Origin of the sequence: Streptomyces sp. NPDC048664 (genome assembly GCF_040650555.1) — a bacterium.
Taxonomy (GTDB): Bacteria; Actinomycetota; Actinomycetes; order Streptomycetales; family Streptomycetaceae; genus Streptomyces.
The window spans coordinates 112,904-168,578 of sequence record NZ_JBEZHK010000013.1; the positions used below are offsets into that span (position 1 = coordinate 112,904).

General features: G+C 70.3%; 55 protein-coding genes and 2 pseudogenes (2 of these 57 cut by a window edge). 9 read left to right on the plus strand and 48 right to left on the minus strand.

The window, feature by feature from the left end; all coding sequences use genetic code 11:
• The 5 genes in view from AB0C59_RS16800 to AB0C59_RS16820 are tightly spaced (at most 52 nt apart) and all read right to left on the minus strand, a layout consistent with a single transcriptional unit that may run on beyond the window.
• A protein-coding gene (locus AB0C59_RS16800) for an HAD family phosphatase (RefSeq protein WP_363005106.1) crosses the window boundary here: on the minus strand, positions 1–186 show its start. Its footprint begins 465 nt before the window's first position; the window shows 186 of its 651 coding nt (coding positions 1–186); the start codon lies at positions 184–186; its stop codon lies off the left edge, out of view.
• Positions 183–2,006: a non-ribosomal peptide synthetase gene (locus AB0C59_RS16805; RefSeq protein WP_363005108.1), complete on the minus strand. Its 1,824-nt coding sequence runs from the start codon at positions 2,004–2,006 to the stop codon at positions 183–185. Before AB0C59_RS16805 ends, AB0C59_RS16800 begins: the two co-directional genes overlap by 4 nt.
• Positions 2,007–2,044: 38 nt before the next feature.
• Positions 2,045–2,677 (minus strand): GTP cyclohydrolase I FolE, encoded by a 633-nt coding sequence (folE, locus tag AB0C59_RS16810; protein ID WP_363005110.1) that lies wholly within the window; start codon positions 2,675–2,677, stop codon positions 2,045–2,047.
• A 52-nt stretch (positions 2,678–2,729) separates the two neighbouring features.
• Positions 2,730–3,464 carry a 7-carboxy-7-deazaguanine synthase QueE gene (locus AB0C59_RS16815; RefSeq protein WP_363005112.1) on the minus strand — a complete coding sequence of 245 codons (735 nt, stop codon included), beginning with the start codon at positions 3,462–3,464 and terminating at the stop codon, positions 2,730–2,732.
• On the minus strand, positions 3,461–3,871 hold the full coding sequence (locus AB0C59_RS16820) for a 6-carboxytetrahydropterin synthase (protein ID WP_331724584.1): 411 nt from the start codon (positions 3,869–3,871) through the stop codon (positions 3,461–3,463). Before AB0C59_RS16820 ends, AB0C59_RS16815 begins: the two co-directional genes overlap by 4 nt.
• A gap of 267 nt (positions 3,872–4,138) precedes the next feature.
• Between AB0C59_RS16820 and AB0C59_RS16825 the strand changes: the two genes are divergently transcribed.
• Positions 4,139–5,461 carry an XRE family transcriptional regulator gene (locus tag AB0C59_RS16825; RefSeq protein ID WP_363005114.1) on the plus strand — a complete coding sequence of 441 codons (1,323 nt, stop codon included), beginning with the start codon at positions 4,139–4,141 and terminating at the stop codon, positions 5,459–5,461.
• Positions 5,462–5,512: 51 nt separating this feature from the next.
• On the opposite strand, the pseudogene AB0C59_RS16830 reads toward AB0C59_RS16825, so the two are convergent.
• The 19 genes and pseudogenes from AB0C59_RS16830 to AB0C59_RS16920 all read right to left on the minus strand — a co-directional run.
• Positions 5,513–5,743: pseudogene (locus AB0C59_RS16830) on the minus strand (DUF6302 family protein); the annotation flags it as partial.
• Positions 5,744–5,746: 3 nt separating this feature from the next.
• The gene (locus AB0C59_RS16835) at positions 5,747–6,643 is read right to left on the minus strand and encodes an endonuclease/exonuclease/phosphatase family protein (protein ID WP_331724582.1); all 897 of its coding nucleotides are present in this window, start codon (positions 6,641–6,643) and stop codon (positions 5,747–5,749) included.
• Positions 6,644–6,667: 24 nt separating this feature from the next.
• Positions 6,668–7,582, minus strand: a complete 915-nt coding sequence (locus tag AB0C59_RS16840; RefSeq protein ID WP_331724581.1) for an endonuclease/exonuclease/phosphatase family protein — start codon at positions 7,580–7,582, stop codon at positions 6,668–6,670.
• 66 nt (positions 7,583–7,648) lie between these two features.
• Positions 7,649–8,254, minus strand: a complete 606-nt coding sequence (locus tag AB0C59_RS16845; protein WP_363005116.1) for a DUF6624 domain-containing protein — start codon at positions 8,252–8,254, stop codon at positions 7,649–7,651.
• Between the two features lie 34 nt (positions 8,255–8,288).
• Positions 8,289–8,828: a hypothetical protein gene (locus AB0C59_RS16850; RefSeq protein WP_363005118.1), complete on the minus strand. Its 540-nt coding sequence runs from the start codon at positions 8,826–8,828 to the stop codon at positions 8,289–8,291.
• Positions 8,825–9,406, minus strand: a complete 582-nt coding sequence (locus tag AB0C59_RS16855) for a hypothetical protein (protein WP_363005120.1) — start codon at positions 9,404–9,406, stop codon at positions 8,825–8,827. Before AB0C59_RS16855 ends, AB0C59_RS16850 begins: the two co-directional genes overlap by 4 nt.
• Positions 9,406–9,912, minus strand: coding sequence for a helix-turn-helix transcriptional regulator (locus tag AB0C59_RS16860; RefSeq protein ID WP_053761321.1), 507 nt, complete (start codon positions 9,910–9,912; stop codon positions 9,406–9,408). The genes AB0C59_RS16855 and AB0C59_RS16860 overlap by 1 nt, the downstream gene beginning before the upstream one ends.
• Before the next feature lie 91 nt (positions 9,913–10,003).
• Positions 10,004–11,239 (minus strand): cytochrome P450, encoded by a 1,236-nt coding sequence (locus AB0C59_RS16865; RefSeq protein WP_363005122.1) that lies wholly within the window; start codon positions 11,237–11,239, stop codon positions 10,004–10,006.
• Positions 11,236–12,486 carry a cytochrome P450 gene (locus AB0C59_RS16870; RefSeq protein WP_363005124.1) on the minus strand — a complete coding sequence of 417 codons (1,251 nt, stop codon included), beginning with the start codon at positions 12,484–12,486 and terminating at the stop codon, positions 11,236–11,238. Before AB0C59_RS16870 ends, AB0C59_RS16865 begins: the two co-directional genes overlap by 4 nt.
• Positions 12,483–13,082: an ATP/GTP-binding protein gene (locus tag AB0C59_RS16875; RefSeq protein WP_363005126.1), complete on the minus strand. Its 600-nt coding sequence runs from the start codon at positions 13,080–13,082 to the stop codon at positions 12,483–12,485. The genes AB0C59_RS16870 and AB0C59_RS16875 overlap by 4 nt, the downstream gene beginning before the upstream one ends.
• Entirely contained in the window at positions 13,063–13,389 is a 327-nt protein-coding gene (locus tag AB0C59_RS16880; protein ID WP_363005128.1) for a DUF742 domain-containing protein, read from the minus strand. The genes AB0C59_RS16875 and AB0C59_RS16880 overlap by 20 nt, the downstream gene beginning before the upstream one ends.
• 26 nt (positions 13,390–13,415) lie before the next feature.
• Positions 13,416–13,847 (minus strand): roadblock/LC7 domain-containing protein, encoded by a 432-nt coding sequence (locus AB0C59_RS16885; RefSeq protein ID WP_363005130.1) that lies wholly within the window; start codon positions 13,845–13,847, stop codon positions 13,416–13,418.
• Positions 13,840–15,165, minus strand: a complete 1,326-nt coding sequence (locus tag AB0C59_RS16890; protein WP_363005132.1) for an ATP-binding protein — start codon at positions 15,163–15,165, stop codon at positions 13,840–13,842. Before AB0C59_RS16890 ends, AB0C59_RS16885 begins: the two co-directional genes overlap by 8 nt.
• A 139-nt stretch (positions 15,166–15,304) precedes the next feature.
• Positions 15,305–17,167, minus strand: coding sequence for a glycoside hydrolase family 15 protein (locus tag AB0C59_RS16895; RefSeq protein ID WP_363005134.1), 1,863 nt, complete (start codon positions 17,165–17,167; stop codon positions 15,305–15,307).
• Positions 17,168–17,285: 118 nt separating this feature from the next.
• The gene (locus AB0C59_RS16900; protein WP_363005136.1) at positions 17,286–18,203 is read right to left on the minus strand and encodes a Scr1 family TA system antitoxin-like transcriptional regulator; all 918 of its coding nucleotides are present in this window, start codon (positions 18,201–18,203) and stop codon (positions 17,286–17,288) included.
• Between the two features lie 821 nt (positions 18,204–19,024).
• Positions 19,025–19,525, minus strand: coding sequence for a DUF6302 family protein (locus tag AB0C59_RS16905; protein ID WP_363005138.1), 501 nt, complete (start codon positions 19,523–19,525; stop codon positions 19,025–19,027).
• A complete protein-coding gene (locus AB0C59_RS16910; protein WP_363005219.1) occupies positions 19,522–19,752 on the minus strand; it encodes a DUF5999 family protein in 231 nt (76 codons plus the stop codon). The genes AB0C59_RS16905 and AB0C59_RS16910 overlap by 4 nt, the downstream gene beginning before the upstream one ends.
• 3 nt (positions 19,753–19,755) lie before the next feature.
• Positions 19,756–20,148 (minus strand): annotated as a pseudogene (locus tag AB0C59_RS16915) (DUF6415 family natural product biosynthesis protein); the annotation flags it as partial.
• Positions 20,064–20,597, minus strand: a complete 534-nt coding sequence (locus AB0C59_RS16920; protein ID WP_363005140.1) for an ATP-binding protein — start codon at positions 20,595–20,597, stop codon at positions 20,064–20,066. The pseudogene AB0C59_RS16915 and the gene AB0C59_RS16920, both read right to left, overlap by 85 nt.
• A gap of 210 nt (positions 20,598–20,807) precedes the next feature.
• Between AB0C59_RS16920 and AB0C59_RS16925 the strand changes: the two genes are divergently transcribed.
• The 5 genes from AB0C59_RS16925 (at position 20,808) to AB0C59_RS16945 (ending at position 26,036) form a co-directional block, all read left to right on the plus strand.
• Positions 20,808–22,193 carry a Tat pathway signal protein gene (locus tag AB0C59_RS16925; RefSeq protein ID WP_363005142.1) on the plus strand — a complete coding sequence of 462 codons (1,386 nt, stop codon included), beginning with the start codon at positions 20,808–20,810 and terminating at the stop codon, positions 22,191–22,193.
• Positions 22,194–22,268: 75 nt separating this feature from the next.
• Positions 22,269–22,757 (plus strand): TrmO family methyltransferase, encoded by a 489-nt coding sequence (locus AB0C59_RS16930; RefSeq protein ID WP_363005144.1) that lies wholly within the window; start codon positions 22,269–22,271, stop codon positions 22,755–22,757.
• Between the two features lie 888 nt (positions 22,758–23,645).
• Entirely contained in the window at positions 23,646–24,965 is a 1,320-nt protein-coding gene (locus tag AB0C59_RS16935) for a hypothetical protein (protein WP_053761305.1), read from the plus strand.
• On the plus strand, positions 24,962–25,534 hold the full coding sequence (locus AB0C59_RS16940) for a GNAT family N-acetyltransferase (RefSeq protein ID WP_363005146.1): 573 nt from the start codon (positions 24,962–24,964) through the stop codon (positions 25,532–25,534). The genes AB0C59_RS16935 and AB0C59_RS16940 overlap by 4 nt, the downstream gene beginning before the upstream one ends.
• 13 nt (positions 25,535–25,547) lie before the next feature.
• Positions 25,548–26,036 (plus strand): gamma-glutamylcyclotransferase family protein, encoded by a 489-nt coding sequence (locus AB0C59_RS16945; RefSeq protein WP_363005148.1) that lies wholly within the window; start codon positions 25,548–25,550, stop codon positions 26,034–26,036.
• A 150-nt stretch (positions 26,037–26,186) separates the two neighbouring features.
• On the opposite strand, the gene AB0C59_RS16950 is transcribed toward AB0C59_RS16945, so the two are convergent.
• The 7 genes from AB0C59_RS16950 to AB0C59_RS16980 all read right to left on the minus strand — a co-directional run bounded on the left by AB0C59_RS16950 (position 26,187) and on the right by AB0C59_RS16980 (position 32,623).
• Positions 26,187–26,852 (minus strand): GNAT family N-acetyltransferase, encoded by a 666-nt coding sequence (locus AB0C59_RS16950; RefSeq protein ID WP_363005150.1) that lies wholly within the window; start codon positions 26,850–26,852, stop codon positions 26,187–26,189.
• A gap of 91 nt (positions 26,853–26,943) precedes the next feature.
• The gene (locus AB0C59_RS16955; protein WP_363005152.1) at positions 26,944–27,099 is read right to left on the minus strand and encodes a hypothetical protein; all 156 of its coding nucleotides are present in this window, start codon (positions 27,097–27,099) and stop codon (positions 26,944–26,946) included.
• Between the two features lie 365 nt (positions 27,100–27,464).
• Entirely contained in the window at positions 27,465–28,919 is a 1,455-nt protein-coding gene (gene ltrA, locus AB0C59_RS16960) for a group II intron reverse transcriptase/maturase (RefSeq protein WP_363005154.1), read from the minus strand.
• Positions 28,920–29,507: 588 nt separating this feature from the next.
• Positions 29,508–29,885 carry an SH3 domain-containing protein gene (locus tag AB0C59_RS16965; RefSeq protein ID WP_363005156.1) on the minus strand — a complete coding sequence of 126 codons (378 nt, stop codon included), beginning with the start codon at positions 29,883–29,885 and terminating at the stop codon, positions 29,508–29,510.
• 281 nt (positions 29,886–30,166) lie between these two features.
• Positions 30,167–30,886: an A24 family peptidase gene (locus tag AB0C59_RS16970; protein WP_363005158.1), complete on the minus strand. Its 720-nt coding sequence runs from the start codon at positions 30,884–30,886 to the stop codon at positions 30,167–30,169.
• Between the two features lie 165 nt (positions 30,887–31,051).
• Positions 31,052–31,534, minus strand: coding sequence for a hypothetical protein (locus AB0C59_RS16975; RefSeq protein WP_363005160.1), 483 nt, complete (start codon positions 31,532–31,534; stop codon positions 31,052–31,054).
• Between the two features lie 147 nt (positions 31,535–31,681).
• A complete protein-coding gene (locus AB0C59_RS16980) occupies positions 31,682–32,623 on the minus strand; it encodes an ATP-dependent DNA ligase (protein ID WP_363005220.1) in 942 nt (313 codons plus the stop codon).
• Positions 32,624–32,956: 333 nt separating this feature from the next.
• Here AB0C59_RS16980 and dnaE point away from each other — a divergent pair, with 333 nt between their 5' ends.
• A complete protein-coding gene (gene dnaE, locus AB0C59_RS16985; protein ID WP_363005162.1) occupies positions 32,957–36,406 on the plus strand; it encodes a DNA polymerase III subunit alpha in 3,450 nt (1,149 codons plus the stop codon).
• Positions 36,403–37,422: a helix-hairpin-helix domain-containing protein gene (locus tag AB0C59_RS16990; protein WP_363005164.1), complete on the plus strand. Its 1,020-nt coding sequence runs from the start codon at positions 36,403–36,405 to the stop codon at positions 37,420–37,422. The genes dnaE and AB0C59_RS16990 overlap by 4 nt, the downstream gene beginning before the upstream one ends.
• Positions 37,423–37,443: 21 nt before the next feature.
• On the opposite strand, the gene AB0C59_RS16995 is transcribed toward AB0C59_RS16990, so the two are convergent.
• From AB0C59_RS16995 to AB0C59_RS17075, 17 genes are all read right to left on the minus strand, one after another.
• A complete protein-coding gene (locus tag AB0C59_RS16995; RefSeq protein WP_363005166.1) occupies positions 37,444–38,733 on the minus strand; it encodes a hypothetical protein in 1,290 nt (429 codons plus the stop codon).
• Positions 38,734–38,850: 117 nt separating this feature from the next.
• A complete protein-coding gene (locus AB0C59_RS17000) occupies positions 38,851–40,293 on the minus strand; it encodes a DUF2637 domain-containing protein (RefSeq protein WP_363005168.1) in 1,443 nt (480 codons plus the stop codon).
• Positions 40,294–40,489: 196 nt separating this feature from the next.
• Complete coding sequence (locus AB0C59_RS17005) at positions 40,490–44,326, minus strand: LysM peptidoglycan-binding domain-containing protein (RefSeq protein WP_363005170.1); 3,837 nt, start codon at positions 44,324–44,326, stop codon at positions 40,490–40,492.
• Between the two features lie 5 nt (positions 44,327–44,331).
• Positions 44,332–44,769: a hypothetical protein gene (locus AB0C59_RS17010; protein WP_024126724.1), complete on the minus strand. Its 438-nt coding sequence runs from the start codon at positions 44,767–44,769 to the stop codon at positions 44,332–44,334.
• A 12-nt stretch (positions 44,770–44,781) separates the two neighbouring features.
• Positions 44,782–45,219 carry a TadE/TadG family type IV pilus assembly protein gene (locus AB0C59_RS17015; protein WP_363005172.1) on the minus strand — a complete coding sequence of 146 codons (438 nt, stop codon included), beginning with the start codon at positions 45,217–45,219 and terminating at the stop codon, positions 44,782–44,784.
• Positions 45,216–45,638, minus strand: a complete 423-nt coding sequence (locus AB0C59_RS17020) for a TadE/TadG family type IV pilus assembly protein (protein ID WP_024126722.1) — start codon at positions 45,636–45,638, stop codon at positions 45,216–45,218. Before AB0C59_RS17020 ends, AB0C59_RS17015 begins: the two co-directional genes overlap by 4 nt.
• On the minus strand, positions 45,635–45,832 hold the full coding sequence (locus tag AB0C59_RS17025) for a hypothetical protein (protein WP_024126721.1): 198 nt from the start codon (positions 45,830–45,832) through the stop codon (positions 45,635–45,637). Before AB0C59_RS17025 ends, AB0C59_RS17020 begins: the two co-directional genes overlap by 4 nt.
• Before the next feature lie 27 nt (positions 45,833–45,859).
• Complete coding sequence (locus tag AB0C59_RS17030) at positions 45,860–46,759, minus strand: type II secretion system F family protein (RefSeq protein WP_363005174.1); 900 nt, start codon at positions 46,757–46,759, stop codon at positions 45,860–45,862.
• Entirely contained in the window at positions 46,756–47,685 is a 930-nt protein-coding gene (locus AB0C59_RS17035; protein WP_266552325.1) for a type II secretion system F family protein, read from the minus strand. Before AB0C59_RS17035 ends, AB0C59_RS17030 begins: the two co-directional genes overlap by 4 nt.
• The gene (locus AB0C59_RS17040; protein WP_024126718.1) at positions 47,682–49,247 is read right to left on the minus strand and encodes a CpaF/VirB11 family protein; all 1,566 of its coding nucleotides are present in this window, start codon (positions 49,245–49,247) and stop codon (positions 47,682–47,684) included. The genes AB0C59_RS17035 and AB0C59_RS17040 overlap by 4 nt, the downstream gene beginning before the upstream one ends.
• Entirely contained in the window at positions 49,244–50,065 is an 822-nt protein-coding gene (locus AB0C59_RS17045; protein WP_024126717.1) for a hypothetical protein, read from the minus strand. Before AB0C59_RS17045 ends, AB0C59_RS17040 begins: the two co-directional genes overlap by 4 nt.
• Positions 50,065–50,751 carry a flagella basal body P-ring formation protein FlgA gene (locus AB0C59_RS17050; protein ID WP_200402270.1) on the minus strand — a complete coding sequence of 229 codons (687 nt, stop codon included), beginning with the start codon at positions 50,749–50,751 and terminating at the stop codon, positions 50,065–50,067. Before AB0C59_RS17050 ends, AB0C59_RS17045 begins: the two co-directional genes overlap by 1 nt.
• Before the next feature lie 19 nt (positions 50,752–50,770).
• The gene (locus tag AB0C59_RS17055) at positions 50,771–51,730 is read right to left on the minus strand and encodes an ATP-binding protein (protein ID WP_363005177.1); all 960 of its coding nucleotides are present in this window, start codon (positions 51,728–51,730) and stop codon (positions 50,771–50,773) included.
• Positions 51,685–52,263, minus strand: coding sequence for a hypothetical protein (locus AB0C59_RS17060; protein WP_363005179.1), 579 nt, complete (start codon positions 52,261–52,263; stop codon positions 51,685–51,687). The genes AB0C59_RS17055 and AB0C59_RS17060 overlap by 46 nt, the downstream gene beginning before the upstream one ends.
• Before the next feature lie 523 nt (positions 52,264–52,786).
• Complete coding sequence (locus AB0C59_RS17065) at positions 52,787–53,317, minus strand: hypothetical protein (RefSeq protein WP_363005181.1); 531 nt, start codon at positions 53,315–53,317, stop codon at positions 52,787–52,789.
• A 314-nt stretch (positions 53,318–53,631) separates the two neighbouring features.
• Positions 53,632–54,603, minus strand: a complete 972-nt coding sequence (locus tag AB0C59_RS17070) for an MBL fold metallo-hydrolase (protein WP_363005183.1) — start codon at positions 54,601–54,603, stop codon at positions 53,632–53,634.
• Between the two features lie 68 nt (positions 54,604–54,671).
• Positions 54,672–55,544 (minus strand): helix-turn-helix transcriptional regulator, encoded by an 873-nt coding sequence (locus AB0C59_RS17075; RefSeq protein ID WP_024126710.1) that lies wholly within the window; start codon positions 55,542–55,544, stop codon positions 54,672–54,674.
• 98 nt (positions 55,545–55,642) lie between these two features.
• Here AB0C59_RS17075 and AB0C59_RS17080 point away from each other — a divergent pair, with 98 nt between their 5' ends.
• On the plus strand, positions 55,643–55,675 hold the 5' end (the start) of the coding sequence (locus tag AB0C59_RS17080; protein ID WP_363005185.1) for a helix-turn-helix domain-containing protein. Its footprint extends 837 nt past the window's final position; 33 of the gene's 870 nt are visible here — the first part of the coding sequence; its start codon is at positions 55,643–55,645; its stop codon lies beyond the right edge, outside the window.

The window sequence follows — 55,675 nt, forward strand, 5'->3', positions numbered from 1 at the left end:
CTCCAGCCAGTCCTGGTGGGTGTAGACGCCGTAGTTGGCCAGCGCGAACGCATCCTTGTAGGCGATGCGGCGCAGCGTGCCCGGCGGCAGGCCGACCGCCTTCTCCGCTTCGGCGCGGCCGTTTCCGCGGAAGTGCAGAAGTACTCCGCCCAGGTCGAACAGGGCGGCGCTCACGCGCGTGCTCATGACGGCTCCCGGGCGGTTAAGGCCAGCGCGCGGGCGAGGAACGCGGGCGTCGGCTGGGCGGTGAAGTGCGTGAGCGGGATCTCGAGACCGAAGGTCTCGTTGATGCGGTGCAGGAGCTCCACGCACGCCAGGGAGTCCCCGCCGCAGGAGAAGAAGTCGGTCGTCGCGGTGGCCGGTTCGGCGCCGGTGGCTTGCCGCCACCAGACCCGGACCGTGTCCGGCAGCTCCACGGGCGGGCCGTCCGCGGCTGCTGCCGGGGCGCTCTTGTCCGGCTCGGCGGCCGGATCGGCGCCGGGGAAGGCCAGGGCGGCGATCGCCTGCACATCGGGTTTGCCGTACCCGGTCAGCGGGAGCGAGGGGTGAAGGTGGATGCGGGCGGGGACGGCCGTCGAGGGAAGCAGGCCGGCCAGGTGCGCGCGCAGTGCGGCCTCGGTGACCCGGCCGCCGGGGACAGCCGCGTGCAGGGCGAGGACGTCCCGGCCCTCGGCCGGCTCGGCGAGCGCCGCCGCCGCGGTCACGCCGTCGAGGGCCAGCGCGGCGGCTTCGACTTCCTCCGGCTCCAGGCGCACGCCGCCGAGGTTGAGCTGCCGGTCGATCCGGCCCGCATACACCAGCTGTCCGTCCGGGCGCCGCCACGCCCGGTCGCCGGTCCGGTACACGCGTACCGCCCGGCCGCCGATCGTGAGCGTGGGGAAGGCGTGGGCCGTACGGTCGGGCAGGCCCGCGTAACCGTCGGCCAGTCCGACACCCGCGAGGTGCAGGTGACCGGGCTGCCCGTCGGGCACGGGCTGGTCGTGCTCGTCGAGGAGGAAGTCCTCCACCCCGGGCACCGGCCGGCCGAGCGGAGCGGGCTGGTCGTCGGCCGTGATGTGAGGTGCGACGTGGGTCGCGATGGTCGCCTCGGTCGGACCGTACGCGTTGGCGACCTGGTGCCGGCCGATCCAGTAGGCGAAGCGGGCCGGGTCCAGCGCCTCGCCGCCGACGACGAGCAGCCGCAGCTCGGGCAGCGTCACCTCCGGTAAGGCCGCGAGCATGGTCGGGGTCAGCGTGGCCACGGTGACCTGCTCTGCGGCGAGCCACCGGACCAGTCCGATCCCGGGGACCCGCTGACGGCCGTGGGGAACGGACAGGGTTCCGCCGATGGTCAGGGTCAGCAGGGTCTCCCAGAGCACGACGTCGACCGAGGCCGCGGCCAACTGCGCGATCCGGTCCTCCGCCGTGATCCGGTACAGATCGGCGAAGGCGGTGATCCGGTGGGCCAGTCCGCTGTGGGGGAGCACCACGGGTTTCGGTGCGCCCGTCGAACCGGAGGTGTGCAGGATGCACGCGGTCCGGCTGCTGGCAGTCGAGGCGTACTCCGCGCGCGGTCCGGGCAGGTGACCCGCCTCCGGGAAGGTGACGGCCGGTATGTCCTCGGGCCACCAGCTCGGAATCGCCCCGCCGCTGTGGACCAGGAGGTCCGCGCTGCCGGCCAGCAGGCGGAGCCGGGCCGGCGGGTGGTCGAGGTTGACCGGCACCGCCGCCGCCCCGGCCCGCCAGATGCCCAGCAGGCATCCCACCCAGTCGGCGCCCGGCGCCAAGCCGATCGCGACCCGCAGCTCTCCGCCGTCACGGGCGGCGGCCGAGACGACGGCGGCCACCCGCCCCGCCCGCTCCCACAGCTCCCCGTAGGTCACCCTCTCGTCCGCCGAGCGCACAGCGCAGGCGTGGCCGCGGGCCTCAACCTGCCCGGCGACCGCGGACAGCACGGAGCCTGCCGTAGGGCCGGTCGGAGTCTCGGCGCGCGGAAGTGTGTCTTCCGCAGCCGGTGACGTGGACATCAGCTCACCTCCTTCCTGGTCTGCTTGCCGGTTCGCGTTCAGGCCGCGTTCCACTGGGCCGCGGCGAGGAACTGCTGGTTGAGCACCGGGTCGGTGCCGAACCGGCCTCCGGTGTGCAGCGTGGTGGTGCGGGCGGCCTCCATCCGTACGCCGCGCATGCTCATGCACAGGTGCAGCCCGCGTACGGCGACGGCGACGTCCTTGCGCCCGATCACGCCGGTGAGGTACTCGGCGACCTGCTTGGTGAAGCGTTCCTGGACCTGGAGACGCCCCGCGAAGTGTGCGGCGATACGTCCGAACTTCGACAGGCCAACCACCTCGCCGTCGGGCACATATCCCGCCGTGACCTCCAAGTTCATGGGCAGCATGTGGTGCTCGCAGAGCGCCCACACGCTCATGCCGCCCACGATGACCAGCTGGTCGCTCAGCAGGGCCTCGCTGAAGCAGGTGACCGACGTGGCGTCGTCCGGGGACAGGAAGTCGCTCCACCAGGCCGCGACACGCTCCGGGGTGCCGATGAGCCCCTCGCGGGCGGGATCCTCGCCCAGCTCGATCAGGAGCTGGGAGATCAGGTCGGCGACCCGGGCGGTGTCGACGTTTCCGGCGGGCCGACCGGGAAGGGGGAGGGCGGCGCCCAGAGGGGTCTCGGGGCCGGCCGTGGAGGTCGTCATGGGCTTCTCTCGCTTCCAGGGACTGGGGAACGGAGGGGACGGAACGGGCAGATCAGCGGCCTCGTGCGTCTGCGAAGGCGAGCACGTGCAGCCGGGTGGTGAAGTGCCAGCGCCGGGCCGCGACCGCGTCCGCGAGAACCCGGGTCGTCGCCGTGATCGCGTCGGCGGTGGTGCCCTCGGGCATCACCCACACCGGCGCGAGCCGGTAGGAGTCGGCGAGCTCGGCGATACGGTCGAGGTCGCCCGCTGAAGACGCGACGAACTTGAAGGCCGCCCTCCCGGACGCCACGAACGCCTCCAGCGCGGCGGGCACCACGCTCTTCGCCTCGTCCATGCCGAAGCTGGCGATCTTGGGCGAAACGTTGAAGCGGGCCCCGTCGACCAGCAGCTCGGGCACCGGCGCGATGGTGCCGTTCGTCTCGAACTCCACCCGCTTCCCGGCGGACAGCAGCGTCTGGACGAGCGGCACCAGGCTCACCTGCTGGAGCAGCGGCTCCCCGCCGGTGATCACGACCAGCTCTACCGGCGAGGACGTGGCCCAGGTCACGAGGTCGGCCACCGTCTGCTTCGTCGCTTCCTTGCGGGGGTCGAACTGGGACCAGTCCCACGTGTACTTCGTGTCGCACTTGGTGCAGCTGAGGTTGCACCGGGACAGGCGGATGAACAGGGCGGGGTGACCACCGCTCGGGCCCTCGCCCTGGAAGGTCGGAACCTCGACGCCGAAGCGCTCCGCCACGATCAGATGCACCGCGGTCAGGTCGATGCCGACCGGCCTGGAGGTGGTCACTGGGCGGCCACATCGAAGCGGGCCCAGCTGCGCGACGTCTCGCGGACGACGACGGCGACCAGGCGGCCGGGGATCGTCGGCTGAACGTTCTGGATGAACCAGCCGGCGAGGAACTGGGCCAGCCGCTCGGAGGTCGGCTCGAAGGGCAGGATCTCGTGCAGGTTGTGGTGGTCCAGCTCGGCGTCCAGGAACTTCTTGAACGGGGCGAGCGCGCCGAAGTCCGTGACGAAGCCGGGCTCCTCCAGCGTGGAGGCGGTCAAGACGATCTCCACCTCGTAGCTGTGGCCGTGCTGGCGCGCGCACTTGTGGTCAGGCGGCAGCCCGGGGAGGCAGTGCCCGGCCTCGAAGTCGAACTTCTTGCCGATGGTGAAGCCACCGGTCGGAAGCGGAACGGAACCGAGGTCCATGATCACCCTTCGTGAGTCGCGTGGTGGGCGGCTCCAGCCGCCAGAGGAATTCCCACAGAGCCAGGTCCAGCAGTGGCGGGCTCTGGCGCACAGGGACGCCGTGAAGACGCGGAGCCGAGGTGATGCGCCACAGCGACCGAGATATCGCTGGGGTGATCGAGTGTCGGCCAACTGTGCGCGCTGCCACAGCGGTTGGCGGGAGTCCCGCGGGAGTCCCGCCGCCTTCGGCAGTACGCTCAGGCCGTGCCTGCCTGATTGGATTTCGTCGTGGACGAGGATGAGCGCACACCCCACCCGCTGGCCGCAGTCCGCATCGCGCGCGGGTTCAACCGTGTGGAGTTCGCCGAGGCGATGCACGGCGCTGCTCGCCGTCGCGGACTTCGCTCCGGCGTCGACAAGGCCCGGGTGCGCAAGTGGGAGGTGAACGGCGTACGGCCCGATGCCGTCTCCCAGACCTACATCGCGGAAGTCCTGGGCCTCCCGGCCGGTGACGTCGACCCTGCTGCCTGGCCCGCCTGGCTTCCCCGCGTCGACCAGGGTGTCGTGCCGCTCGGCCCCGCCAACATCGTGCCCGCTCTGCGAGAGGCCCTGCACACCATGGACCGCCGAACCCTCCTCAGCGCCATCCCCGGATCCGCGCTCGTCATCCTGGCGGGAAGCTGGGCCGGAACCCAGCCCGTGGCCCTCGCCGCCGGCCCCTCCCGCCCGGGCGCCGCGGTGGGCGAAGACGTCGTCGCCCTGCTGGAGGAGACCAGCGCCCGCCTCAACACACTGGCCACCGAGCAGCGCCAGCACATCGCGCCGCTCTACGACGCCCACCTCGCCCGCGTCACCGACCTGATCGAAGGGCAGCGCTATACGCGCCCCCTGGGAGTACGCCTGCACAAGCTCGCCGCGAGCCTCTCCCAGACGGTCGCCTGGATCCGCTTCGACCATGGCCAGCATGGCGCCGCCAGCCGGTACTGGATCGCCGGGCTGCACAACGCTCACGTCGGCAACGACCGGGACATGGGCGCGGCCCTCCTCAGCGACCTCGCCTACCAGGCCTCCTGGCGGGATGACCCCACCACCGCCGCCGGCATCCTCACCAAGGCCCTCAGCCGCACCACCCACCCCGCCGCCGGCTCGCTGCTGCACCTGCGACTGGCACGCGCCCAAGCCGCGCTCGGCGAACGCAGCGCCACCCTGCGCTCCCTGAACGCGGCAGAACGCCTGCTCAACGCCGGGGACACAGACGACACCCCCGCTTGGTGCTCGTGGATGTCGACCGCCGACCTTGCGGTCGACTCTGGTCGCTGCCTGCTCGATCTCGGTGACACCACACAGGCGCACCGCCTCATCGCCGAGGGCCAAGCGCTCCTGCCGGCCAGCCGCGACAAGACGCGCGGGGTTTTCCTTGCGTACCGGGCGCAAGGCCATCTCAGCCGTCGCGAACCCGAAGCAGCAGCCGCCGACGCCCTCGAAGCGCTCCGCCTGGCCGAACGGATCGGGGCCCCGCGATGCGTTCAGCTCGTCCGCGATCTCGCCCCCGCCTTCACCCCCTACCGCACGGCGCAGGGCGTGCCTGAACTGCTGCACGCCGTCGCGTAGCCCGGGCCGGCCCCGCAGGGCCGCCCGGATGCTTACGACATCGGGCACGGTATCCACCGACAGGTAGCCGCCGTGGCGGTTGCTGCCGGCGGGCACCGCAAGGAGTGCGGCGCCGTCCACCTTCACACCAACCGCGCCGTCCGAGGTCCGGATCGGCGAGGCATTCCCAGAACCAGGCGTACTCCTCAGCGCACTCTTAGGGTGAAGGGTGGCAGAGCGGAGCGGCGATGTGCGCCAGCGGGAGGCGGGGCATAGAAGGCGCGGGCCTCGCATCGTAGACATCGGTCACGCCGCCCGGGTGAGCGGGTGGTTGAGGATTTCGGTGAGGGCGTCCCGGTCCAGGCGCACCACGACCGTGTGGTGGTCGGACAGGCCCTTCATGTCGACGACCTCGACCTCACGGACGGCGGGCAGGAGCTGCTTGCTGGCGTAGATCCGGTCGATGCGCGCGTCCGGGCCGTGGGTGGCGCAGGCGTCGACGGTGGCCGCGACCGCGCTGGTGTCGCCCGTGGCCGCGACGAGGTGCCGGGCGACGTCCTGGAGGCCGGCGATGCGCAGGGTGTCGTCGGGCCGGTCGTCCATCCGGCGAACGCCGTCCGCCCCGAGGTAGGAACGGTGAGCCCGGTGGGGCTCGTCGCGGATTTCTTCCAGGGCGGGCAGGGCCGGGTCCCCCGGGGTTCCGACGACGGGGTAGCTGTTGTTGTCGCCGCCGAGCAGAGCGGGGTAGTGGACGTATCGGTCGCCGTCCCTTACCCACTTGTCGTTCCACTTGGTCAGCCACTCGGCCTCCGCCAGGCGCGTCGTGGGGGAGCAGTAGTTGAGGTGGTAGGAGCCCACGATCAGCGGGGTGGCGTCGGGGGCCGTTCCGGCGAGCTGGAAGCTGCACACGGTCGGCGGGAGCGCCCACACGGGACCGGTATTCGGGTACTCGCTGAACGGGATGAAGAGCTTCGGGTCGTGGTAGACGGCGGTGCAGCACTCGCGGCCGATGAAACCGACCATGCCAAGCACGGCTTCGGCCTCGTCCGCGAGCTCGTTGCCGTTGTCGTGGGCGCCCCACATCTCCTGCCGCAGGAGCAGGTGCAGGTCGAGCGAGGCCAGGCGGTCGTGCATGCGCTGCCACAAGTCGCGGTCGCCACCACCGTTGTTCTCGAAATTGCAGATCGCTGCGTTGATGAGCACGAAGGTCCCCCGGAGGTAGAGGTGTCAGCGGGTGGGCGCGAGGGCTCGGCGGAGGACGTCGAGGTCGAACCGCGCGAGGAGCAGGGCGTGGTCGGAGACCGCTCGCACGTCGTCGTTCGCCAAGACCTCGAAGGCGGTCAGGGCTGGCGCAAGGTCGGGGGTGCAGTACATGCGGTCAATGCGCTGGGCGGGCCCTTGGTCGGTGCGCTTCAGGCTCGCCGTAGCCGCGATCGCGCCGGGCTGGCCGAGGACCGTGGCGGCGTGCAGGCCGAGGTCGGTGAAGACCGGGTTGCCGCCGGAGAGGATCTCGTCCGGTCGAGTGTCCGAGACACGTCGCCCGGCGCGCTCGACGGTCCGGTGCTGGTAGTGCACGCGGTCCTCGACCTTGTCCCAGTCCGGGAGCGCCACGGATTCCAGGTCCGTGCGGTGCGGGTAGCTGTTGGCGTCCATCCCCACCAGCGCGCTGCGGGAGTTGTCGGCGAGGGTGGTGAGCCGCCGCGCCTCGGTCGCGCGCAGGTCCGGGTCGAAGTGGCACAGGTGTGCCGAGGCGAGGTCGATCGGCTTTGCGCAGCCCTTGAGGCGGACGCGGGGATTGCAGATCGGCTTCCACGGCATGTCGTGCTCGAACTCGCCGTCGACGAAGAACACGTTGGGGTCGACCATCACGCCGACCGGGTTACGGCTGCGTCCTTCCCGCGGGGCGGACATGAACGGCGTGAGGCCGCCGAGCCGGTTGGCCTCGGCGTACAGGTCCGCCTTCCCGCGGTCCCAAGCGCCGGTCAGCTCCTGGCGCAGCACCACGTGCGGTTTGATGGAGACGAGGATGTCGCGGGCCAGGTCGCGGTGGTCTTCCCCTCCATGCCGACCGCGGCCGTTGTGCTCGACGTTCCAGCACACGATGCGGATTTCGTTGTCGAAGGTGGGCTCTGCCAGGGACAAGAGGGCATCTCCTTGGGCGGGTCGCGGCTCGCAGGACCGACTACTCGGGCTGGGATGGTGGCGCGGTCACGCCGCGCGTGCGTCGGGTGCAGGAGCGGGCCCCACCGCAGCGGGGGCGGATAAGGATGCGATTGGCCCGTGCCGCTCACGCAGACGGCGGGCCTGTTCGGTATACGGCGGCAGGCCCGCGTCGGCCCGGCGGGCGTCGAGCTGGGCGGGATCGGTGATCGGGTGCGGTTCGAGGAGCCCGTCGGGGCGGTACCAATGCTGGGTTCCGTACAGCTGCGCCTGCCCGCTGTTGACGAGCATCCGGTCCTGCAAGTGGGCCCACTGGGCAGGCGTCGCCTCGCCTTGCTGCGCCGCCTCGTGCAAGGCGGCGAGGAACCGGCTCTGAAGCTGGCGGTCCTGATCGGCGTGAACAGCAATGGCCACTGCGGCCTGGCATCCGTTCTCACCGACCTGGGACCGCCCTGGCCAGCCGTACCGGACCACGATCTCCCCTAGGAAGAGGGCGTTGTCGGCGTCTGCCTTCCGGGCCGCCGCGAACACGTCCGCAGGCGTGGCGGACCGGTGGTGGGCGGGCGTGCGCCACGACTCCCTGGCGATCTCGGCCCACGTGGTCAGGTCGCGGCCGATGGCGGGCCAGTTGGGCGGGCTGCCGGGCGTAGTCATCGTGATGCGTCTGCCTCTCGATTGGTCCGGCTGGTCAGATGTCGGTCTCGGCGCGCACCAGCCACAGCCCGCCTGACCGAGCGGCAATCCAATGCAGCTGGGCCTCGTAGATCCGGTCGATGGGAGATACCGAAGTGCGGCTGACGGCGACGACGCCGCGGACGGGCGAGGCCGGGTCGGCGAGGAGGCGCAGCGCACGGGCGTAGCCGCGCCGCAGGGTGGGGTCGTCGCAGTCCCCGTGGCCGTCGAGCGTGTCGACGATCCGGTCGGCGACGGTGAAGGAGTGCCGGGCGGCGTGTCCCTGGGCGGCGGCGAGGTCGTCGGGCGGGTCCAGGTTTGCACGGGTGAGGGCATACAGGACCACGTGCGGCGGCCCCTCCGCGTGCCGCAGTGCGGCCTGGTTGATCGCGGCCCTCTGCGCGGCGAGCGCCTGAGACCCTGCCGGGCGCCACAGCGGCGCCAGTGCAGGGCGCTGGCCGCGAGCCCGCGGCGTGAGCGTACGGACGTCGTCGGGCGGCCGCCGGCGCGACAGCGGATCGCCGGAGGCAGACAGGGTGGCTACCTGGGGGCTCATCGGGCCCTCACTGTCGGCAAGGGAAATGCGTTGGCGGAGGCGGAGATCGCCACGGTGGGCGCGGGGCGCAGCTCGGCCCGCAGCCGCAGGGGTGTGACACGTTCGCCGTCGGCGCGCCGGACAGCCGGCAGATCCTCCCACCCGAGGTCACGCAGCAAGACCAGCAGCGTCGGGCGCGTCTGGGAGGCAGCCGGGATCTCCCACCAGACCCACTCCAGGCCGTGCTGTGCCGCGTGGTCGGCAAGCCACAGCGCCAGCAGCCGCGCCGCCTGGTCATCGTGTCCCGGCACCGGCGGAACCAGGGATACCCGGACCCCAGGGCCCGGGTACGCGCGGCTCCAGTGCGGCAGATTCTCGCCGACGTGCACAACGAGGCACCCCACGAGCTCCTCGTCGTCGTAGAGGCCGGTGACGATGGCCTGCGACTGGATGAGGGCGACCAGCGGGCGGGCGGGATGGTCGATGCCCTGGTCGGCGAGCCGGCGGGTGGCCTCCTGAGCGAGCGCTGCAGCCTCGGCTCTCGCTGCGCCGGTGCGGACCGGAAGCATCGCGTACACCGGGGTGTCGACGGCGCCCATCACGCCGCTCCCGCCGTGGACGCGGCGAGCGCGGGCCCGCTGACGGCGCCGGACGGTGCGGATTCCCCGAGGATTCCCCAGGCGTGGCCCAGACCGACGAGGTGAACCTCGTTGCACGCGCCCGCCTTGGCGGCGACCGCGTCGATCTCCGCCCGCACGTCGTCAGCGCGCACCCCGATCGCCTCGCCGATGGCGGCGTTGAGGGTGTGCTCGGCGACGGCCCGGATGACCTTCCGGTCGTGCTCGGTGAACTCCGGCGCAGGCCCGGCGGATGGCGGCGGCACTTCCCGGGCCGTGAGCAGGGCGTGGGTGAGGACGGCGCGCGAGGAGCCCGGGCGATCGAGCTTGCGGCGGGCAGCGGCGAGGTGGCTCGCCACCGTGAACACGGCCAAGTGGACCTGGCGGGCTATCAGTTGGTTGGAGCCGCCGTAGACGAGGCGTGCGGCGACGCGCTGCTGGTCGCGTGTGAGGAGGGCGGGCGAGGGCGAGGTGTCGGTGGTGGTCATGGTCGGTCCTGGGCCAGAGGGAGGGTGGGCGGGTGGTCGAAGGCGGTCGGCGCGCGCTGGGGAGGAGGGATCCCCGGCACGCCCGGTGCTGTTACGGCGTGGGGTGCAGTGCGACGGGGAGCGCGGTGACGTCGGTGCCGATGAAGGACCGCTGCGGCTCGAGGTCGTTGACGTCGCCGATCAGAGCGAGCTGGGGGAAGCGCTGGAACAGGGCGGGGAGGGCCTCTTCGGCTTCGAGCTTGGCGAGGCGGGCGCCCAAGCAGTAGTGGATGCCGTAGCCGAAGGCCAGGTGCTGCTTGTCGTCCCGGTCGATGCGGAAGGCTTCGGGGTTCTGGTGGATGTCCGGGTCGAGGCCGTGGGCGCCGAAGCCGATGATGATCGCGTCGCCCTGGCGGATGACGACGTCGTCGCCCAGGTCGATGTCCGCCGTGGCGTAGCGCAAGGGCATGTACATGATTGGCGGGTGCAGACGGAGGGCTTCGTCGATGACGTCGCTCCAGCGCGCCGGGTCGGCCAGCACGGTGGCGAGCTGGTCGGGGTGGGCGAGGAGTTCACGGACGGCGGCGTTGATGAGCGCGACGGCGGTCTCGCTGCCGGCGCCGATCATCAGGATGAGGGTGGAGACGAGCTCGGTGTGGCTGAGGCGGTCGCCGTCCTCTTCATGGGTGGCCAGCAGCAGGCTGGTCATGTCCTCGCCCGGGTGGCTGCGCTTGGTGTCGATCAGGGTCTGCATGGCCCGGCCGAGATCGCGCTTTATGGCCTCGGCTTCCTTGGGGGTGACGTCCGTAGCGAGCACGGAGTCGATCACGCGGAGCATCTCAGGCCGCTGCTCGGCGGGTACGCCGAAGAGGTCGCAGATCACCCGGGTCGGGATGGGGTAGGAGAAGTGCTCGCGCAGGTCGACGGGGCCGGTGGAGGCGAGCGTCTCCAGGTGGTCGAGGAGGTCGGTGACGATCGCGTGGATGGCGGGGCGCATGGCCTCGATCCGGGCGGGCGTGAACGCGCGATCGACCAGCCGACGCAGCCGCTGGTGGTCGGCGCCGTCGGAGGTGAACATCGACACGACGTCCACCCACGGGTACAGCCACGGTATGGAGCCGGGGGTGTGGGAGGGCCAGGACTTGCGGGCGTCCTTGGACACGTCGTCGTGGGTGAGGAGCACCTTGGCGACGGCGCCGCGGGTGACGGCCCAGGCACTCACGGCGCCAGGCAGACGGACGCGGACGGCGGGCCCGGCGGCACGGAGCATCTCGGCTTGGGCGAACAGGGCGCGGCCGCCGCTGCTGTCGAGGGTGACGGCCGCGGTAGGGGAGGTGCTGCTGGTCACGAGGTTCCTCCTGCAATAGCAGTGGCGGGGATGCGGTCGGCGGACTTGGGACGGAAGGTGACGGGCATCGTCTGCGGGCACTGGTGGAAGGGGCCGTGCCGCAGCAGAGGTTTGGCGCTCTCATCGGTCAGCGTCATGTCCCACAGCTGGTCGAGGATCGTCTCGACGGCGGTCTGCACGATCGTGGTGGCCTGGGAGATCGCGGGGCAGCGGTGCGGCCCGGCCGACCAGGCGAGGTGCGCCTGGCTGTCGTAGCTGAGGCCGCTCGGCAGTGCGGGGTCGGTGTTCGCAGCGGCGTGGGAGATCAGGACCGGGACACCGCCCGGTACAGGAACACCGTGGAGGTAGGTGTCATATCGGGCGAAATGGACGGAGAAGTTTGCCATGGGCGCGCGCTCCCACAGCGCTTTGCTCAGGGCCCGGCGCACGGTCAGCGTGCCGGCCGCGAGGCTGCCGGCGTACTCGTCGTCCCGCAGCAGCAGGTGCAGAGTCCAGGCGGTGGCGGCAGCGGCAGGGATGAGGCCGGCGCCGGTGACGCAGAACAGCTGGTTGAGCGCCTCGTCGTCGCTGAGCGCCGCACCATGGTTGATCATCCAGGAGGTGAGGTCCTGGCCGGGCCGCGCCCGGCGCAGCTGGATGAGTTCGAAAAGCAGTCCCGCGAAGTCCGCGGCGCCCTGCGCGGCTTCGGGGCCAGCGCTGATGAGGTCCTGGCACGCGCGCACCATCTGATCGGTCTTCTCGGGCGGGCAGCCAAGGAGATCGGCGAAGACGAGCATGGGCACCATGTCGGCGAAATCGGCCATCAGGTCGGCCTGACCGCGGGCGATGACCCGGGCTATCAGCCTCAGCGCGCTGCGCCGGGTGATCTCCCTGAGCCGGTGGGGGCTGATCCGGGCGATGCAGTCGTCCATGGCCCAGCGCAGGCGGGCGTGCTCGTCACCATCGGTGTAGAGGACGGAGGGCCGCCAGGCCATCATGCCGAGCACCGGACTGTCCGGGGGGACCTGCCCCTGTGCCAGGGCAGCCCACAGCCGCGAGTCCTTGGAGTAGACGGCGGTGTCGTTGAGAAGTGTGACGGCGGCCCGGTGGTCGGTGACGACCAGGGCGTGCACGCCGGGGGCGATCTCGGCCCATCCGGCCGGGCCTTGGGCGCGCAGCTGATCGTAGACGGCGCTTGGGTGGGCGGCGAATGCGGCGCCGTGCAGCATGGGGCAGCCGCTGGTGGCGAGCGGGGGCGGCGTGGTCATGAGACGGGCTCCAGGCTGGGGCGGGACAGCAGGTGAGAGATGAGCGCGATCAGCGGCCTCTTTGCCGACTCCCTGTGCCGGACGTCGCACTCGACCAGGGGCGTGGAAGGGGTGAGGTCCAGGGCGCGTCGCAGTTCGGCTTCGCCGTAGCGTGGGGAGTTGTCGAAGGTGTTGACGGCGACCACGTAGGGCAGGCCGGCTTCCTCCATGCGTCCCATGGCGTCCCAGGACTCGGTGATCCGTGCGGTGTCGACCAGGACCACGCCACCCAGTGCGCCCTGCATCAGCTCGTCGACCATGAAGCTGAACCGGGGCTGGCCGGGGCCGCCGAACAGGTAGAGCACGATGTCGTCGGTCAGGGTGAGCCGGCCGAAGTCAAGCGCAACGGTGGTGGTGGTCTTGTCCGACAGGCCGCGCAAGGTGTCAACCGCCTCGCCAGCTTTCGTCATGCGCTCTTCGGTCGAGGCGGGACGGATCTCGGACACGGCGCCGACGAGGGTGGTCTTACCGACAGCGAACGGCCCGAGCACGACCACCTTCACGGACTGGTTGACCCCAGGCGCCAGGTAGTGGCCCTCAGAGCTTTTCAAGCGCATCGAGAATCCTCTCCAGCAGATGACGGTCGGTCTGCTGAGCGGCGGGGACAGGGCTGCGGCTGAGGAGGTGGCCACTGTCGACGAGGGAGGCGACCAAGACCTTCGTCACGGCGGCCGGCAACTGCAGATCGGCGCTCACCTCGGCCAGCGACAGCACGCCGGGCAGGCAGTGCTGCATCAGGCGGTGGGAGTGAGCGTCCAGTCCGGCCAGCGGCTTGTTCGGATCGGCGATCAGCAGCGTGGCCACGTCCAGGGTGCGACGGGTGGGTACGGCCCTGCCCTCGGTGGGGGTGTAGGGCCGTACCATCCCGGCGCGCCGGCGGCCGCGGGGCGTCACGAGGTCCGGGCCCTCGCGCGCGCGGACAGCGCGGGGGCCAGGCCCTTGATGGCCTTGATCGTCTCAGCGGACGCGACCGCCACCTCGGCGTCGGTCATCTCCACACCGACCGAGACGGCGAGCACCGAGTTGTGGCCGGCCGCGAAGACGAGGACGCACGCTCCGGGAAGATCGATGATGATCTTGCGGGGGATCGTGTCGTCGGGCGTGGGCGCGAACTCGCCGACGCCGCGGCCCAGCGAGAACAGGCTGGAGGAGCTGGCGGCGGTCCGGTCGGCCACGTCGCGGTGCAGTCCCTCGGAGTGCGCCAGCACTAGGCCGTCGCTGGTGAACAGGACGGCGTGCTCAACGCCCTTCGAGCCGGCGAGACGGTTGAGCACCCAGGTCATGTCGTGGGTGTCGGCGGTCGGCTGCTGCTGCTCAGTCATGGAGTTGATCTCCTTCAGGGGTGTTCTCGGTGTCGTGGATGGTCCGCCCGAGCTGGGCAAGGCTGGCGGAGAACGCATCCGGGTCGTCCGCCGGTGCGGGCTCGCTGGCCCGGGTCGGCGCGGTGGCAACCGGCGAGCGCCGCCGCCGCTGGGGCAGACCTCCAGGAGCCGTCGGCTCCAGGGGAGTTGCATCTGTCGCTCCGGCGGCCGCCGCAGCCCCCGTGGGAAGGGATGTGTGCCTGGCAAGGGACGCGGCCGCATGGCGGTTGGCCTCGATCTCCTCGTCGGTCGGGCCGTGCCCGCACAGCTCCAGCGGGATTCGCAGTACCGCCCGCACACCGCCGTACGGGGAGGTGCTGGTGACGTCCGCAGAGAAGCCGTACTCGCTGGTGAGACGGCCGATGACCGCAAATCCGAGCTGGCCGGTGTCCTGCACGGTGGTGACGTCCAGGACCTCGCGCTGCCCCAGCACCCGGCTCGCTTCCTCTCGCTGGAAGCGGTTCATGCTCAGGCCGCCGTCGTCGACGACGATGCAGTACCCGGTCTGGAACGCTTGCACTTCGACGAACACCTTGCCGTCGGAAAACGCCGTGGCGTTGGACAGCAGCTCCGTGAGCGCGACGGTGACCGGCTCGACGACCCGCCCCTCCAGCCAGGTCTCCCCGGTGCGAGGCTCGTACGTGTAGCTGACCCGCAGGTAGTCGCTGATCCGCCCGCGAGCCGACTCCACAACCTCGCGAACCGTGCAGTCCGCGCGCTGCAGCCCCGGCCACGATCCGGTCAGGATCCGCATGCGCTGCAGCGTGTGCAGCGACTGGGTGACCAGGTGATCGAAGTTCATCAGGCTCTGGTGGTACGCCGTGCCGTCGGGATGGCGCTCCATCTCCTCAACGACACGCATCTGGCAGCGGTGTAGACCGGTCTGCGCCTCGTCGATCATGTCGCGCACCGAAGACCTGGCCGCGCGTCCGATCTGCTCGCGCGTGACGGCCACAGCCTCCTGCAGCAGCCGTCTCACGGCCTGGTGCGCGTGGTCGACGACGGTGCCGGCGAGCTGCTCCTGGCTGAGCCCGGGGACCGGCACACCGCGGTGCCCGCGCGCCACAACGTCCACCAGAGCGGGAATCGTCACCTCGGCGAAGTAACGAACCTCCGTCTCCAGCGCGGCAATTCGCGTGCCGTCGGATTCGTGCTGCTTCTCCAGCCCCGCGCAGCGCGAAGCCAGAAGACGCTTGGCGCGGGTCTGCGCGAAGAGACCGGCTGACGTGGCGGCGAAGCCGACACCCAATATGGCCGTAGTCACCTGCGGATCGAGCATGGGGATTCCTCACACGTCGGGGTCGGCTGTGGGCGGCGCGCGGCGGCGCAGAGACGCGGCTGGAGAACTGGCGTGCGGCCTGTGAGCTGACCGGGCCAAGACGACCAGGAGCCCGGACCGGCGACGCTCTTCGGTGTGCTCACGCGGCGATCACCGGCGCGGCCGCCGTCTTGCGGATCTCGGCCAGCAGGACGGCGCTGTTGGTGAGCCCGAGCATCGAGTACGCCTGAGGGAAGTTGCCCAACTGCCGATTCGCGACAGGGTCGTACTCCTCGGCGAGCAGGCCCACGTCGCTGCGCAGCGACAACAGTTGCTCGAACAGTGCCTCGGCCTCATCCGGTCGGCCGGTGAGGGCGAGCGCGTCGACCAGCCAGAACGAGCACAGAAGGAACGCGCCCTCGTCGCCCGAGAATCCGTCCATGCCCACATGCCGGCCGTCCGTGCGGTAGCGGTGGACCAGGACGCCGTCGGAGGCGAGTTCCCTGCGGACGGCGTCGACCGTGCCGACCACCCGCGGGTCGTCGGCCGGCAGGAACCCGGTGTGGGGCAGCAGCAGGAGCGAGGCGTCCAGTTCCTTGGAGCCGTACGACTGAGTGAACGTATTGCGCTGCGAGTCGAAGGCGCGCGCGCACACCTCGGCGTGGATCTCCTCACGCAGGCTCACTAGCTCGGCCAGGTCGGCGTCGAGTACTCCCTGGTCGGCGAGGCGGACCGCGCGGTCGATGGCCACCCAGCACATGATCTTGGAGTGCGTGAAGTGCCGTCGGCCGCCGCGGACCTCCCAGATCCCGTCGTCCGGCTTGCGCCAGTGCCGTCGGACGAAGTCGACGAGCTTCATGATCAAGCTCTCGGTGTTCTCGCACCGGGCTACGCCGTGCTCGTGCGCCAGAGCCAGCGTCTCGATGACCTCACCGGGCACGTCTAACTGCAGCTGGTCTACTGCGCCGTTGCCGACACGGACCGGGCTCGAGCCTTCGTATCCGGACAGCCAGTGCAGCTCCCGCTCGGGCATGTCGCGGCGCCCGTCAAGGCGGTACATGATCTGCAGGTTCTCCGGATCGCCGCCGAGCGTGCGCAGCAGCCACCGCCGCCACGCGATCGCCTCGTCGCGGCATCCGGTCCGCAGCAGCGCGGACAGCGTGACCGCGGCGTCCCGCAGCCACACGTAGCGGTAGTCGAAGTTGCGCTCCCCGCCGAGTTCTTCGGGCAGGGAGGTCGTCGGGGCAGCGACGATTCCCCCGGTGGGGGCGTACGTGAGCGCCTTCAGCGTGATCAGAGACCGGATCACCGGCTCGCGGTGCGGGCCGTCGTAGACCAGCTGCCCGGCCCAGGCTTCCCAGAATGCGCTTGTCTGCGTGAGCGCCGCCTCGGCATCGGGAACCTCGGGCGCGGAAACGTGGGACGGTTGCCAGCTCAGGGTGAAGGCCACCCACGCGCCCGCCGTGACGGTGAAGCGGTGGTGGACCGCACCATCCTTCTCCGTTCCCGGCACGGACGTGTCGAGCCAGAGCGCGTCGGGTCCGGACACCGCGGCCGTCCGCCCGTCCGTGTCGTAGATCCACGGCGTGCGCCGGCCGTAGCCGACACGTGGGCTCAGTGTCGACGTCATCTCCAGCGTGCCGGAGACACCCTCCACGATCCGGATTAGCTGCGGACCGTGCTCGTGACGCGGCGGCATCAGGTCGAGCACGCGGACCGTGCCGGTCGCGGTGTCCCACTCGGACTCGAGAATCAGCGTCTGCCCGCGGTAGCGGCGGCGGTTCGCGTGCGCGGCGGGCTCGCCCGCAGGAACGGTGGGGGCTATCCGCCAGAACCCGTGCTCGTCGGTGCCGAGTAGGCCGGCGAAGACGGCGGCCGAGTCGAAGCGCGGCAGGCACAGCCAGTCGACACTGCCGTCCCGGCAGACCAGGGCAGCGGTCTGCATGTCTCCGATGAGGGCGTAGTCCTCGATGCGCGGACGGCGCACCGACGGTGCGTGGGGGATCGGCGTCGCGGTGGTCATGAAGTGCGGTCTCCAGGCGAGGCGAGGATGGCGTAGGCGTGGGATTTGTCGAAGCGTTCGTGCAAGGGAGCGGGGCGACGCCAGGAGGCGGTGGTCACGGGCCCGTTGGGGGCGACGTTCATGAGGCGGCCCTCCGCTCCATGGCCTCAGCCGCGCAGGCGAGCTCCTCGCGGGTCTGTTCGCGGGTCCAAGCGGCGTCCACGGCTTCCCGCAGGCCGGCGCTGACAAGGTGGGCGACACGGGAGCCGGTCTCGTAGCTGGGGAAGAGGCCGACGCCAGCCACCATGCGGTGCCCATGGACGGTCACCTCGGCGACCGGGCCGACTGTGTGGATGAACAGGACCGGGTTCATCGGCAGGATGCGGACAGCCAGGCCGCGGCCGGGCTCCTCCCGGCTCACGAGGCCAGCCAGATGCCGAAGCTGCTCGGCGATCACCGCTGACTGGCGGCTTCCCCTGGTGAGCACGGTCTCGTCCAGGAGCACGGTCCGCCGCTGGTCGGCTACCCACGGGACGCGGTGAACCCACGACGGAAGTCCCAACACGGGCTCATCGGGGGTGGCACACACCTCCGGGGCAAGAACCGCCCGCGCGTATTCCTGGGTTCGCAGACCCGCCGGGGCCATCATGCAGAACTGGGTGACCTCGCTCGCCGTCCGCATCACGGCGATGTAGCGGGCCGTCGCCTCATCACGGACCACATCCGCCCAGCAGTCGTGCGGGGCACGCCGGACGTAGCCCCGTTCCTCGTGCACGCCGCGGGTGTAGGCCCGCGGCGGCAGGCTGCTCACCAGGAAGTCCGTGTGATCGCCCGCAGCGCCGTACAGCCGTAGGAGCGTGTGCAGCACGCCCGGCCGTATAGGGGACTGGGCCCGCTCCCACCGGCTGACGGCTGATGTGGACATCCTGACGGCGTGGGCCGCAGCCTCCAGCGTGATGCCCTTCGTCTCGCGCAGGTACCGCAGGTAGAGGCCCATCACGATCCGGGCAGGAGGCTGCGGAGCCTCGGCCGGTGGCGACGGAGCAGCGTGAAGCATGGCGGAGTGGTCCTTGCGTGGAGTGTTCGGGCAGGTCAGGAGGGGGCATGTGGCGGGGACGGCGGGCGGTCTCCGGGCGTGGGCGGGGTTCGCCGAGCGGTTCGCCTGAGGTCGAAGTGCGCCAGGGCGCCCATGGCCGTCACGATCAGCGCGCCAATCCGGTGGGAGCCATCACTGCCTCGGGACGGATGCGGCACAGATGACGGTGGCCATCGCGAGGGTGAAGGTGAGGATGCGCAGCTGACCACGGCTGGGACGCCAGGCCGACGAACGCTTGCTCCTCGACACAGGCTTAGGCACGGCACACCTGCCGGTGACGCGGGTAGGGCGCGCTGAGGGCTGAACTCAGGCCGGCGCGGGTCCGGCTGAGTGCATCGTGCAGCGCCTCGGCTGCGGTGGCTTCGATCAGGGGTGTGCCGGGGCGGGTAACCCATAGGCCCGAACAGCCGCGGTAGCCGCTGGCGTCACAGCCCCAGGACCTGGGTGCGGGGACGCAGTCGGAGTGCGCGGCCCTCCACCGGTGGACGGAGCCGGGTTCCACCGGCACCAGGAGCCTGTGGTGGAGCAGGCAGTACTTCACCGGCCCGACATCCGAGCCGTCAGCGACCAGGGCGTCGATCGCGCGCAGCCCGAGCGCTAGGCCCACGCGCACCACGCCAGCATCCGACGGAACGACGGCAGGCGGGCGCTCGCTGAGAGCGATGTTCCACGGAAAGTCACTACCTAAGGTCATGAGGGTGGCTCCAGTGAGTGAGGGGTGTTCTGGTGCCGCGCCGTAGGGGGCCGGTGCGGCACCAGAACGGGACGGGGCGCCGCGAGCGTCAGGGGGTGGGCGCGGCGCCGGCCTGGACGACGGCCCGGGGAGGAGTGGGCTGTCTTCCGGGCGGCGACTTGGGCGGGGGAAGACCCAAGTCGTGCCCCCCGTGTCCGGCGGGGGGCAGTATGGAAGCCGGGCGCCTGGGATGCTCACGCAGGCCCTGGAATCGGCGGTGTGCGTCCGGGGCGAGGTTGTCCGGCATCGGATCGCCCCAACGCACGAGCCGGCCGGAGGCGACAGGCCGCTCGAATCCGGGACGTCCCCGCAGAACGTGCGCGAGCACTTGGGCGAAGCCCGGGTCGAGCATGTCCATGTGACCACTGCGGCGGTCCGCGCCGACCGGGACTGCCAGTAGCGGGAGGCGGTGCAGCGCCACGGCTACCGCATCACGCAGAAGATGGGGGCTGATGAGTCTGGCCTCCCAGAACTCGTAGTCGCAGGCAGCCGTCGCGGGGAGAATCCGTACGTCCAGATGCTGGACGGGGGACGGGGGCGACGGGGTCATGTCGTCACCGCCCCACCTGGTTGAGGCCGTCGCGGGCCGACAGCGCCGCCTGTTGGCAGGAGGTATCCCGTGTCCTCGAAAAGGATCACGCCGTTGCACAGCACGCTCCAGCCGGCCTCGGGGTGCCCGACCAAGACGCTTGCCGCCAGGTGATCGGCTGCGCTCGCTGGCGGGCACGGGGTCGAGTGCTCACATAACGCCCCTTCTGCTCGAAGGGTCCAGAGCACCGTGCGCACGGCCGTCGCGAACTTCGCCAGGGGCATCAGGGCCCGGGCGCAGCTGTCCGGCACTTCGGCCTCACGCTGTCGGGCCATCTTCATCACCTCGGCGACAGCACGGGATCGGTCGGGCGCCATCGCCCCCAGCTGCATGAGGTGACCCCGTAGCCGCAGCATCAAGTCGTGGATGTCTTGGTCGGTCTCGGGAGTCGGTGCGCCGTCCGACAACACCATCGACAACGTCTCCTCCGCAGCGGCGATCACCGACCGGGGGGTGACGGAGGGGGAGGAGGCCGGGCGACGGCCGAGGTGGAGGAGACTCACGACGCGGCCTCCTTGGAAGCCAGGTCCAGCTCGAACCAGACTGTCTTGCCAGGCCCCGGTGCGGAGCTGTCGGTTCCCCATCGGGTGACCAGGGAATCGACCAGGTGCAGCCCGCGGCCGCCCTCCTCATCCGCGGACGGCGGCCGCGGATGAGGTTGCTCGATCGAGGGGTCCTCCACCTCCACCCGCAGACATCCGTGCCCATGCGTGGCCCGTACGGCGAATCGGAGCGCCGGCTTGTTTCCGCACCCGTGGACCATGGCGTTCACCATCAGTTCCTGGGCGACGAGCATGACTGTGTCAGCGCATTCGGACAGTCCGGAGCGCTCGAGCAGCGTGCCGAGCTGATGACGCGCTCCGGCGACGGCCTCCGCCTGGGCTGGGATCTCTGTGGCCATCTGGAAGTCACGGGTCCGGCAGGTCGGGGTGCTGTCGCTTTCGGACGGAGGGGCGATCGCTTTCCGGCCGCCGCGCACCACCGAAATGGTGCGCGCCCCACGAAGGCCGCCCATCGGGTACTGCACGTTCATCAGCTGCCTTTCCCGGCCCCGGCTGGGGCCAATTCCGGTCACCGTCCGAGATCGTGGGCATGACGTGGCCGATTCCGGTACGCCGCCTGCGGGTTGGAGGAATATCGTCTTCACGAGACAACCGCGTGCCGGGGCCGATGGGAATGCAGGCAGGCTCGGCAAAGCGATGCACGTGATGCAAGATCGTTTCGGGGACGGGGGCGCACACCCATGGGGCGCACACGCAACACCCGGCTGGAAGCCGTCATCCAGGAATGGGGCGTGTCGCAGCGGCAACTGGCTGCTCGCTTCCGGGCTGTTGCCGCGGAGAACGGTGCAACTGAACTTCTGCGCTACGACCAGTCCCGCATCGCTCGCTGGATCGGCGGCGCCATCCCGGAGGGCCGAGCAGCGCATATCTTGGCCGAGACGCTCTCCCGCGGCCTCGGTCGCACCATCACGCTGACCGACATTGGGCTGGCACCGGACGACGCCGCCGACCCGCAGGCGCCGGCGTGGAGCGTCGACACCCTCGCGACGCTGGCGACCCTCGGGAGCACGGACATGGACATAGCTCGGCGCCAGGTGCTGGCACAGTCGGCCTACTCGGTCGCCGGCCTGGCCCTGCCCTCCGAGACCTGGTGGCAGGAGGCCGCCGATCGCGCCCGCACTCGCAAGCCGCTGTCGCAGCACACGGTCACGGCCGAGGACGTCGCAAGCGTGCGCGAGATGACGGCCTTCTTGTCTCAGCGGGACCAGCAGCGCGGCGGCCGCGGTGTGGGACGCGCCGCCCTGGTCGCTTACCTGCGCACCGACGTTGCCGAACTCCTGGCCGCACGATTCCCGTCCGACAATCTGCGCTTGGACATGACGTCGGCCGCTGCCGAACTGGCCTACCTCGCGGGCTGGACGAGTTTCGACGCCGGGGAGCACCCCATCGCGCTGCGGTGGCTGACCCTCGCAACGCAGTTGGCCGAGGAGGCTGGCGACGCGCCGCTCGCCGGGCACGTACTGCGGGCCATGGCCCACCAGGCTGTGGACCTGCACCAGCCGGCGGAAGCCGTACGCCTGGCCGAGGGATCCCTCTCCGGCCGCCGTTACACCGAAGCCTGCTGGCGGGAGAAGGCCCTGCTGGGTGTCGTCCACGCTCGAGGGCTTGCCGCCGCCGGCGACAAGAAGCGGGCCGCGGTGGCGCTCAACCGCGCGGAGTCCGACCTGGGCCGCGCCAGCGACACCGGCGACGAGCCCGCCCGGGTGTGGTTTTTCGGAGAGGCAAGTCTCGCCCATGAAACCGCAGCCGCGCTGCGGGATCTGGGCGACCTGAAGGGCGCCGAACGCGAGTTCAAGCGCAGTGTTCGCACCCGTCGGAGGCAGTTCAAGAGGACTCACTCCGTGACCTTGGGATACCTGGGTGAGGTTCAGGTCCGGCAGGGGCAACTCGATGCGGCCTGCGCGACGTGGCGCCAAGCGCTCGACACGATGACCGGCGTCCAGTCCGGGCGGGCACGGGAGACCGTGGTGCAGATGCGCCGAGCACTGAGTCCCGTCCTCCGCCGAGGCGGTGGGCCAGCCGCAGACCTCGACGCGCGAGCCCGAGCGGTCCTCGCGGACAAGTAACCCGTACGGTAAGGAAACCCGGCGCAGAGAGCCCATCTCTCGGCGCCGCGGGAGAAGACCCACGAGAGGTGAAGCGTGTTCGACCAGCACATCCAGCTGCCGGTGATCGCCACGGTCGTAGGAGGCCAGACCGGCCGTCTTGACGACTACAAAGGCGGAGTCGAGTCGATCATCCGTCTCGTGCCGAGCATCCCGGAGAGTGCCCTCCAGGGCATCGATGAGTTCAGCCACCTGGAGGTCGTCTGGCACTTCAGCCTGGGGTCGGACAACGACATTGAGCTTGAGCCGCGGAGCCCCCGCGGGAATCCGGACTGGCCGGCCACCGGAGGCCTCGTCCACCGCAATCACAGGAGGCCGGCCCGAATCGGCACCTCCTACCCGCGACTGCTGCGAGTCGACGGACGGGATCTGCACGTTGCGGACCTGGACGCGGACGCTGGGACTCCCGTCATCGACCTGGCGCCGGTCTTCCAGGAAATGCTGCCCCGCGGACCCGTGCACCAGCCGGAATGGCCCACTGACATGCTTCGGAACTACTGGAAGCGAGCAGACGAGCGCCCCTGAGCCGTCCTGCTTCCCAGTCACTTGCCCGAATGGAGCCGCGCGCAGCATGTGCGTGAGTGCCGTCGCCATCACGGCCTCCTGGATGATGGCAGCACGGACCTGACCGCTGTCATGGCACGGCTCAGAGGCGATCGTTCCAAAGGGAGATGAAGGGCAAGAGCCTCGGCAAGGCAGCGGGCGAGGGGAGCAGGGCTCGTCAGCAGCGGCGTCCCGCCGATCACCTGCTCGTCATCGGGTGGGACAAGCCACCGTGCTACTCCGGCTCCCGATCGTGGGGCCGGGGCGGGTACAAGAATGGCGTGGCGCTTGCCGAGGCAGGCCGGCCGGGGAAGTCTGCCCGGCCACTGGGAGGCCGCCATCAAACTGCTCCAGCTCTCGTTCGTGCCGCACGGCACGAGCACGGCGGCAGAGCGAAGGCTGGTGAACGCCACAGCGGGCCCGAGAGGCTGTTCGTACTCGGCAAGGAGCCGATAGGCCGCCTCGATCAGATGCCGGTCCGCCAGCACGATGTCGAAGGTGACGCCGCACTCAAGTCGTCGCGGGAGGTGCGGATTCGTCCGCCACAGGCCCGTCGATGTAGCCGGGCACGGCGTAGCCGCGGAGAACCACACGGACAGTGCCGCGCTCTCGGCGTCAGCCATCTCGCCGGTCTCCATGAGCCCTCCAGCATCACGACCAAACGCAGGGTGTCTGCAACGTGACCTAGTGCAGCGAAGGGCTGGAGCGGTGAACAGGTCTTTTACCCGGAACTCTGGCGGCCTCTTACATGCCCTTTGGCCGCCCTTTCGCCAGCCCTTTCCCTCTGACCAGGGCATTCAGTTGACGAACCCTCACGCAAGGCGGTCGAAGTCGCTACCGTGAGGCCATCCAGACGGTGAGGAGGTGGCCATGCGTGAACTCAAGCGGTTACGCACCCGTGCGAACCGCACGCAGGAAGAGGTCGTCCAGGAACTCTCCGCTCTTGCCCGACGCCTTCATGCAGAGGGACGCTTGAGCAAGGCGCCCACCTTCACGCTCCGCCAGTACTCCAAGTGGGAGAACGCCGAACCTCCGCCCTGGCCGCACCCCGACAGTCGGGCGGTGCTGGCCGCCTACTGGAAGTGCCCCGTCGAGGAACTGGGGTTCCGCCCTCCAACGGATGGGGACCGCGGTGGCCCTCTGGTTCTCACACCGGTGCCCATGATCAGCCAGGCGTCACCTGGCCCCCTCCTGGTCGCGGCCGGCTCCAGTCCTCTCACCGATGAGGCGCCGCCCCCATGGCTGGCCGAGACGACCACGAGCGCCAACCGCGCCGGCGAGTGGCGCATCTCGCCGGAGGAAGTCGAACTGCTGTCTGGCGCCGCCGACGACAACTATGCGATCGACCAGCAGTTCGGCGCGAATCGACTATGGCGACCGACCCGGGCCCATCTGCTCTGGACCCATCACATGATCGACCGCGGTATCTACGACGACGCTCTGGGACAGCGGCTGCACGCACTCGCAGGGAAGCTCACAACGTCGCTCGGATGGTTCTGCTACGACGCAGGGCTGCAGACCCAGGCCCGCCAGTACTTCTCCGAGGCCCTCAACGCGGCCAACTACACCAGCGACGACGTGTTGGCCAGCCGCACCCTCAGCAACATGGCCAGACAAGCCGTCGACCTGAACAAGGGACGCGAAGCCGTGCGCTTCGCCAAGCTCGGACAGCGGCACGCCGAACTCTGGAACGCACCCAGCCGCGTCACCGCACTTCTGGCTATCCGGGAGGCTCAGGGACACGCACGCGTCGGGGACGTCTTCAACTGCGAGGCGGCCATCAAGCGCGCCTGGCAGGAATGGGAGCACGGAGACCACGAACTGGACCCGGACTGGGCGCACTTCCTCAACCTCGCCGAGCTGACGTGTCTGGAGGGCATGTGCCGGCTCGACCTCGGCCAGGTGGCCCGAGCCCAAGACCTTCTCGCACGGTCTGAGGCGCTTCAGGATGTCGCCCACTCCAGGAACCGCGGAATGTGCCTCGGCCGGCTTTCGGTTGCGGCCGTGCAGAACGGCGACGTTGACCACGGTCTGGCCGCCGCGACACAGGCACTCCGACTCGTGGAGAGCGGGATGTCTTCTACGCGAACGACCGCGCAGTTGACGATCGTTCATGACGGCTTGATTCCCCATCGACGCGCCCGCGGGGTGGGGGACCTACTCGAACAGATCCGTACTCACGTCGCGTGAGCAAGCAAAGGAGAGTGCAGACGGTGGACCCGGAGTTCCAGCGGCACGATGCGCAGTCAGCGAAGGCGATACTCACCGAGCTGGTCGACGTCTACGCCACGGTGTACGACACGCCCCCCTACATCGGTGACCCCTTCTTCTCCGTCGACTCCTTTCGGAGCCGTCTCGAGGCTGCCTTCGACACTGAAGGCTTCGAGACGGTGACAGCCCGGCTGGACGGTCGGATCGTCGGATACGTCCACGGTGCCACCCTGCCCCATGACAAGCCCTGGTGGACGTCCCTCGGCACCCGGCGGCCGGCCCGGCTGCAGGAGCTCGCCGACTCTGGCGGCATCTTCTGGCTGCGGGAGCTGATGGTGCTGCCCGCGCAGCAGAATCGCGGTCTCGGTCGCCAGATCCACGACACGGTCATTTCCGGCCGGGAGGAGAACGTCACAGCCCTGACGTGCATCGAGGACAATGAGCCCGCACGCAGTGCCTATCTCCGGTGGGGGTACACGATCCTGGGCCAGATCAAGCACGCCCCAGAATCACCCGTCTACGACGCGATGTACCTGACCTCCCACTAAGACCGGAAAGCACATGACGCAAACCATAACCACCTCGGCCCCGGAAGCCACTGGGCGCCGGGACCGACTCTCGCAACGCCCCGACGTGCTGTTCTGCTACGGCACGCTCCGTTTCGACGCCGTCCTCCGGGCCCTGCTGGGCCGAGTCCCGCAGCAGTCTCCGGCATCCGCGCCGGGCTACCGCGCTGCCGCGCTCGAAGGCCGCGTCTACCCAGGCCTCGTCGCTGGAACGTCCGCCGACGTTGCCTCCGGGGTGGTCCTGACCGACCTGAGCAACCAGGAGTGGCGCATCCTCGACGCGTTCGAGGACGCTCGATACGAGCTGCGAGAGTTGCCGCTGTCCAACGGGCGGTGGGGTTGGGCGTACATATGGCCTGGAGGCGATGTACGAGTGGATGACTGGGATGCCGCGGAATTCGAAGCCCGGCATCTCGCCGCCTACGCAGCCCGCTGCGCGCGGCTTGCCCCTGGGCTGGCCGCAGGGCGGCCGAAGGGCGAGTAGACGGCGGCCTCACCCAGGTGTTCGACCGCTTTGCATCTCACTGAAGGGAACCTCAACCCCGGTGAGAGAAATTGCGGCCTGCCCTCTCTGCCGACATCGCAGGGAAGACAGGCCGCTTTCGTTTCAACTGCCTCGTTGCAGTGGAGCGTCCTACACTGAAAGGGATGCTTCGGCCGTGCCGCGGAACGATCGTGAGAAGTATCCCATTGCTCCCGCCATATTCGATCTCGCGCTCTCGGCGAGAGGCGTCCTCCACCTTCCAGAGATTCCCGGAGGGGTAATGTCGGGGATAAGCCAGCTGGCGAGCTCGGGGATTTCTTCTGCCTTGCGTTCTAAGGCGTACGAAGTGTGCCCTCCGGGGGTCGAGACCTTTCGGATGAGCTGGAAGTTCTGCTGCTGGTAGTACTCGGCGAGAGCGGGGGAGCTGCAGTCGCGACGTACGCGGCTGATGCCCTCGCGTGCCGCGCGGTCGACGGCCCAGTCGGCGATGAGCGTGCCGAGCTTGCGGTGGCGTTCGGCGGGATCGGTGACAGTGCCGTTGAGGTAGTAGGCGGTGTCGGCGGCTTCGGCCGCGGTCCAGGTCCAGGGCGCGGATGTCCGGAGGATCGTGGTACAGCCCAGGATCCGGTCGCCGTATTCCGTCAGGACCCACATCTCGATTGGGTGGCGCGTGCAGTTGTCGGCCAGCTCGTGGACGTGCTTTCCCCAGTTGCGCCAGCCGGGGAGCTGGTTGACCTTCATCCAGTCGGAGCGATTCTGGATCATCGTGGCGAGGCCGGGTCGGTCGTCCGGAATGGCCGGGCGCATCGTGAGCATGCGGTCCGCTCCTGTGTGCTCGTCCGTGAGCGGGTCGGCAGTCTGTGTCCCGTCCGCACCTTAGACGTCTACTGCCTGGTAGGTACACGTTCTATGTGCTCTGGGTCCGGATCGTTGTGTGAGCCGGCGTGGGGTAGTCGGCGGGCAGATAGGCGGCGAGGGCGGCCCGGCCTTGTCCGTGGGCGTTGGCCAGGGCCTGCTCGAGGAGGGATGCCGGGGCGCCGGGTGACGAGGAAGTGAGGTTCAAGGTGCCTGTCCTGGGGCTCGATCGCCCGGTCGGCGGCTCTCGGGGCCGGGCCAGCGGAGCGGGCGTGGCGCCAGGCCAGCGGCGGGGTGGGTGCCGGGTTCCGGGTGCGGGCACGCCGACGGCGGCCCGGGGTCACAGTGGGCCGGGCCGCCGTCGCGTCGTCCTGAGCCTGTTCGAGATGACGGCTCAGGCGTGGGTGGGGCCGGGAGAGCTCGGGTCAGGTCGTCTCTGTCGGCCGGGGTGGAGGTCAGTAGGGTCGGCCCGGGGCGCGGTACTGGCCTTCCGACCAGCCCGTTTCCCCGGACCGCCCTCCGAACCGGACGTGCCTGTTGGCCAGGCATCCGGCTCTCCACGAGTTCCAGGGGCTATCCGGCGACGGCCGGCTGCGCGCTGGTGCTCCATGGCGACGGGATCCGGGCTCCCCGGAAGCGGTATCGAGTGATCGTTACCGTGGCCGGGTTGAACAGCCGGACGCCGTCCTGCTCCGGCAACCAGGCACCAACCTGGTTGCCCTGGTAGCGGCGTTTGAGCTTCTTCCAGGGCACGCGTCGGTGCTTTCGACGTAACCATCCCCAGACCCTGTGCCACGTGTAGTAGCCCAGGTAGTTCAGGCTCGTCTTGGCTGACGAGTGCCGGAAGTAGTTCGCCCATCCCCGCAGCAGCCAATTCAGCTGCTGAAGCAGTTCATCGAGCGGTTGACTGATGCTCTGCCTACAGATCGCTTTCACCTTCCGGCAGACCGTCTGCATGGACGGCTTGCTGGGGTAGGTGTAGACGTACTGTTTGTGCGACTTCTTGCTCACGCGCCGCTGGATGCGGAACCCCAGGAAGTCGAACCCCTCGTCGATATGGGCGATGGTCGTCTTCTCCTGCGACAGGCGCAGGCCGACCTGCTTCAGCACCTCCGAGACCTCGCTCTTCAGCTCCTCGGCGTGATGCCGCGAGCCGTGGATCAAGATCACGAAGTCGTCCGCGTAGCGGACCAACCGGCAGGTCGCCCCGCCGAGTCGTCGGTGCCGCATCCGTTCCGATCCTGTGCGGCCGGTCCTCTGCCAGAGCCGGGCGAAGTGCTCGTCCAGCACCGACAGGGCGACGTTGGCCAGGAGCGGCGACAGAATCCCCCCTTGGGGTGTACCGGCGAAGGTGTCCCTGTTGACCAGATCCCTCGAAAGGATGCCTGACTTGAGGAACGCCTTGACCAGGCGCAGCACGCGCTTGTCCCCGATTCGTTCGCGCACAAGGCCCATTAGGGCCGCGTGGTCGATTTCGTCGAAGCACGCCTTGATATCACCCTCCAGGACCCAGTCATAACCCCGGGACGTGTAGTAGTGAATTTCGGCGATCGCGTCGTGTGCTCTTCGGTTGGGACGAAAGCCGTACGAGTACGGCTCGAAATCCGCTTCGAAGATCGGCTCCAATACGATCTTAAGAGCCGCCTGCACCACCCGGTCCGCGACAGTAGGAATGCCCAGCCTGCGCTTCTTGCCGTCGCGCTTTGGGATGAGCACCTCCCGTACGGGAGCCGGGCGGAATTCGCCGGACTTCAGGGAGGCCCTCAGCTCGTCGAGGAAGGATTCGACGCCCTGGCTGCCCTCAATTGCAGTGACAGTCCTGCCGTCGATCCCCGCCGAGCGGGCCCCCTTGTTTTCCCTGACGCGACCCCACGCAGCCAGCAGCGTTGCGGGGTCGCAAACGAGATTGAACAGATCATCAAATCGGCGCGACCGGTCGTCGGTCGCCCACTGGTGCAGCTTGCGTTGGATCCTCAGTACCCGTCCCCAGACCGCATCCGGGTCCGGTGACGGTGCAGCGGTGTTCACCCCTGGCCTCCTGCCCTTCCAGTCCGCGAGCTGCGAACTCGCTGCCCCCCTTCGCCATGTGGACGGCTTTCCCGTCCTCGGACTACTACGAGGGCTCCGCCCCGCTCAAGGGCCGTCAGCCGACAGTGGGCCTGCCCGCGGCCACGTTGGAAGCGTGGCCGGTAGGGCGACCCCAGAGCGGTTCCCGTGTTCACCGTGATTCGATCGGCGGGGGCGGCATCCAGCTTTCTCCCGACAGCATCGCCATGGCTACGCCGCAGACATTCACCATGGCCTCCGTATCCAGACCGGACGAACGAATACGGAGTCGTCGGCACACTCGACAACAACCGACGCGCACTGCATACCGGCCCATATCCACCAGGTTTTGAGCCGGGCCATGTCTTACGGGAGGTCATCCACTGGTTCACTTTCGTTATACCTATCCGCCTTGCTAGCCGGACCCGAGCTGTCTGGTAGTTCCAACTCGTCCCGTCGTTGTCAGGGCTGCTCCTGCCCTTCCCGGCACTTCCCGGGTCGGACTGCCCTCAGCTTCAAATCACCCTGCTGCGACAGGGTGATCGAGAAGGTCTTGCACCTCCTTCGAAATCACGGTGCTTCACGGCGCACGTCCAGCTGCATGGGCACGTTGATGTACTGGGCGGCGACCCAGCCCTTCTTGCCCTTGTGGGCGCCGGACTTCACGGTGACGTAGCCCCAGGCGCCGGGCTTGCCGTTGTCGCCCTTGTTGCACTGCCAGTAGACGTCGGTGCCCTTGGAGAGCTGGCCGGTGGCGGTGTAGCCGGTGCCGGGGCCGGTGCGGAACTTCACCGTCGTGTACACGTCGGTGTTGAGCTTGATCTGGTGGGTGCAGGCTCCGCTGCCGACGGTCGCGGCGCTGGCGGTGGAGGCGGTGGCGACGGCTCCGCCGAGGAGCAGGGCGCCGGTGGTTGCCACGGTCGCGACGCGGCGGGTGAGGGTGTGCATGTGCGGCTCTTCCTGGTGTCGTCGGCCGGAATTCCCTCGCCCGTCTGACTTCCTCATCGCGGTGCTGATAGGCAGTGAGAGGGGCGAAGAAGATTGGGAACGTGACAGGTTCGTCTTCGTTCCGGACTCGATCTTCTTTCTGTGCCGAGGAGTTGACCAGGCTCGGTTTATTCCGTGAATCCGCGTTCCGGAACGGCGGGGTCAGGTATGAGCCGTTCCGGAATGCGATGTGCAGGAAGAGGAATTACAGGAAGCGGTATTTCCGGGAATGTGCAGCGCGGTCAGGCCGCGGTGACCGAAACGGCGAGGGCCCCGATGACCATGTAGGGGCCGAAAGAGACGTGTGTGCGGCGGGCACGGCCGACTGCCATCCGCGCCACCTCCAGGACCGCGCCGACGACGAAGCCCGCGGCTGCTCCCCAGAACAGGGCTGTCCAGCTGCTCCAGCCCAGGAGCGCCCCGATGGCCGGTGCGAGCTTGACGTCTCCGATCCCCATGGCGCCGGTGAACGCGATGAGGAGGAAGACGGCGGTGAGCACGGCAGCAGCGGCGGCCGCGCGGCCCAGACTCCCGGGCTCGCCCGCCACCTGGGCCGCGGTGAGCAGGAGGAACGTCCCGCACAAGGCGGGGAGGGTGAGCACGTCGGGGAGCCGTTGCACGGCGACGTCGATCAGGGCGAGTGCGACACCGCATGCGGCGATCCAGTATTGGGCGGCGGCGAACCAGTCGCTCGCCCCACCCGCCGCGATCACGGCGAACGCCACGGCGGCTGCTGCCTCCGGCGTGAAGGCGTGCGGTCCGATCGCCTGTGCGCACGCCGGGCAGCGCCCGGAGGCGGGCAGTACCGGGAGCCGGCGTCCGAGGACGGCGCTGCCGCAGTGCGGGCAGTCACTGCGTGCGGACGCGGCCGCCGGGACGGAGCGGGCGAAGACCACCTGGCGTGCCGCAGCGCCGGCCAGCGCTCCGACGGCGGCGATCAGGGCAACGCTGAGGACGGACAAAGGAGACTCCTACGTGCAGCCCGGCCTCCCCGTGACGGGCCGGTCGGACTCGACCTTACGGCCCGCCACGACGACTCCCACCGGCCCGCCTCCACGGGTCCCCTGCTGCCCTGAGCGCCGGGCCCGGCGGGAACTGATGGCACGTACCGTCGTACGGCCGCAAGCTCATGCTCCCCGTGAGCCGGCGTCGAGCGTTTCCGCCAGGCTGAGCGCGGCCAGGACCTGCACCTGGCCCTCTGCCGGCTTGAGAGTGCCGGCCGCGGTCGCCTCGGCGACCCGGGCCGCGTGTTCCAGCGCCATCGCCACGCCGGTCGGTTCCTTGTGCGCGGTCAGCCACTCGAAGCCCGCGCGGAGCGCGGCCGCGAGGTCGCCGTCGTGGTCCTCGGGACCATTCGTGGTTAACGCCCGGAGCCACAGGTCGGCGTGGGACTGCACGATCGTGTCGAAAGGCCGGTAGTCCGTGACGGTGCCACACCTGCCTCCCGCTCCGTCGGCGCCGCGCCGCCCGGTCCAGTTGCTTGCCAGCCACCGGTGGCGATGGCAGACCTCAAGCCGGTAGTCCACCGGCCGGTCCCGTGCCCGGGTGCGGCGTTCGACGACGACGGTCGACGGCGCGGTGCATGTGGTGATCTGGCGCAGGACCGGCACAGCGGAACTCCTCCTGGTCGCGAGTGGAGTTCTGATCATGACCAGGGGAGGGGCGCGCCGTAGTCCATGATTGGGCGCTACGGCTGTGACCCGGCTCTCACTCTCCGGCCGGACGGTGCAGCACGAGAGGGATTTGGCGAGCGGCAGTCACTCCCGGATGTCACTGGGGGCCATGTCGTCGCGCAGTCGCAGGTAGCGCACCGGGTGGCGGTGTCGGCCCAGGTCAAGCGCTGTGTCGGTGTCGACTTCGGCGATGTGCTCGGGCACGACGGGCTGGAAGACCAGCAGCTCCTTCGTTCCCCAGCCCGCCGAGAACTCCCGGCCCCACCAGGGGTGCTCGGCTCCCGCCGGGCGCAGGACCGCACCCAGCTCGATCGCCGCCGTGCGGGACAACGGTGTGGAGCGGGCGATCAGCCGGAGACGGCCGGTCGTGTCGAGCCGGCCGAGCAAGAGGCTGCGGGGGGCGTGCGCGGTGCCAGTGACCGCACCGATGATCCCTTCCGTCGTCATGCGCGTTCTCAGCTTCAGCCACCCGCGCTCCCCGGGCCGGTACCGGGAGCCGGAATCCTTGATCATGAGGCCCTCGACGCCGGCTGCTCCCCAGGCCGGATCCAGCCATGTGCGGGCCTTTGCGGCGTCGGCGGTCTGTGGGCACAGCGCCCAGGGCGCTGCGAGCTCCAGGGACGCGAAATGGCTCTCCAGTGCCCTCCTGCGCTGATGCAGGGGCTGGTCCATGAGGACGGCGCCGGAGACCTCGAGCAGATCGAAGGTGATCAGGTGGGCGGGCTGATCGCGGGCGGCGCGCTCTGCCCGGGTCCCGCGGAGCCGGGCTCGGTGCTGAAGGGCCGTGAAGTCCAGCCTGCCGTCGCGCCAGACCACCAGCTCGGCGTCGACGACTGCCTCGACCCCGAGCGCGGCCGCGGCACGGGCGATCTCCGGGAAGGCCGGGCGAAGGTCGGCGCCTCGCCTGGACTGGAGGTACAGCTCGGGACCGGTGAACACAAGGACACGGAACCCGTCGGCCTTCTGCTCGAAGAGCATGGGCCTGGGCCCGGACGGCGGCAGAGTCGTCACGGAGCGTGCCAGCATCGGCTCGACCGGCGGTGAAAGGTGCACCCGTCCAGTCCTACGCTCTTCGCACCCCGCTCGCCCGCGCGCAGTCTGTCTCCGATGACCGTCTGGGGCAGGGGTAGGGGGCGGGCGAGACCCGGGGAGCACGCTGCCGCAGGCCCGAGAGCCCTATCGCGGCGACCGCACCGCCGTGGCCTCGGCACCGCCTTCACCCGAGCCGACCTCCTGTCGCGGCAGCCGGATGGCTGGTCCTCGGTGTCCGAAACTCGCATGTTCGAATTAATGTTCGATAGAGTCGAAGCGGAGGTAGTCGGTTAGTGCCGGTTTGGGGGTATTCGGGCGGAGGGTGGCATGCGCGGAGGGCTTCCTCATCTGCATGTGGCGAGCGGGTTTTCGGCCCGCTACGGCGCCTCACATCCAAGCGATCTCGCCGCCCGGGCCGCCGAGCGCGGCATCGGGACGCTGGCGTTGACCGACCGGGACATGGTCACCGGGACCGTCCGTTTCGCGAAGGCCGCCGCGGCCGAGGGGATCCGCCCGCTGTTCGGTGTGGATCTCGGGGTCGCCGCCTGCACTCCCGCCGCTCCGGCCGCCCGCCGCCGCACTCCGGTGCGGGGCGGTGCGCACGTGGCCGAAGCGCCGTTCCGGGCGACCTTCCTGGCCCAGGACCCCGACGGGTGGGCGCGGCTGTGCCGGCTGGTGTCCGCCACTCACGCTGCCGCGTTTGCCGCCGGTGCTCCGCCGGCGGCGTCGTGGGAGCAACTGCGCCAGTACGCGGGCAGCGGCCTGGTGGTGATGCTCGGCCCTGCCTCCGAACCGCTGCGCGCCCTCTCTGCAGGCCGTGCGGACATCGCCGAACAGCTCCTGGAGCCGTGGCGGCAGGCCGCGGGCGAAGGCCTGCGGCTGGAGGTCGTGTGCTGGGGCCTGCCCGGGACCGGACCCGGCTCCGTACGCCTTGCCGCGCACACCCTCATGCTTGCCGACCGCCTCGCCATCCCGGCCGTCCTGACCAACGCCGTCCGCTACGCCGACCCGGGCCAGCACCGGATCGCGGACGTGCTGGACGCCGCGCGGCTGCTACGCCCGGTGGACCGGCGACGGCTGGACTGCGGCGAGCGCTGGCTCAAGCCCGCCAGCGACATGACGGCGATCGCACAGCGGGTCGCGGCGGCCACCGGTGCCGACGGCCGGCGGGCCGAGCGCCTCCTCGCCGACACGCTCACCGTCGCCGACGCCTGCACCCTGGACGCCGTACGGGACCTCGGGCTGGGCACCCCGCATTTTCCCGAGCCCGAAGTGGTGGGTGCGGAGCCGGTGCCGGGCGGCGCGATGCGACTGCTGCGGCAGCGGTGCGAGGCCGGGATGGTCGCCCGCGGCCTCGACCTCGACCGGCGCGCAATGGACCAACTGCACTACGAGCTCGGCATCATCGGACGGCTCGGCTACGAGGCCTACTTCCTCGCCGTCGCTCAGGTCGTCGCCGACGTCCGCGCGATGGGCATCCGGGTCGCCGCGCGCGGCTCCGGTGCCGGCTCGATGGTCAACCACGCGCTTTTTGTGGCGACCGCAAACCCTTTGTCGCACTCTCTCCTTTTTGAGCGTTTCCTGAGTGAGCGGCGAGCCTCGCTCCCGGACATCGACATCGACGTCGAATCCGCGCGCCGACTGGAGGTCTACGACCGGATCATCGCCCGCTTCGGCACAGAACGCGTCGCAGTCACCGGCATGCCCGAGACCTACCGCGCCCGCCACGCCTTGCGCGATACCGGCCTCGCACTCGGCCTGCCGCCGACCACCGTCGACCGAATCGCGAAGTCCTTCCCCCACATCCGCGCCGCCGACATCCGCGGAGCACTCGCAGAACTCCCGGAACTGCGCGGCCTGGCCGCGGAAGCCGAGAACTTCGGCCCGCTGTGGGAGCTCGCCGAGGGCCTGGACAAGCTGCCGCGCGGGATCGCCATGCACCCCTGTGGCGTGATCCTCTCCAACTCCACCCTGCTGAACCGCCTGCCCGTGCAGCCCACGCCCGGTGGCGAGTACCCGATGGTCCAGGCCGACAAGGAAGACGTCGAGGACCTCGGCCTGCTCAAGCTCGACGTCCTGGGTGTGCGGATGCAGTCCGCGATGGCCCACGCGGTGAAGGAGATCCGCCGCACGACCGGCCGGCAGATCGACCTCGACAACCCCGACCACGTCCCCCTCGACGACCGGTTCGCCTTCGCGCTCATCCAAGCCAGCGACACCGTCGGCATGTTCCAGCTCGAGTCGCCCGGCCAGCAGGACCTGGTCGGCCGCCTGCAGCCCCGCGGCCCCCAGGACGTCATCGCCGACATCTCCCTCTTCCGCCCGGGACCAGTCGCCGGCGGCATGCCCGCCCTCTACATCGCCGCCCGCCACGGCGCAGCACCCACCTACCCCCACCCCGACCTCGAACCGGTCCTCGCCGACACCTACGGAGTGACGATCTGGCATGAACAGATCATCGACATCTTCGCCGTCATGACCGGCTGCGACCGAGCACTCGCCGAAGTCGCCCGCCGCGCCCTCGGCGACGAAGAGCGCCTGCCGAAGATCGAGTCGTGGTTCCGGAAACTGGCCGGCGCCCGCGGCTACACGCACAGCGTTCTCGACGAAGTCTGGGAGATCGTCTCGTCGTTCGGAGCATACGGATTCTGCCGTGCGCACGCCGTCGCGTTCGCCGTCCCCGCCCTTCAGTCCGCGTGGCTCAAAGCCCACCACCCCGCCGCCCTCTACGCCGGCTTGCTGGAGCACGACCCCGGCATGTGGCCGCTGCGCGTCATCGTCGCCGACGCCCGCCGCCACAACGTCCCCGTCCTCCCCGTCGACATCAACCACTCCCAGCCCGCGTACACGGTCGAGGAGACGCCGGACAGCTGGGGCGTGCGGATCTCCCTGTCCTCGGTACACGGCATCAGCGAGGACGAGGTCGTCAGGATCGCCGCCGCACAGCCCTACACCTCGCTCCAGGACTTCTGGGCCCGCGCCCGGCCGAAGCTGCCGACCGTCGAACACCTGATCAGGATCGGCGCACTCGACCAGTTCAAGGGAGAGGCGTCACGGCGGGACCTGCTGCTGCAGGCGACCGAGCTGCACCGCCAGACCCGCACCCGCCCCGGCACCGGCCAACTCCCGCTTGACACCACTCTGGTGACCGCCGGCCCGGCCGGGCTGAGAGAGATGACCGCCCGCGAGAAACTGGAGGCCGAGCTCGGCGTACTCAAGATCGACGTCTCGCGCCACCTCATGGAGGACCACCACCGCCTCCTGCGCGAGATCGGCGCCACCGACGCCGCCCACCTCAAAGCCATGCACCCGGGACAGAAAGTCCTCGTCGCCGGCGTACGGGCGTCCACCCAGACCCCACCCATCGCGTCCGGGAAAAGGATCATCTTCGTCACCCTCGAAGACGGCTCCGGCCTGGTCGATCTCGCTTTCTTCGAGGACTCCCACGAGCAGTGCGCCCACACCATCTTTCACAACGGACTGCTCCTCGTCCGCGGCACCGTCGAAGCTCGCGGTCCACGCCGCACTGTGGTCGGCGAGATGGCCTGGGACCTCGACTCCCTCGCCACCACCCGCGCCACCCACGGGCCCCAGGCCGTCCTCGACATCCTCGGCCAGACCCCCGCACCCACACCCGCCCAGCCGACACCGGCACGCACGATCCCCGACGGAACCGCTGGCGCGCGGCTCCACCCCTACGCGGACCTCCAGCCCGCCGGCACCCGTTCCGCCGACCTCACCCGCCTGGGCCACCGGAGCCAAGGGAGCGCAGGTTGAGCAGCACACCGCCGGTTTACCGCCCCCGCGCCATCGTCCGGATCCACTTCCATGCGCAGCAGCGCAGCGAGGAGCTGTTCGCACAGCTGTTGGACGTGCTGGGCGGCATCAGCCCGACCATCGAACCTCTGCCCGCCGACTGGTCCGCCTACATGGACGTCACCGGCTCCTTGCGATTCTGGGACCGCGACGTCGAAGGCCTGGTCGCGGTGATCCGCCTGCGCCTGCTCGCACTTCACGGCGTGCAGAGCTCGGCGGGGGCGGGTCCCACGCGGTCGATCGCCGCCATGGCGGCTGCCCTCACTCCGCCCGGCGCCGCAACCATCGTCGGCGCCACCCCTTACGAGATCGCCGCGTTCCTCCGCCCCCAGCTGGCCCCCGCGCTTCCTGGAGTTGGGCCCAAGACGGCCAAGACGCTCGCCCGCTACGGCATCACCACTGCCGGGGACGTCGCCGACACCGCGCCCGCAACCCTGCAACGGATCCTCGGATCCGCCGCCCGCCAGATCCAGGACTTCGCCCGCGGCATCGACGAACGCCCCGTCGTCCCCGCCGCCGCTCCCCGTTCCCTGAGCGCGAGCCACCGCTTCGACCTGGATGAACTCGACACCGACCAGCACCAGCGCACCGCCCTGGCCCTGGCCGAGGACCTCGGCGAGCGCCTGCGCAAGGCCTCCGAGATCGCCCAGGCCCTCACGCTCACCGTGACGTACGCCGACCACACCCACACTGTGCGCACGCGGACGCTCGCCGAGGCCACCGCGCATACCCCCGCCCTGGCAGGAACCGCCCGCCAGCTCGTGGCTGATCTCGGTCTCCAGCGTGCCCGCGTCCGCGGGATCGCCCTGCGCGCCGAACGGCTCCGCCCGGCCGCCCACGCCACCCACCAGCTCACCCTCGACGACCGCGACGAAAAGCTCCACCGGCTGGAAGCCGCCCTCGACCGGGCACGCGCCCGCTACGGTCCCGGCGCCGCCGGGGCCGCCTCCGCCTTCAAAAGGCTCACCACGTCCTGATGGCGGATCCCACGGGCCGGGTCAGCACCCGTACTTGTCGAGCACCGCCCGGGTCGCTCGGTCGAGCGGGCGCAGCGGATGCGTGCTGCCGTCCTCGGCTGGCCCCAGGCGCAGCGTCGTCCCGCCGGTCACCGGCGTGACGGTCAGCACGCCGTCGTCGACCATGGCCTGGACGGCATCGTGCCGGTAGGGGCTGGCGGCGAGGCATCCGTTCGCGTACTGCCGGTCGTAGCGGTCGTACGGGCCGGCGAAGTAGTAATCGGCGACGGGACCTTGGCTCTGCCACACCGTGAAGGCGATCACCGCCGCGGCGATCCCGGGGAACAGGGCCTGGGGTCCCGGCGGGGTGATCAGCTTCGGTCCGTGCCGGTAGATCAGGGCTGTCCCGGTGCAGGCGATGAGGCCGGCCGCCAGGAACAGCAGCGTGTAGTGGGACAGCAGGTCGGCGCGCTGCCCGAAGGTGAGCGGGAGTCCGGTGCACGCGAGCACCAGCCAGCCGAGCCCGGCCAGTGTCGCGCCCTGGTAGCCGTTGAGCTTGGCCGGCCACTTCGCCCGGTCCGGCACCAGCTGCTGCTCGCGTCCCACCCAGCGGCCGGCGCCGCGCAGTCGTCCCGACTCCGGCGCTACGCCGTCTGCCCGGTGCGCGACGAGGAGAGCGAGAACCGCGTCGCCGAAGGCGAGGGCCCTGGCGTGCACGGCTGACCGGTCGCTGCTCAGCTGGTTGAACTCGGCCTCCCGGCCGGGCTGGATCCGCGTACCCGTGGCCCCGCCGCGGGGAAAGGCACGGTTGAGGGGATGCCCCGGGTCGGGAAACCCGGGCAGTGTGGGCGCCGTGCGCCCACCGACGAGCAGACTCGCGTCCGGGCTGCCCGTCCGGTCAGGGATGTACGACTCGTACAGCCGGTTCACCTGCCGCTCGCCGCGGAGGCTGGCCTGCAGTGCCTCGGCCTGGTCGATGACGGCGGCCAGGAGAGGGTCGGACGGGGCGCTGCGCATCTGTACGAGGGCGGCGTTCCGGGGGATGGCCCGCCACACCCCGCCGCGCCGGTCCAACACCTGGTCCTTCCACACATCGCGCAGGAACGGCCAGACGCGGGCGACCGGCAGCCGCCGGGGCGGACGCCGGTCGGTGAGGTGCGCGCGCAGCAGCGCGCTCGCGCTGCGCAGATAGTCGGTCTCGGCAACGTTGGAGATCGCCGCGGCGGTCGTGCGCTGCCCGCTGGGAACGTCCTGCACGCGCTGGGCGGCGGCCCGGGCCGCGTCGCCCTGGGCGCTCAGCTCGGCGATCGCCCGGTGCCAGCGGCTGCTCACCGGCCGCCCCCCTTCTGTACCCGGTGTGGTGTCGCCCTGAGGCTACCCGCATGGTCCGACACGGCATTCTCCCCGGCTCGGGGGCGTGCCGGCCGGGGAGTTGGGGGAGCTGGACGTTCAGGCGGCTACCGGTTGGTGGGACCAGTTCAGGTCGACGTGGGTGGCGCCCTCGCGGACGACGATGGGGCCGTGCTCCTTCTCCAGCCGGCGGTATTCGTTGCCGCCGGAGTTGGGGTTCTTGTACCCGGCCCACTTGCCCAGGTCGGTCTGCGACAGGGCCACGCCGGCGGCTTGGTGGGCGACGTAGATCCGCTCGGCCCGCTGCCGCTGGGTGAGGTTCTTCGGCAGCACTGAAAGGTCGATGTCGATGCTCAGCCGCTCCCGAGATTCTTCGTCTTCCTCGTCGTGCGGCGGAGTGTCGTGCTCGGGGTCGGGCTCCTCCTCTTCTGCATCCTCGTCACCGGGGGCGCCGCCGCCCGGTACGGGCTCCTCGTCGGGCTGACCGGTGGGCGAGGCCGTCGCGGTGGGCGCGGCAGGTTCTTCCTCAGGTTCGGGGTCCTGCTCTGCTTCCGGTTCGGGAACGGCCGCAGGGCGCGGCTCGACCGCCACGGCCGGCACCGGGGCCTCCTGCGTGGCCGCCTCCTCTTCCTGCGGCGTGATGACCGCCGCGGACGCCGAGGCAGCGGGTGGGGCCACTGCGGCCACCGGAGCCTCTTCGGCCTTCCCAACGGCGGACTTCGGGGCGCTGGCCAGCGCGTTGACCGGCACCGCGCCGACCGCGGCGGTGTCCACGATGGCGGCCGAGTCGGCGCGCTCCACGGTCACCTCGGCCGCGGCGGCGACCGGTCGGGGGCGCTGGGAGCCGATCACGCGGACGTTGTCGACGGTCGCCAGGAGCTCGGTCCGCCACGCCTTCCACATCTTGACCGGCGCGCCGATCGGCCAGGGCAGCCACAGCAGCAGGCTGTAGGCCCGCTCGCTGTCGGCCTTGCGGCGCTTCTGCCGGCCCATGATGACCTGCTCGATCTTGTACAGCAGCATCTCGAGCAGGATCGCGTACACCAGCGGCGGGACCACCGCGAGGAACGCACTGCCGGCTCCCGACCCGGGGGCGTGGAGCAGGTTCATCGCCGCCGAGGCCGACACGAAGGCGAGCAGAAGGATCCGCGTGATCGCTGAGGACCGCAGCGTCAGGGCCTCGAAGAAGCGGATGAGGGAGAGGCTGAGGGCACCGGCGTCCAGGAGCAGCGCGAAGCCGGTCGCCGCGTCCCAGTCGCCGCCGTTGTGCGCGTGGGCGTACTCGCGCTGCGCCCCGAAGGAGAGCCAGGCAGCGATACCGGCGAGCACGAACATCATCAGACAGCCGATACCGAGCGCGATCACCGCGAGGCGACGCTGCCAGGCGTTGCGGCGCTGGAGGGCGAGCGCGGCGCGCTCCTCGGTGGTGGCGTTCTGCTCCGCGGCCCTGCGGCGGCTGCCCAGCAGCAGGGCGACGGTTGTCGCGGTCCCGATCCCGGCCACGGCAAGACCCGCGGACAGCGCCCACTGGAAGGTGGTCATCGGCGGCCCCCTTCCCTGGAGCGTGCCGCGGGGATGGCGGGCCCGGCGGGCGGGACGGCGGCGTGCTGCCGACGGCGGCTCATGTGCGCGGTCTCCTTCGTCGGATGGTCGGCCGAAGAGGCCCCTCGCTCTCTACAGGTGTGATCGAGCGGTGCGGTGTGACACCGGAGGTCGGTGAATTTCGAGCGGGTCGTGGTCATGAGGCCGCAGACCCCAAAGTGGGCTTGTTCCTCTCGCCCTTGAGGAGCGTGCGCAGCAGGCCACGGGTCTCGGGCGAGGAGTCGACGCCCTCCTCGGCGTTGATCCGGGCCAGTTGGGCGGCGGCGCGCTCCAGGCCCTCGCGGTCGCCCATCTCGTGGCAGATCGTGAAGAGGTCCCGGTAGAGCAACTCGCTCTGGGAGTCCACGAGCATGCCCTTGGTGACAGCTTGGGCTGCCGCCCGGTAGTCGCGGACCTGGCGGCGGCGTTCGGCGAGCTCGTGGGCGACGTCGACGATCGCGCTGATCATCTCCTGGATGTCGGCCTCCGCCCAGGCGTACTTGGAGGGGTCGATGTCCGCGAAGGGCCGGCCGCGCACGAGAGCCAGGGCGTGGGCGAGGGCGACGTCGGCGTCCTGCCCGTCGTGGTGCATGCCCTGCTGGTACAGCTCTTTGAAGCGGTCCCAGTCGGAGGTGACGGCGGGCCCGAGCCGGTAGATGCCGTCGGTGACCGCGGGAAGATAGGCGCTGCGGGGGTCGTCGGCGGGGACGTGAGGGTTGGGGCCGAGCCAGGAACGCAGCCGCGACATCGCGGTGTTGCGGGTGCTGGAGGTCTTGCGCAGCCCGGGCCAGATCGCGTTGTCGAGGTCCTGGCGGCCCAGGCCCGGGTGCAGCACGAGCCAGGCAGCGATCTCCAGAAGGTGGTTGCGCCGGTTGCTGCCCACCCGGCCCTGCGCGCCGGCCAGTGTCACCGGGCCGAGGACCTGGACCTGGGGGTCTTCGGGCTCGGCCGGCGGGGTGGCCAGCGCGGCCAGCACGGTGGAGGTCGCGGCGCTGGGACGGGGGATGATCCGCGCTTCGGCCGCTGTCGCGGATGCCGTGGTCTCGCCGAGCGCGGCCGCGGTCAGGCCGGACTCGTCCTCGTCCTGGTCGCCGGTCATGGCCGAGTCCCCTTCCTGCGTCTCCTCCTCGTCCGGGCCGTCGCCGAGCGCGTCGGCGGACAGACCAGAGCCGACCTCTTCTTCGTCGGGCTGAAGCGGCGAGTCGTCATCGCGCTCGCCGAGCACTTCGTCGAGGACCTTTTCGAAGTCCTGCTTCGGCTCGGCGGTCTCCCACACCTCGGCACCCAGCGCGGACGCCTCCTCGGGGTCGTCATCCTCAGCAGGCTCGGGCGTCACCCAGCCGGTGGGCTCGCCAGCGGAGTTGCTGTCGGTGTCGCCGTCGACCGGCTCGTCGAGGGCGGGGGAGCCCGCGACCGCGGGGGAGAGGGCGCTGCCGTCCTCCTGCCAGTCGTCGCCGCTGCCGGTCAGGGCGTCGTCGGGCGTCCGAGCGGCGGAGAAGCCGGTGAAGCTCGGCACAGCGGTCGCCAGGCCGCTGCCCTGGGCGGCGACCGCGGTCACCGCGGGAACGGCAGAGGTCTCCGGAGCGAGCGCGGAGCCCTCGCCGACGGTGAAGGCGGGGCGGGGACCATTGGAATCGGCCGGGCCGGTGTGACCGGTCCACGCCGGCGGGGGGACGTCGTCGGTGCGGCTGGAGGTGGCGATCAGTTGGACGAGCCGGTCGTAGGAGTCGGCGTCCAGGTGCTGGAGCTTGACCGCGAGGTCCAGGTCGGGCAGTTCGACGAGGGTGCCGGGCTGGGCGGGCAGGGTCCAGGCGCCGGGCAGGTCGAGTTCGCCGCCTGCGGCGGTCACGACCGCGACCGAGGTGCGGGGCCGGGAGGCGAGGAGGTCCTCGAGCTCGGCGGCCGCCGCGCCGGTGGGCGGGGCGGTGGCGATGAGGATGCGGGGGATCCAGGTGTCGCCGCCGTCCTCGACCAGCCGGGCGGCCCGCAGGTGGTCGTGGCCGCCGTCGGTCAGGGCCTGGCGCTGGAAGGCGTCGTGCGCCTGGAGGTCGCTGGTGGCCGGGCCGAGATCAGCGTGGTGCTCGATCTGGTCGGGGTAGAGGTGGTGCAGGTCGCTTCCGGCGCCGGCGAGGAGGACCTGGCTGTCGGGCGCCAGCTGCGAGGACGCGAGTTCGACGGCGAGGGCGAGCATGACCGCGCGAACGTCGGCCGGGCTGCCGGCCAGACGCAGCAGGCCGATGGCCTCCAGGTTGACCAGGACCGCGTCGCCGTCCTCGGTCTCGCCGAGACTGACCAGGGCGGGGTAGGGCACCGTGATGTCGGCGGCCTCGTCTTCGTTGAGGAGGGCCGCGCCGCGTGCGGGGCACACCCACACCGTCGGGTTGTCCTCATGCTCGGTGAACGGAGCGACGGGCGGGGTGACGGCGGCCAGGTGGAGCTCGATGCCGCGCGCGGTGATGCGCATCGCCTCGACCTCGGGCAGAGGCCGGCCGTTCTGGCGGCAGTTCGCGGCCAGGGTACGCAGGGCGCGGTCGGCGAGCGCGGTGCCGGTGATGTCGGACGCCACGCGCAGCTGCTTCTCGAAGTCGGCGGTCGCACCGGAGGGCATCGGGATGCGCCGCTTGGGGCGCCGTCGGCGCTGCTGGTGCGCCCGTCGGGTCGCGACGACCGCGAGGACTGCCGCGGCCAGGATGCTCCCCGCCGCGGCGATCGTCCGCACGCTCGTGTCGGCGCTGTCGCCGGCCTCCGCCGTGTCGTGCGCCTCGGGCGCCTGGGTGGGCGTGCCGTGCTGCTCCCGCTCGCGGTCGGGCGCCGGGCTCTGCGCGGCCGGCGGCTCGCTCGGGGTGTCGGGGCGGGCGGTCGGCTGCCCGCCGTCCTGCTGGTCCTTGTCCGCGCCCTGGCCGCCGGGGGCCTGGTCGCTCTTCTCCCCCTTGTCAGCGCCCGGGCCCGAATCGTCCTGGGCGGGTGGCTGCGTCTGCTCGGCGCCGGGCCGCTCCTCGGCCTTGTCCTGGTCGGCGGGCTGTTCCTGTGGCGGCTGCGCCTCGTCCGGCTTCGAGTCGCTCCGGTCGCTGCCGGCTGCGGTGGGGATCTGCAGCTTCCAGCCGGGATAGATCTCGTCGGGGTCGTCGAGGGCGCGCCCGTCGTCCTGCTTGACGCCCTTGTTCGCCTCGACGATCCGGGGGTAGGCGTCGGCGTTGCCGAGCTCGTCCTCGGCGATGCCGGACAGTGTCTCGCCCGCGCGGACGGTGTGGGTCTGGGCTGCGGCTTTGGAGTCGGCGGTCTGTGCCCGGGCTCCGTCCTGGTCGGCTGCCGGGTCGGGGGAGGCGTCGGCGGGCAGGCGCAGGGTCCAGCCGGGTTGCAGAACGGTGGTGTCGGCGGTGACGAGGGAGCCGTCCGCCTGGCGTACGCCTTCGTTGGCGTCGATGATCCGGTGCCACTCGATGCCGGCGCCCAGGCGCTTCTCCGCGATGTCCCAGAGGGTGTCGCCGTCCTGGACGTGGTGGACGGGGCCGTCCCAGGCCGCAGAAGTAGAGGACGCCGCTTTGGCCGCGGTGGCCGTCGCGGAGTGGGCGTCGGCGGTCACACTGGCCGTGGCCACGGTGGCGGGGGCTGCGCTGGCGGGGCTGGCCATCGCGGTGCTGGTCGGCAGCAGGACGAGGATGCCGCCGACGAGAGCGCCGGCGAGCTGCTGGGATCCGCCCAGCATGCGGATCCGGGGGGCCCGGACGTTGCGCAGCGCGGCGCCCGTCTCCAGGACGACCGAGACCACGAAGCTCAGCCAGCCGTACCAGCCGATGAGGGTGATGGCGCCCAGGAACAGCTGGCCGGAGTCGGGGCTGGTGAGCGCGGTGGTGATCTCGTCGAAGCCGGGGACGTGGTCGGGCAGGACCCCGATGCCGAGCAGGACGGCGGGCACGCCCGCCAGGAGCACGACTAGGGTCACCAGGGCGAAGAGCGCACGGACCAGGGTGGCGGCGGCACTGCGGTTTCTCATGATCGTCACCCCTTGTATACGAGGTCGGCGCTGCCGTGGCCGGTGACGGACCCGCTGGCTCCCCTGAGGAATACGGCGCGGTACGACTCGGTCACGGTCACCTCGAGGGAACCGCCGTCCTCGCTCACCCTCACCGTGCCGCTGACCCCCGCGTGGCTGAGGTAGGTCCGTGCCGCGGCGACGGCCGCGTTGCGGTCGACGGTGATGCCCTCGCCGGCGATCGCCTTGCCCGCATCGACGGCCTGGCCGCCGGCTCGGGCTGCCTCGTGCGCGACGCCTTCGGCGTGGGTGAGCGCTCGCAGCCTGCCGGCGCCGTCGTAGACGAGCGCGGCCACGGCGAAGAGCGCCACGATGGTCACGAGGGCGAACACGCTCATCGCACCCCGGTCGTTGCGCAGGGCACGACGGATCCGTTGGGTGAGGGCGAAGCGGGCGGGTGGCATGCGGTGGTCCTGTCAGCCGCGCTGGCGGTAGGAGTCGATTGACGAGGTAAAGCTGCTGGTCAGAGTCTTGGATCCGGGCAGTCCGGGCAATCCAATATCCGAGAGGTTCACCACGCAGGTCACGGTGGCGGTGGTCGAGGCGGGCTCACCGATCGGCGCGGCGAACCCGCCGGTGGAGACGGATACCGAGGTGGACGTGCACTGCAGTCCCTGCTGGCTGAGCACGCTGCGCGCCATTGCCGAGCCGGCGGAGCTGGCGGCACCGCCGGTGCGTTCCAGCGAGGCTGCGCGCGCTGCGTTGCGGGCCGCGGTGTCGACGGCGTTGTCGGCGGACCCGATCCGGCCGAACGCGATGACCAGCAGCAGCACCAGAATGAGGACGGGGAAGAGGATGACCGCTTCCAGCGACAGCGCGCCGCGGTCGTCGCGGAGTCGTTCGGCGATGGTCACCGTGCCTCCGTGATGCGCTCGGCGGCCGCGTCGGCGTGCTGGTCGATCTTGAGTTTCAGGCCGGGGATCATGGTGTCGACGTAGCCGGTGACGCGGATGGTCACCGTGGCTCCCTTGCTCCCGCTGACGGACGTGCCGGAGATGCTGCTGCCGGCCCTGGAGAGGAATTCCCGGGCCTCGGCCGTGCCGGTCCCTGCGGACGCTCCTCGTACTCGGGCGGACTCAACTCCCAACTGCGCGGCGGACATCGCCACATTGCGTGCGTGCCACCACAGGCCGACGTGGACGACCAGCAGGATGATCAGCAGCACGACAGGGAAGACGATGAGCATTTCCAGGGACACGGCTCCGCGGTCCCGCACGTCGCGCTCGGCGAGCGCGCGGGACCAACGGCGCAGAGTCCGGCGAAGGCGGATCACTTGATCTCGTTGGCCTTCTCGTTGACCTTGGTGAGGATGACAGCGGCGGCGATCGCAGCCACGACGACGAGGCCCGCGACGATCATCATCGTCTCGATGGAGACGGAGCCTCGGTCGTCGCGGACGTTGCGCAGCCGCTCGATCCGGGCGCTGAAGAAGGTCTTCAGAAAGGTGAAGTTGGGGTCGTTGCCCATCGTGGATTTCCTTGTCTCTTCAGGGAGTTAGCTGGCCATGATCCGCGCGATCGCGGGATAGCCGATGTATACGGTCATGATCAGGACGAGCATCGCGACGGGCATCACCATTTTTTCGGAGGCCATGTTGGCCTGTGCCTTCGCTTTGGTTACCAGGGCGCCGGAGAGCGACTTGGCCTGCGCGCCGAGGGTGTCGCCGACGGCTGCGCCCTCCTCACCGGCGATCGCGATGATGTCGGCCGGCGCGCCGAGTTCGGGGACGTCGAGTTCGAGGGAGAGACGCTTGAGGCCCTCCCACGGGCTGATGCCTTCGAGCTCGGAGCGGGTGATCGTGTCCCGGATCTTCGCGAAGACCCAGCCCTCGCCGACTTCCGCAGCCCGTTTCAGGGCCTGGGTGGGGGCGGCGTCCGCGGCGCGTTCGAGCTGGACGAGGCGCAGGTACGCCTTGACGGCGTACCGGAAGTCGTCCTTGGCTTCCACGGCCTGCTGCTTGAGCTGCAGGTCCGGCAGGAGCCAGAAGACGATCGCGAGGCCGAGGCCCGCCATCGCCGGGATCGCCACGGGGAAGGGGTAGCCGGCCAGGTTGGCCAGCCCCACCGCCAGCACGGGCAGCAGCAGCCCGTACAGCGCGAGGGCGATCTTGCGTCCCAGGTGCGCGGCGGGAGACCGGCCCACGAGTTCCAACTGCTGGCGGGGCAGGCGCAGGGTGCCTTCCCCAGCCGTCCGGAGCAGGAGGGCGCCGGCCTTCTCCATGAGGGAGTTGGGCTGGCTGTCGCGGTTGCGGTCGAGGTTCTCGAGCCGGGTGGCATCCATGCGGGACAGCACGTCGCCGAGGTCTGGCCGGCCGGGCAGGACGCCGCGGGCGGCGATGACCAGGCCGAGTCCGGTGACGGCGCCGCCGACAATGGCATAGGGGGAGAAGATCACGGCGCCTCCTTGGCGATCTGGCCGCCGGAGCGGTCGGCCGGCGACAGGAACCGGGGCGCTGGTTCGAGGATCGCCATGCGTCGCATCCAGATCTTGACCAGGACGAAGGCGACGGCGACGAAGGCCAGGACGAGGTGCCCGGCAACGGTGTCGTAGGGCTCGACGTAGGCGCCGGAGAACGCGGTGATTCCGAAGATCGCCAGGCAGAAGATGGTCACCCAGCGGTCGTTGGTGCGGGGCTTTTGCCGGTCGGCCTCGACCTCGCGCCGTGAGAGCACTTCATGCTGGAGGGCCTCGGCAAGTTCACGCAGCGCCTTGCTCAGCCCGCTGCCCCGGTCCTCGACGTGCAGGATCAGCAGGGCGGCGACCTCGTCGACCATCGCGTCGTTCAGCTCGTCCGCGAACGCGCGGTAGGCGTCCTGGGGCACCCATCCGGCCTGCTGGCGCGAGACGAGGAGGCGGACCTCCTCGCGGATGGCGCCCGGGACGGTCTCCAGGCTGCGCTGGATGGTGGCCTCCAGGCTGACGCCGACGGTGTGGATGTCCGACATGCGCCGCATCCACTCCTCGATCGCCTCCAGCTTGTCGATCTGTGCCTTGCCGGAACCGGAGGTGTTCAGCAGCCAGGGCAGGCCGATGACGACGGCGACGGTGACCAGGCCGCCCATCAGCCAGCCGGTGAACAGCCACACGCCAAGGCCCGCCACCGCAGAGCCGACCAGGCGTGTCTGGCCCCGGGCCCACCAGGAGGTGGGGGTTCGGGCGTCCTTGACGAAGACTGCCCGGATCTTGCGCTCCAGACGGCTGCGGCGGCGCACCGTCGTCGAGGGTGCCCAGCCGACGCCGCCGGCGACCGCCAGGGCGAGTCCGCCGACGGCGGCGAGACCGCCGAGCGCGGCGAGCAGGGATTCGAGGGTGAGCGTCACAGCGGCACCACCGTTTCCAGCGGCGCGCCCCAGCTGCCCCACGGCCGCTGCAGGACGGTGCGGTCCAGCCCGGCCCGGACGAGGTCTTCCAGGCAGCTCTGGGAGATGTTCCCGTGGGGCACGGCCCTGGGCTCGCGGCGCCCGTCCTGCTCGCGGGGAGCGAAGACCATCTGGTGGGAGGGGCGACCGCCCTCGCCGATGCCGGTGATCTCCATGACGTGGCTGACGAACCGGTGCTTGCGCCCCGGCCTGCCGTCGTGGCCGACGAGCTCGGTCTCGTCGACCAGCCGTACGTAGACGACGAAGTCGACGGCCTGGGCGATGAGCCGGTAGGCCAGGGCCTCGGTCATGCCGATCCCGGCCTCCAGGCACAGGGTGGCCAAGCGCTCGATCGACAGCTGGGGGCTGCGGGCGTGCAGGGTGGCCATCGACCCGCCCTCGCCCTCGTTCATCGCGTGCAGCATCGGCACGACCTCTTTGGAGCGGACCTCGCCGACGATCACGCGCCGCAGCGACATACGCAGGAGCTGCGGGAAGAGGTCGGACAGGGTCAGCTCGCCCTGGAGCTTGCCGTCCGGGCCGCGCTCACCGTTGGACTCGCGTCCTTCGTAGGCGACGACCTCCGGGCCCTCGGGGTCCTCGTGGAGATGGAGCTCGTACTCCGACTCCAGCGTGCCCACGCGCTCGGTGCTCGGGATCTCCCGGGCCATGGCGCGCAGCAGGGACGTTTTGCCCACGCCCTGGGAGCCGACCACGATGATGTTCTTGCGGCCCTTGACCGCGGCGGTCAGGAAGTGCGCGAGCGAGGCGTCGATCGTGCCCCAGCGCACCAGGTCGTTCAGGCCCTGGCCGCGGGTGCGGTGGCGCCGGATGACGATGCTCGGCCGCGGCGTGACGTATGCCGAGGCCGCCAGGCGCGATCCGTCGGCCAGCCGGAGGTTCAGGTTCGGCGTGGCCGGCGTCAGCGCCCTTTCGCCCTGCCCCTGCATGCGCGCCAGGTGGTTGATGAGGTTGATCAGGTCGCGGTCGGTCTTCGCGATCGGGTCCCAGGTGCGGGTCGGACGGTCGGCGTAGTCGACGCGCACCTTGTCGCCGTAGATGATGATGTTCTCGACGTTCGGGTCGTCCAGGAGAGGCTGGAGACGGCCGGCGCGGAACAGCTCGTCGAAGACCGCCTCGCGTACGGCACGCTCCTGCTGGGGCGTCAGGTCCGAGCCGCTGGCCGCGTACTTCGTTGCCCATTCCGAGACGACCTGCCTGATGATCGACTGTCCGCGCTGCCGGCGGTCCTGCTCGGTCATGGAGGCGTCGGCACCGGCGGCCTCGCCGATCTTCATGCTGGCCTGTGAACGCAGCTCGGCGAGAACCTCGTGACCGACCGGAAGCGCGGTCGGCGCCGCGGTGTCGGGGACCCGGACGAGGCCCTGGGGGATGCCGGCCGGAGAAACCTGCGCAGGGAAGGGTCGAAGAACCGGCGCGTCCTGCGTGGGGCTCTCCTGGAGCGCCTGGGCGAAGAGGGCGGTGTAGTCGGGGGCCGGGGTCTCCGGCCTGGTGTCGGTCATGATGCCCTCCCGGTGACCACCTGCATTCCTGCCGGCCGCAGCTGCACGCGCCGCCTGGTCACCAGCTCATTGATCGTTTGGTGGGCCGTGCGCGCGGACCGCAGAAGGGTGCGCGGCATCTTCTTGTAGGCCCCGTGCGTGAAGACGTCGGCGGTGTCGGGATCCCACGCGAGCATGCCGACGACCGGCGCCTGCAAGTGCTGCTGCACCTGGCTGGAGTTGAAGGACCCCTCTTCGATCAGCAGCAGCCCGAGCGCGTCGGAGCCCGTGCCGTGGTGGGCCAGTTCCTCCCTCAGGACCCGGATGGCGGGCGCGGCAGCCGCGATCGAGGCCTGGGTGGTGCGGACCACCATGAGGACGGCGTCGGCGCGGTGCAGCAGCGGCGTCGGGTAGCGGGTGGTGGACAGCCGGGTCTCGGACTCGGTGAGGATGCGGCCCGCGTCGATGATCACGTCGTGGCCGGTCTGGTCCATCACGCCGAGCAGTCGGGAGATGGGGTCCCAGGTGCGGTTGAGGGATGCGGCCTGCGTGGGGTCGGTCAGTCCGGGCAGGAGCATGCGCTGGCCGGTGTTGTCGCGGTCCAGGCTGACGAAGTGATGGGAGAACTCCCGTGCGAGGGTGCCCTGTCGGTCCGCGGCCGCCAGGCGGTGGAGTCCGGTGGCTGCGCTGCCTTCTCCGCCCAGGTAGCCGGCCCGGATCGTGCCGCCGGCGGGGTCGGCCTCGACCAGCAGGGAGGGCTTCGGCGACGAGAGGGCGAGCGCGAGCGCCGAGCAGGTGACGCCGCTGGACTTTCCCGATACCAGTGCGATGACCGCCATCAGCTCGTCGCCTTCAGGACGATGGCCACGTCACCGCTCGCTGCCCAGGCGGCGAGTGACGTGCTGTTCACCTCGGGCGCGGCAACGTCGACGACCACGGCGCCGTTGGCGTCGGGCGCGCCGACGCGGGACACGACGGCAGGAAGACTGTCCGGGGTGGAGCCGGCCTTGCTGGAGGAGGCTGAGGCGCTGCCGTCCTGCGGGGTGTGGACGATGGTGACCGCATCACCGGTGCGCAGCTTCTGGATGGGCAACTGGCCGGGCTTGGCGAGGATGCCCACCACCGACTTGCCCTTGGTCACGCTGGATCCGTCGCTCACCGAGTCCTCGGTGACCAGCACGCCGGCCGGCAGGTCGGATGCGGCCTGCTTGCCGATGATGTCGGAGGCGTGGGAAGCGGGCAGCGAGCGCAGCTCGGTGCCGTGGGATATCTCGGTGGCCACCAGGTCCGACGCCTTGATGCTCTCGCCCGCCGCAATGGGGTGCCGGGTGGCAACGACCGAGACCTTGTCACCGGCTTCGTCGACCAGCCACACCGACACCAGGGCGCCCACGGCGGCGAGCGCCAGGCCGGCGCCGACGACCACCGGGCGTCGGCGCCGGCGTGGGGCGTCGTTGGTGATCGGCAGCAGCACAGGCGCGGAGCCCGGCTCGGAGGGTGCCGTCGGCTGCTTGGTTCGCGGCATTGTGATGGTCTTCCTTGCGCTAGTTGACAACCTGCAGCTCGCCGACGCGCGCTGTGGTGTTGGACGTACGGATCTCGTCGGGCAGCGTCCCGCTGGCACCGTTCGACGCCTGCCAGGTGACTTCCCAGGAGCTGGTCGCGGTGACGGTGAACTTCCCGCCCGGCTGGTCAGCGGAGACCTTGGTGTAGCGGTAGCCGCAGTCCGGCGAGGACTTGTCCCCGTAGGCCTTGGAGTACTTCGTGCCCGCGGTCGTGCACGTGACCGAGCCGCCGTCTCCCATGGAGTAGGTGATCTTGGTGACGCGCGCCGTGGCTGTCACCGACAGTCCCGGGACGGCGGCCGTCGCGCTGTTGGGACCCCAGGTGGTGTCGCTCTTGTTGTTCCACAGCCAGACGGGCATGCCGACGAGACCAGGGGCGTCCGGACCGGGCGAGCTGCCGATGTTCGCACCCAGCAGAGTCATCTTGTCCCGGGCCTGACGCGCCAGCACTTCGGGGTCGGGGAGGAGACCGGCGGGCGGTTCCGTCAGCCAGACGATGCCGCCGACGTCGTTGACGATGCAGTCCCTCATGTAGAAGGCGCCGGGACCCGTGGTGTCTGCCCCGTTCATGTCGGTGTGGCCCGGGCCGGACGGCGGCTGGGGATCCATGAGCTCGTAGAAGCAGCGGTCGGCCGGGTTGTACCCGGGCGCGCAGGGGATCTCGGTGTCGTCGACGAGCTTGCACATCCCGTTGCCGCTCCCGCCTCCGCCGCCCCCGCCGCTTCCTCCGCCGGTGCCGCCGCCTCCGCCTCCACCGGGCTTGCCGGGCGTTCCGACGTCGACGCACACGTCCACGTCGGAGCAGTGGCCGGCGCCGTTGCCCGCGTACGCGAGGCCGGCCGGCGTCAGGGCGGTCAGTACCGCAAGGACGCCCACTGTGCGGGCAGAACGGATCAGCAGCCCTTTGTGCGATCGGCTGTGATCTTCGTGACGAACCATGTGTCGCCCTCCAGCGTGGCTTGGGACGTGACGGGGTACTTCAGGCGCTGCTCGGCGAGCTTGAGCTCCTTGCCGGAGTCCTTGTAGACGGGCTTCCAGCTGGTCGCGTCGAAGCAGTCGGTGACCGTTGCGGTCTTGCCCTTGGTGTTCACGGCGGTGACCTGAGGCTTCATCTCCGGACGGCCGGTGAACTTGATGCCCATCGACTCGTTGCGCAGGACCGACTTCTTGAGGTCGGTGGCGGCATCGCCCCTGGCGTACTTAGCCAGTTCCTCGGTGTGCAGATCTCCGTCCGCGGCCATCTTGATCTGGACCTCGCGCATGTTCGTGTACGCAGCGAGGACCTTGTCCTTCGCTGCCTGGTCCGGATCGTTGGACGGAGCCGAGGAGGCAGTGGCCGAGGGCGAGGAGGCCGTCTTCTTCTTGGGTGTGTCGGAGCCGCAGCCGGCCAGAGCGCCGGCTGCGACGGTGCACGTGAGGACGGCACCTGCGAGTCGCAGGACATGGGTGCGGTGGTGGGTGGTCGAAGCCATCGGCAGATCCCCTTCAGGAGTCGGGTACGGGTGCTGACGCGCGCTCAGGGCGGACAAAACGCGGCGAGGTGAGTCCTCTACCGCGCTTCGCCGGCTCTGGAGATGCACGCCAGGCCAGGACCCGGCGAGCCTACGGCCACGGCGCAGGGCCAGTGCCTGGCTCCCAGCCGCAGCAGGGGCGTCGTGCCGTGGGTGAGCCACGGATGACGAGGTGCCAGCGTGTGAACAGGGCCGCTTCGCACCGAAGCCTGGATGGTCGACTCGGTCATCCACCTGGTTCCCGACCGGAGGTCGGCCGGTCGTAGCAGTGATGCGGACCCGGATGGCACGAGTCCAGTTCCTAGATGTCGCAACGCGATTTCCCCCTCGCGGTCACGGACGCCGCGTCTCCCACAACGTGATCAGTCCGAGCCTGATTCTGGCCAGAAAGATCAGGTGCAGCCAGGCCCCGTTTTTTCCGGTAGCAGCACTTCCGGTATATGCCTCTGGCGCGGGCGATTTGGAAACGCTGTGGCCAAGGACTTCACGGCTTGATCAGCAAGGCCGGCCCCGTGGCCCGCAGAGCATTCCGGGCAGCCTCCTGGTCGCCGCCGGTAATGGCGTTAAGTCGACGTTTTACGAACGGGGTGGAGGGGTGGTTCTTGCCGTAAACCGACTGCAGCAGCGTCAGCAGGGCCGTTCCGGTCCGGACGGCGTCGTGCGCGTCGGTGACGGTGAGCCAGGAGGCCGCACCGTTGCGGGCCTGCCGCCGGATTTGGTGGTGTGTGGCATCCAGAAGGCGCTGCCAGGCCGCTGCGGTGTACACCGAGACGTCGGTGGCCATGGCTGGGTATCCGGCGATCTGAGCGCAGAAGGCGACGAGCTCGAGGGCGTGGAGCGTGTAGTTGTGCAGGGGGCCGTGGCTCTCGGCGAGCTCGTCGCTGATGGTCCGGGCGGCCGCCAGGGCCTCTTCACGGCGGCCGGCGCGGAGGGTGTGGCGGAGGCCCTCGATGCGGTGGCCGAGGAACTCGGGGACGGCGGCGGGGACCGGCAAGACGATGGCTGCGCGGCTCATGAACTCTCCCTGGAGCGAGGCGGCTTCGAGCGGATGCCGCCGCCGGGGGGCCGGCGGCGGCATCCGGAATCGAGTGCAGCAACGGCGTGCTGCTCGACCGCGCACGTCAACGGGCGTGGGAGGGCCCTCGGTGCCTGAGCGGCGCTCCCCCGTGCTTACACGGCGCGCCGACGTCGGTAGTTGACTGCTTGGGCGAGCTCGGGGGCAAGCCCCCGAGCTACGCGGGCGGTTCCTATTTCAATGATCGGAACGGAGTGGGCCGCGCTGTTTCACCAGCCGGAATTCGCGCCGTGCACGGCTGCCAGGTGAAGAGTTCAGGGTGCGAGAGGGCCGGTCGACGAGCGGTCCCAGGCAATGCGTGCCGCGTGGTCCATCAGCTTCAGCAGGTCCGGGGCGGTGGTGTCCTGGTCGAGGTGGCGGTACTCCGTGCTGAGGGTGATGGCGAGCCGCTCGGGCAGGCCGAGGCCGGCGTAGCGGTCTTCCTTGATCAGGATGCGTGCGGCATCGACGGCCGTCCGGCCCTGGCCGTGCATCACATACGCCTGGTCCGCGAGGTCGTCGAGGTAGGAGATGTAGCCCCGCAGGTCGTCGGGGGTCATGAGCGGTCCGTGGCCGGGGACGATCCACTCGGGGTCGAGGTCCAGGATCCGTGCGCAGGCGGCGGCGACGCGCTCCAGTGGGCCGGCCCAGTGCGAGGGGTGGTCTCCCGCGAAGACGATGTCGCCCGCGAAGACAACGCGCCGCTCGGGCAGATGGACGATGAGGTCGCCGACGGTGTGGGCCGGGCCGACTTCGAGCAGCTCCGCGGCTATCTCGCCGACTTCGAGGTCATGGCGTCCGGTGAACGTCGTGGTCGGCGGGAGAACCTCAATGCCCGCGAAGTCGAACTTGCCGAAATGCTCCCGGAAGTACCAGCCGAGGGGCTGGCCGGGGTCCGTGTCATGGATGAGGGTTTGCAGCTGTTCCGGTCTCGGCTCCAGGCACTGGTGCTCGAGGGCGGCGTGGGTGGCGTAGACGTCGGCGCCGGGAAGCTGCTGAAGGCCCCAGGTGTGGTCGCCGTTGGCGTGGGTGACGGCGACCCGGTCCAGCGGGACGTCCGGGCCTGCGGCTGAGCGGACCGCGGTGAGGAAGGCGTCGGTCAGGGCGGGTGTGTAGGGCGTGTCGATGACGAGGGCCTGGCCCTTGGAGACGACGAGACCGCAGTTGGCCAGGCCCCATGTTGCCTCGTGGCCGGGCTGCCAGGCGAAGACGCCGGGCGCGATCTGCTTCAGGTCAGTGGATGCCATGGGCATGCATTGTGCGTGCCGCGGCCGCCCGGAGGAAATCTCTCCGCCGAAGCGGCCGCGCGGCAGCGTCAGATGTGGGGCACGAATGGCAGGAGGAAGAACCGGGCGCCCGGGCTGCCGAACGGCTGGGCGGCGCACATGGTGACTGTGCCCAGCTGGGACGGCGCATGCCGGTCGCAACACCGGGTGCGGTGGTCCTCGGTGCCGCGCGGGGTCACGTAGCCGGCGTGCCGCATCGGCCGCGCGTCGCCGTCCGGGTGGATGTACGCGAGGCTGTGGTCTCGGTAGATCGGCCCCGCCACCGGGTCGTCGTTGACCTCCTTGTCGAGCTGCCGGAGATCCGCGTTGTCGGGGTGCGCGGCGACCGCAGTGCGCAGCTGGGCTGCGACCTGCGGTGCCCAGCGCGTGTCCCAGTCGACCAGGTGGTGCTCGCGCGCGTCCTCGCGCAGCAGCATCCACCGGATCAGGTTGCGTTCAGGCAGCTCGGGGGATCTTCCCTCAGGCTGGGGGAACATGAGCTTGAAGTCGTCGTTGGCGGCCAGCACGTTCCAGGCCACGTCGTTGATGTAACAGGGCTGTCCCGACACGCCGTTGACAGCCACCTGCCACGCCGGATCCACGTTCGTCCCAGCCATCGGGTCCATGGGGAACGGCGGCTCGTAGCCGATCGCGTAGACGTAGAGCGCGGTCCGCTCGCGCTCTTCCATGTTGAGCACCTTGGCCACGTTGTCGAGGAACTCGGTGCTCGGCTGGGACGTGTTCCCTCGCTCGAACTCGGCGTAGGTCTTCTCCGTGACGAACAGCGCCTGGGCAACCTGCGCCTGAGACAGTCCCCGTGAGCGCCGGCCCCGGCCAGTGCGCTTGGGCCAGCCGAGCTCGACCGGGTCTATCTCTCCGCGCTTCCATTGCAGCAGCTGCTGCAACGCCTCCTTCTGATTCAACTTTGCACCCTTCCCCGTGTTGCCGTCCCCGTGTCGACCCCGCGATATACCGGAAGCGCTCGCTCCTGAAATTCGAGGACCGGAAAATTCAGAGCCTGGTGAGCGGGATCTTGGCCGGGAAGAATCGCGCA

What these genes read in the sequence shown, in the direction of transcription:
- AB0C59_RS16805 (WP_363005108.1), bottom strand. Translation starts at nt 2,006, where the DNA reads ATGTCCACGTCACCGGCTGCGGAAGACACACTTCCGCGCGCCGAGACT.
- folE (WP_363005110.1), bottom strand. Translation starts at nt 2,677, where the DNA reads ATGACGACCTCCACGGCCGGCCCCGAGACCCCTCTGGGCGCCGCCCTC.
- AB0C59_RS16820 (WP_331724584.1), bottom strand. Translation starts at nt 3,871, where the DNA reads ATGGACCTCGGTTCCGTTCCGCTTCCGACCGGTGGCTTCACCATCGGC.
- AB0C59_RS16845 (WP_363005116.1), bottom strand. Translation starts at nt 8,254, where the DNA reads ATGACTACGCCCGGCAGCCCGCCCAACTGGCCCGCCATCGGCCGCGAC.
- AB0C59_RS16850 (WP_363005118.1), bottom strand. Translation starts at nt 8,828, where the DNA reads ATGAGCCCCCAGGTAGCCACCCTGTCTGCCTCCGGCGATCCGCTGTCG.
- AB0C59_RS16855 (WP_363005120.1), bottom strand. Translation starts at nt 9,406, where the DNA reads ATGGGCGCCGTCGACACCCCGGTGTACGCGATGCTTCCGGTCCGCACC.
- AB0C59_RS16860 (WP_053761321.1), bottom strand. Translation starts at nt 9,912, where the DNA reads ATGACCACCACCGACACCTCGCCCTCGCCCGCCCTCCTCACACGCGAC.
- AB0C59_RS16870 (WP_363005124.1), bottom strand. Translation starts at nt 12,486, where the DNA reads ATGACCACGCCGCCCCCGCTCGCCACCAGCGGCTGCCCCATGCTGCAC.
- AB0C59_RS16875 (WP_363005126.1), bottom strand. Translation starts at nt 13,082, where the DNA reads ATGCGCTTGAAAAGCTCTGAGGGCCACTACCTGGCGCCTGGGGTCAAC.
- AB0C59_RS16880 (WP_363005128.1), bottom strand. Translation starts at nt 13,389, where the DNA reads ATGGTACGGCCCTACACCCCCACCGAGGGCAGGGCCGTACCCACCCGT.
- AB0C59_RS16885 (WP_363005130.1), bottom strand. Translation starts at nt 13,847, where the DNA reads ATGACTGAGCAGCAGCAGCCGACCGCCGACACCCACGACATGACCTGG.
- AB0C59_RS16890 (WP_363005132.1), bottom strand. Translation starts at nt 15,165, where the DNA reads ATGCTCGATCCGCAGGTGACTACGGCCATATTGGGTGTCGGCTTCGCC.
- AB0C59_RS16895 (WP_363005134.1), bottom strand. Translation starts at nt 17,167, where the DNA reads ATGACCACCGCGACGCCGATCCCCCACGCACCGTCGGTGCGCCGTCCG.
- AB0C59_RS16900 (WP_363005136.1), bottom strand. Translation starts at nt 18,203, where the DNA reads ATGCTTCACGCTGCTCCGTCGCCACCGGCCGAGGCTCCGCAGCCTCCT.
- AB0C59_RS16905 (WP_363005138.1), bottom strand. Translation starts at nt 19,525, where the DNA reads ATGACCCCGTCGCCCCCGTCCCCCGTCCAGCATCTGGACGTACGGATT.
- AB0C59_RS16920 (WP_363005140.1), bottom strand. Translation starts at nt 20,597, where the DNA reads ATGAACGTGCAGTACCCGATGGGCGGCCTTCGTGGGGCGCGCACCATT.
- AB0C59_RS16925 (WP_363005142.1), top strand. Translation starts at nt 20,808, where the DNA reads ATGGGGCGCACACGCAACACCCGGCTGGAAGCCGTCATCCAGGAATGG.
- AB0C59_RS16935 (WP_053761305.1), top strand. Translation starts at nt 23,646, where the DNA reads ATGCGTGAACTCAAGCGGTTACGCACCCGTGCGAACCGCACGCAGGAA.
- AB0C59_RS16945 (WP_363005148.1), top strand. Translation starts at nt 25,548, where the DNA reads ATGACGCAAACCATAACCACCTCGGCCCCGGAAGCCACTGGGCGCCGG.
- AB0C59_RS16950 (WP_363005150.1), bottom strand. Translation starts at nt 26,852, where the DNA reads ATGCTCACGATGCGCCCGGCCATTCCGGACGACCGACCCGGCCTCGCC.
- AB0C59_RS16965 (WP_363005156.1), bottom strand. Translation starts at nt 29,885, where the DNA reads ATGCACACCCTCACCCGCCGCGTCGCGACCGTGGCAACCACCGGCGCC.
- AB0C59_RS16980 (WP_363005220.1), bottom strand. Translation starts at nt 32,623, where the DNA reads ATGCTGGCACGCTCCGTGACGACTCTGCCGCCGTCCGGGCCCAGGCCC.
- dnaE (WP_363005162.1), top strand. Translation starts at nt 32,957, where the DNA reads ATGCGCGGAGGGCTTCCTCATCTGCATGTGGCGAGCGGGTTTTCGGCC.
- AB0C59_RS17000 (WP_363005168.1), bottom strand. Translation starts at nt 40,293, where the DNA reads ATGACCACCTTCCAGTGGGCGCTGTCCGCGGGTCTTGCCGTGGCCGGG.
- AB0C59_RS17005 (WP_363005170.1), bottom strand. Translation starts at nt 44,326, where the DNA reads ATGAGAAACCGCAGTGCCGCCGCCACCCTGGTCCGTGCGCTCTTCGCC.
- AB0C59_RS17010 (WP_024126724.1), bottom strand. Translation starts at nt 44,769, where the DNA reads ATGCCACCCGCCCGCTTCGCCCTCACCCAACGGATCCGTCGTGCCCTG.
- AB0C59_RS17025 (WP_024126721.1), bottom strand. Translation starts at nt 45,832, where the DNA reads ATGGGCAACGACCCCAACTTCACCTTTCTGAAGACCTTCTTCAGCGCC.
- AB0C59_RS17040 (WP_024126718.1), bottom strand. Translation starts at nt 49,247, where the DNA reads ATGACCGACACCAGGCCGGAGACCCCGGCCCCCGACTACACCGCCCTC.
- AB0C59_RS17045 (WP_024126717.1), bottom strand. Translation starts at nt 50,065, where the DNA reads ATGGCGGTCATCGCACTGGTATCGGGAAAGTCCAGCGGCGTCACCTGC.
- AB0C59_RS17050 (WP_200402270.1), bottom strand. Translation starts at nt 50,751, where the DNA reads ATGCCGCGAACCAAGCAGCCGACGGCACCCTCCGAGCCGGGCTCCGCG.
- AB0C59_RS17055 (WP_363005177.1), bottom strand. Translation starts at nt 51,730, where the DNA reads ATGGTTCGTCACGAAGATCACAGCCGATCGCACAAAGGGCTGCTGATC.
- AB0C59_RS17060 (WP_363005179.1), bottom strand. Translation starts at nt 52,263, where the DNA reads ATGGCTTCGACCACCCACCACCGCACCCATGTCCTGCGACTCGCAGGT.
- AB0C59_RS17065 (WP_363005181.1), bottom strand. Translation starts at nt 53,317, where the DNA reads ATGAGCCGCGCAGCCATCGTCTTGCCGGTCCCCGCCGCCGTCCCCGAG.
- AB0C59_RS17070 (WP_363005183.1), bottom strand. Translation starts at nt 54,603, where the DNA reads ATGGCATCCACTGACCTGAAGCAGATCGCGCCCGGCGTCTTCGCCTGG.